Source organism: Ralstonia insidiosa (genome assembly GCF_008801405.1).
Taxonomy (GTDB): domain Bacteria; phylum Pseudomonadota; class Gammaproteobacteria; order Burkholderiales; family Burkholderiaceae; genus Ralstonia; species Ralstonia insidiosa.
This window is the reverse complement of record NZ_VZPV01000003.1, coordinates 457,199-513,633: the sequence shown is the minus strand read 5'-3', so window position 1 is coordinate 513,633 and position 56,435 is coordinate 457,199. Positions and strand designations below refer to the sequence as shown.

54 protein-coding genes and 1 pseudogene (2 of these 55 running past the window's edge) are annotated in these 56,435 nt (G+C 64.9%); 24 read left to right on the top strand and 31 right to left on the bottom strand.

Annotated features, from left to right (window positions below):
- From F7R11_RS24445 to msuE, 4 genes are all read right to left on the bottom strand, one after another.
- Window positions 1-169: the beginning of a branched-chain amino acid ABC transporter permease gene (locus tag F7R11_RS24445; RefSeq protein ID WP_197495062.1), read on the bottom strand. Its footprint begins 731 nt before the window's first position; the window shows 169 of its 900 coding nt (coding positions 1-169); the start codon lies at window positions 167-169; its stop codon lies beyond the left edge, outside the window.
- Window positions 166-1,089: an ABC transporter ATP-binding protein gene (locus F7R11_RS24440; protein WP_064807133.1), complete on the bottom strand. Its 924-nt coding sequence runs from the start codon at window positions 1,087-1,089 to the stop codon at window positions 166-168. The genes F7R11_RS24445 and F7R11_RS24440 overlap by 4 nt, the downstream gene beginning before the upstream one ends.
- A gap of 89 nt (window positions 1,090-1,178) precedes the next feature.
- Window positions 1,179-2,315 (bottom strand): dimethylsulfone monooxygenase SfnG, encoded by a 1,137-nt coding sequence (gene sfnG / locus F7R11_RS24435; RefSeq protein WP_064807136.1) that lies wholly within the window; start codon window positions 2,313-2,315, stop codon window positions 1,179-1,181.
- A gap of 45 nt (window positions 2,316-2,360) precedes the next feature.
- Window positions 2,361-2,942, bottom strand: a complete 582-nt coding sequence (gene msuE, locus F7R11_RS24430) for an FMN reductase (RefSeq protein ID WP_064809035.1) — start codon at window positions 2,940-2,942, stop codon at window positions 2,361-2,363.
- Window positions 2,943-3,778: 836 nt separating this feature from the next.
- Between msuE and F7R11_RS27125 the strand changes: the two genes are divergently transcribed.
- Entirely contained in the window at window positions 3,779-3,928 is a 150-nt protein-coding gene (locus F7R11_RS27125; RefSeq protein WP_021197637.1) for a hypothetical protein, read from the top strand.
- A gap of 25 nt (window positions 3,929-3,953) precedes the next feature.
- Here the strand turns inward: F7R11_RS27125 and F7R11_RS24425 are convergent, their stop codons facing one another.
- Entirely contained in the window at window positions 3,954-4,463 is a 510-nt protein-coding gene (locus F7R11_RS24425) for a hypothetical protein (RefSeq protein ID WP_031330239.1), read from the bottom strand.
- Window positions 4,464-4,556: 93 nt separating this feature from the next.
- Window positions 4,557-6,260, bottom strand: a complete 1,704-nt coding sequence (locus F7R11_RS24420; protein WP_021197639.1) for a site-specific integrase — start codon at window positions 6,258-6,260, stop codon at window positions 4,557-4,559.
- 88 nt (window positions 6,261-6,348) lie between these two features.
- Between F7R11_RS24420 and F7R11_RS24415 the strand changes: the two genes are divergently transcribed.
- The gene (locus tag F7R11_RS24415) at window positions 6,349-6,606 is read left to right on the top strand and encodes a hypothetical protein (protein ID WP_021197640.1); all 258 of its coding nucleotides are present in this window, start codon (window positions 6,349-6,351) and stop codon (window positions 6,604-6,606) included.
- Window positions 6,607-6,718: 112 nt separating this feature from the next.
- Window positions 6,719-7,624 carry an amino acid aminotransferase gene (locus F7R11_RS24410; RefSeq protein WP_257784477.1) on the top strand — a complete coding sequence of 302 codons (906 nt, stop codon included), beginning with the start codon at window positions 6,719-6,721 and terminating at the stop codon, window positions 7,622-7,624.
- A gap of 50 nt (window positions 7,625-7,674) precedes the next feature.
- Here the strand turns inward: F7R11_RS24410 and F7R11_RS24405 are convergent, their stop codons facing one another.
- Together F7R11_RS24405 and F7R11_RS24400 are read right to left on the bottom strand one after the other, a co-directional pair.
- Window positions 7,675-8,322 carry a hypothetical protein gene (locus tag F7R11_RS24405; protein WP_021197642.1) on the bottom strand — a complete coding sequence of 216 codons (648 nt, stop codon included), beginning with the start codon at window positions 8,320-8,322 and terminating at the stop codon, window positions 7,675-7,677.
- Between the two features lie 62 nt (window positions 8,323-8,384).
- Window positions 8,385-8,882 (bottom strand): nuclear transport factor 2 family protein, encoded by a 498-nt coding sequence (locus F7R11_RS24400; protein WP_021197643.1) that lies wholly within the window; start codon window positions 8,880-8,882, stop codon window positions 8,385-8,387.
- 243 nt (window positions 8,883-9,125) lie between these two features.
- On the opposite strand from F7R11_RS24400, the gene F7R11_RS24395 reads away from it, so the two are divergent.
- The 6 genes from F7R11_RS24395 (at window position 9,126) to F7R11_RS24370 (ending at window position 13,532) form a co-directional block, all read left to right on the top strand.
- Complete coding sequence (locus tag F7R11_RS24395; RefSeq protein ID WP_021197644.1) at window positions 9,126-9,605, top strand: nuclear transport factor 2 family protein; 480 nt, start codon at window positions 9,126-9,128, stop codon at window positions 9,603-9,605.
- Between the two features lie 92 nt (window positions 9,606-9,697).
- Window positions 9,698-10,423, top strand: a complete 726-nt coding sequence (locus F7R11_RS24390; protein WP_021197645.1) for an EthD domain-containing protein — start codon at window positions 9,698-9,700, stop codon at window positions 10,421-10,423.
- Window positions 10,424-10,463: 40 nt separating this feature from the next.
- Window positions 10,464-11,384: an NAD-dependent epimerase/dehydratase family protein gene (locus tag F7R11_RS24385; protein ID WP_021197646.1), complete on the top strand. Its 921-nt coding sequence runs from the start codon at window positions 10,464-10,466 to the stop codon at window positions 11,382-11,384.
- Between the two features lie 40 nt (window positions 11,385-11,424).
- The gene (locus F7R11_RS24380; RefSeq protein WP_021197647.1) at window positions 11,425-11,841 is read left to right on the top strand and encodes a nuclear transport factor 2 family protein; all 417 of its coding nucleotides are present in this window, start codon (window positions 11,425-11,427) and stop codon (window positions 11,839-11,841) included.
- 3 nt (window positions 11,842-11,844) lie between these two features.
- Complete coding sequence (locus F7R11_RS24375; RefSeq protein WP_064807139.1) at window positions 11,845-12,702, top strand: SDR family NAD(P)-dependent oxidoreductase; 858 nt, start codon at window positions 11,845-11,847, stop codon at window positions 12,700-12,702.
- 71 nt (window positions 12,703-12,773) lie between these two features.
- The gene (locus F7R11_RS24370; protein ID WP_021197649.1) at window positions 12,774-13,532 is read left to right on the top strand and encodes an SDR family oxidoreductase; all 759 of its coding nucleotides are present in this window, start codon (window positions 12,774-12,776) and stop codon (window positions 13,530-13,532) included.
- A gap of 108 nt (window positions 13,533-13,640) precedes the next feature.
- On the opposite strand, the gene F7R11_RS24365 is transcribed toward F7R11_RS24370, so the two are convergent.
- Window positions 13,641-14,396 (bottom strand): glucose 1-dehydrogenase, encoded by a 756-nt coding sequence (locus F7R11_RS24365; RefSeq protein ID WP_021197650.1) that lies wholly within the window; start codon window positions 14,394-14,396, stop codon window positions 13,641-13,643.
- Between the two features lie 234 nt (window positions 14,397-14,630).
- Here F7R11_RS24365 and F7R11_RS24360 point away from each other — a divergent pair, with 234 nt between their 5' ends.
- On the top strand, window positions 14,631-15,083 hold the full coding sequence (locus F7R11_RS24360; protein WP_082932983.1) for a nuclear transport factor 2 family protein: 453 nt from the start codon (window positions 14,631-14,633) through the stop codon (window positions 15,081-15,083).
- 17 nt (window positions 15,084-15,100) lie between these two features.
- Here the strand turns inward: F7R11_RS24360 and F7R11_RS24355 are convergent, their stop codons facing one another.
- The 6 genes from F7R11_RS24355 to F7R11_RS24330 all read right to left on the bottom strand — a co-directional run bounded on the left by F7R11_RS24355 (window position 15,101) and on the right by F7R11_RS24330 (window position 21,959).
- On the bottom strand, window positions 15,101-16,273 hold the full coding sequence (locus F7R11_RS24355; RefSeq protein WP_231973365.1) for a cytochrome-c peroxidase: 1,173 nt from the start codon (window positions 16,271-16,273) through the stop codon (window positions 15,101-15,103).
- Between the two features lie 41 nt (window positions 16,274-16,314).
- Entirely contained in the window at window positions 16,315-17,616 is a 1,302-nt protein-coding gene (locus F7R11_RS24350; RefSeq protein WP_021197653.1) for an alkaline phosphatase family protein, read from the bottom strand.
- A gap of 178 nt (window positions 17,617-17,794) precedes the next feature.
- The gene (locus F7R11_RS24345; RefSeq protein ID WP_021197654.1) at window positions 17,795-18,757 is read right to left on the bottom strand and encodes a hypothetical protein; all 963 of its coding nucleotides are present in this window, start codon (window positions 18,755-18,757) and stop codon (window positions 17,795-17,797) included.
- A 22-nt stretch (window positions 18,758-18,779) separates the two neighbouring features.
- Window positions 18,780-19,571: an SDR family oxidoreductase gene (locus tag F7R11_RS24340; protein ID WP_021197655.1), complete on the bottom strand. Its 792-nt coding sequence runs from the start codon at window positions 19,569-19,571 to the stop codon at window positions 18,780-18,782.
- Window positions 19,572-19,641: 70 nt separating this feature from the next.
- Complete coding sequence (locus tag F7R11_RS24335; protein ID WP_064807146.1) at window positions 19,642-20,829, bottom strand: sulfotransferase family protein; 1,188 nt, start codon at window positions 20,827-20,829, stop codon at window positions 19,642-19,644.
- On the bottom strand, window positions 20,826-21,959 hold the full coding sequence (locus F7R11_RS24330) for a DUF1214 domain-containing protein (RefSeq protein ID WP_021197657.1): 1,134 nt from the start codon (window positions 21,957-21,959) through the stop codon (window positions 20,826-20,828). Before F7R11_RS24330 ends, F7R11_RS24335 begins: the two co-directional genes overlap by 4 nt.
- A gap of 241 nt (window positions 21,960-22,200) precedes the next feature.
- Between F7R11_RS24330 and cysD the strand changes: the two genes are divergently transcribed.
- The 4 genes and pseudogenes from cysD to F7R11_RS24310 all read left to right on the top strand — a co-directional run bounded on the left by cysD (window position 22,201) and on the right by F7R11_RS24310 (window position 26,836).
- Window positions 22,201-23,097 carry a sulfate adenylyltransferase subunit CysD gene (gene cysD, locus F7R11_RS24325; protein WP_021197658.1) on the top strand — a complete coding sequence of 299 codons (897 nt, stop codon included), beginning with the start codon at window positions 22,201-22,203 and terminating at the stop codon, window positions 23,095-23,097.
- Entirely contained in the window at window positions 23,097-25,043 is a 1,947-nt protein-coding gene (gene cysN / locus F7R11_RS24320) for a sulfate adenylyltransferase subunit CysN (RefSeq protein WP_021197659.1), read from the top strand. The genes cysD and cysN overlap by 1 nt, the downstream gene beginning before the upstream one ends.
- Window positions 25,044-25,146: 103 nt before the next feature.
- Window positions 25,147-26,260 (top strand): annotated as a pseudogene (locus F7R11_RS24315) (helix-turn-helix transcriptional regulator).
- Between the two features lie 78 nt (window positions 26,261-26,338).
- A complete protein-coding gene (locus F7R11_RS24310; protein ID WP_021197661.1) occupies window positions 26,339-26,836 on the top strand; it encodes an SRPBCC domain-containing protein in 498 nt (165 codons plus the stop codon).
- Window positions 26,837-26,931: 95 nt separating this feature from the next.
- Here F7R11_RS24310 and F7R11_RS24305 read toward each other — a convergent pair whose 3' ends face one another.
- Together F7R11_RS24305 and F7R11_RS24300 are read right to left on the bottom strand one after the other, a co-directional pair.
- Window positions 26,932-27,183, bottom strand: a complete 252-nt coding sequence (locus tag F7R11_RS24305; RefSeq protein WP_021197662.1) for a hypothetical protein — start codon at window positions 27,181-27,183, stop codon at window positions 26,932-26,934.
- Between the two features lie 200 nt (window positions 27,184-27,383).
- On the bottom strand, window positions 27,384-28,232 hold the full coding sequence (locus F7R11_RS24300; RefSeq protein WP_021197663.1) for an alpha/beta fold hydrolase: 849 nt from the start codon (window positions 28,230-28,232) through the stop codon (window positions 27,384-27,386).
- Window positions 28,233-28,400: 168 nt separating this feature from the next.
- Here F7R11_RS24300 and F7R11_RS24295 point away from each other — a divergent pair, with 168 nt between their 5' ends.
- The 9 genes from F7R11_RS24295 (at window position 28,401) to F7R11_RS24255 (ending at window position 40,000) form a co-directional block, all read left to right on the top strand.
- A complete protein-coding gene (locus F7R11_RS24295; RefSeq protein WP_021197664.1) occupies window positions 28,401-29,195 on the top strand; it encodes an SDR family oxidoreductase in 795 nt (264 codons plus the stop codon).
- 243 nt (window positions 29,196-29,438) lie between these two features.
- Window positions 29,439-31,007: a DUF1302 domain-containing protein gene (locus F7R11_RS24290; protein ID WP_021197665.1), complete on the top strand. Its 1,569-nt coding sequence runs from the start codon at window positions 29,439-29,441 to the stop codon at window positions 31,005-31,007.
- A gap of 70 nt (window positions 31,008-31,077) precedes the next feature.
- A complete protein-coding gene (locus F7R11_RS24285; protein ID WP_031330245.1) occupies window positions 31,078-32,460 on the top strand; it encodes a DUF1329 domain-containing protein in 1,383 nt (460 codons plus the stop codon).
- A 76-nt stretch (window positions 32,461-32,536) separates the two neighbouring features.
- Complete coding sequence (gene dmpE / locus F7R11_RS24280; RefSeq protein ID WP_021197667.1) at window positions 32,537-33,319, top strand: 2-oxopent-4-enoate hydratase; 783 nt, start codon at window positions 32,537-32,539, stop codon at window positions 33,317-33,319.
- Between the two features lie 64 nt (window positions 33,320-33,383).
- Window positions 33,384-34,298: an acetaldehyde dehydrogenase (acetylating) gene (locus F7R11_RS24275; RefSeq protein WP_021197668.1), complete on the top strand. Its 915-nt coding sequence runs from the start codon at window positions 33,384-33,386 to the stop codon at window positions 34,296-34,298.
- A gap of 23 nt (window positions 34,299-34,321) precedes the next feature.
- On the top strand, window positions 34,322-35,344 hold the full coding sequence (gene dmpG / locus F7R11_RS24270) for a 4-hydroxy-2-oxovalerate aldolase (RefSeq protein ID WP_021197669.1): 1,023 nt from the start codon (window positions 34,322-34,324) through the stop codon (window positions 35,342-35,344).
- A 92-nt stretch (window positions 35,345-35,436) separates the two neighbouring features.
- Window positions 35,437-36,567 (top strand): HlyD family secretion protein, encoded by a 1,131-nt coding sequence (locus F7R11_RS24265; RefSeq protein ID WP_472511596.1) that lies wholly within the window; start codon window positions 35,437-35,439, stop codon window positions 36,565-36,567.
- A complete protein-coding gene (locus F7R11_RS24260) occupies window positions 36,503-38,134 on the top strand; it encodes a DHA2 family efflux MFS transporter permease subunit (protein WP_082932918.1) in 1,632 nt (543 codons plus the stop codon). Before F7R11_RS24265 ends, F7R11_RS24260 begins: the two co-directional genes overlap by 65 nt.
- Before the next feature lie 366 nt (window positions 38,135-38,500).
- Window positions 38,501-40,000 (top strand): flavin-containing monooxygenase, encoded by a 1,500-nt coding sequence (locus F7R11_RS24255; protein ID WP_064807151.1) that lies wholly within the window; start codon window positions 38,501-38,503, stop codon window positions 39,998-40,000.
- A gap of 365 nt (window positions 40,001-40,365) precedes the next feature.
- Here the strand turns inward: F7R11_RS24255 and F7R11_RS24245 are convergent, their stop codons facing one another.
- From F7R11_RS24245 to F7R11_RS24220, 6 genes are all read right to left on the bottom strand, one after another.
- Window positions 40,366-41,142, bottom strand: coding sequence for a glucose 1-dehydrogenase (locus F7R11_RS24245; protein WP_064807156.1), 777 nt, complete (start codon window positions 41,140-41,142; stop codon window positions 40,366-40,368).
- 72 nt (window positions 41,143-41,214) lie between these two features.
- Window positions 41,215-41,970 (bottom strand): SDR family NAD(P)-dependent oxidoreductase, encoded by a 756-nt coding sequence (locus tag F7R11_RS24240; protein ID WP_031330250.1) that lies wholly within the window; start codon window positions 41,968-41,970, stop codon window positions 41,215-41,217.
- Between the two features lie 194 nt (window positions 41,971-42,164).
- Entirely contained in the window at window positions 42,165-42,923 is a 759-nt protein-coding gene (locus F7R11_RS24235) for an SDR family NAD(P)-dependent oxidoreductase (protein ID WP_021197675.1), read from the bottom strand.
- Window positions 42,924-42,984: 61 nt separating this feature from the next.
- A complete protein-coding gene (locus tag F7R11_RS24230; protein WP_021197676.1) occupies window positions 42,985-44,466 on the bottom strand; it encodes an FAD-dependent oxidoreductase in 1,482 nt (493 codons plus the stop codon).
- 30 nt (window positions 44,467-44,496) lie between these two features.
- Window positions 44,497-45,363, bottom strand: coding sequence for an SDR family NAD(P)-dependent oxidoreductase (locus F7R11_RS24225; RefSeq protein WP_021197677.1), 867 nt, complete (start codon window positions 45,361-45,363; stop codon window positions 44,497-44,499).
- Between the two features lie 30 nt (window positions 45,364-45,393).
- The gene (locus F7R11_RS24220) at window positions 45,394-46,470 is read right to left on the bottom strand and encodes a 3-ketosteroid-9-alpha-monooxygenase, oxygenase component (protein WP_021197678.1); all 1,077 of its coding nucleotides are present in this window, start codon (window positions 46,468-46,470) and stop codon (window positions 45,394-45,396) included.
- Window positions 46,471-46,709: 239 nt separating this feature from the next.
- Between F7R11_RS24220 and F7R11_RS24215 the strand changes: the two genes are divergently transcribed.
- Window positions 46,710-47,546: an SDR family NAD(P)-dependent oxidoreductase gene (locus F7R11_RS24215; RefSeq protein WP_064807158.1), complete on the top strand. Its 837-nt coding sequence runs from the start codon at window positions 46,710-46,712 to the stop codon at window positions 47,544-47,546.
- Window positions 47,547-47,657: 111 nt separating this feature from the next.
- Here F7R11_RS24215 and F7R11_RS24210 read toward each other — a convergent pair whose 3' ends face one another.
- From F7R11_RS24210 to F7R11_RS24175, 8 genes are all read right to left on the bottom strand, one after another.
- Window positions 47,658-48,848: an NADH:flavin oxidoreductase gene (locus F7R11_RS24210; protein ID WP_021197680.1), complete on the bottom strand. Its 1,191-nt coding sequence runs from the start codon at window positions 48,846-48,848 to the stop codon at window positions 47,658-47,660.
- Entirely contained in the window at window positions 48,845-51,271 is a 2,427-nt protein-coding gene (locus F7R11_RS24205; RefSeq protein WP_104577718.1) for an efflux RND transporter permease subunit, read from the bottom strand. The genes F7R11_RS24210 and F7R11_RS24205 overlap by 4 nt, the downstream gene beginning before the upstream one ends.
- Window positions 51,272-51,368: 97 nt before the next feature.
- Complete coding sequence (locus F7R11_RS24200) at window positions 51,369-52,337, bottom strand: YCF48-related protein (protein WP_021197682.1); 969 nt, start codon at window positions 52,335-52,337, stop codon at window positions 51,369-51,371.
- Window positions 52,338-52,425: 88 nt separating this feature from the next.
- On the bottom strand, window positions 52,426-53,631 hold the full coding sequence (locus tag F7R11_RS24195; protein WP_064807160.1) for an acetyl-CoA C-acyltransferase: 1,206 nt from the start codon (window positions 53,629-53,631) through the stop codon (window positions 52,426-52,428).
- 16 nt (window positions 53,632-53,647) lie between these two features.
- Window positions 53,648-54,103, bottom strand: a complete 456-nt coding sequence (locus F7R11_RS24190) for a MaoC family dehydratase (RefSeq protein ID WP_021197684.1) — start codon at window positions 54,101-54,103, stop codon at window positions 53,648-53,650.
- A gap of 25 nt (window positions 54,104-54,128) precedes the next feature.
- Entirely contained in the window at window positions 54,129-54,962 is an 834-nt protein-coding gene (locus F7R11_RS24185; protein ID WP_021197685.1) for an SDR family oxidoreductase, read from the bottom strand.
- Entirely contained in the window at window positions 54,959-56,173 is a 1,215-nt protein-coding gene (locus F7R11_RS24180) for an acyl-CoA dehydrogenase family protein (protein ID WP_021197686.1), read from the bottom strand. The genes F7R11_RS24185 and F7R11_RS24180 overlap by 4 nt, the downstream gene beginning before the upstream one ends.
- Window positions 56,174-56,252: 79 nt before the next feature.
- Window positions 56,253-56,435: the 3' end of an acyl-CoA dehydrogenase family protein gene (locus F7R11_RS24175; RefSeq protein WP_064807162.1), read on the bottom strand. The gene runs 1,008 nt beyond the window's last position; only the last 183 of its 1,191 coding nucleotides appear in the window; its start codon lies off the right edge, out of view — the gene reads right to left on this strand; the stop codon is at window positions 56,253-56,255.

The following is a 56,435-nucleotide window of genomic DNA, read 5'->3' as shown; positions in this document are numbered from 1 at the left end:
CGAAGGTGAGCGCCGCAAACAGCAACTGCGCCCCCTGTGCAAAGTTGAGTACGCCCGAGGTCTTGTAGATCAGCACAAAACCGATCGCCACCAGCGAATACATGACGCCGGAGAGCAGGCCACCGACCAGCACCTCGGCAAAGAACGCCGCGTCGAAGTCGCCGATCATGCGGCCTCCGCCACGCTATCGGCTACACCGTGGGCCACGCCGAGGTAAGCATCGATGACGGCGGGATCGTCGCGCACTTCGGCTGGCGTACCGTCGGCGATCTTGCGGCCGTAGTCGAGCACGGCCACGCTGTCCGACAGGCCCAGCACGATGCCGATGTCATGCTCGATCAGCACGATGGTGGTGCCCCATTGATCGCGCGCGGCACGGATCAGCGTGGCCATCTGCGTCTTCTCCGTCACCGTCATGCCGGCAAGCGGTTCGTCGAGCAGCAGCAGGCGTGGGCGCGCAATCAGCGCGCGCGCAAGTTCAATGCGCTTCTGCAGGCCGTAGGGCAGGGTGCCGGCCAGCCGGTCCTGCACGTCCGCCAGACCGACGAAGTCGATGACCTGCGCGGCGCGTTCGCGTGCGTCAACCAGCTCGCGGCGTGCGCGGCCAAGGCCGATCAGTTGTTCGACGAAGGTGGAGCGCGTGTACTGCACGCGGCCGAGCGCAATGTTGTCGCGCACGCTCAGCCCTTTGAATAGCGCCAGGTTCTGAAACGTGCGCGCGACCCCTAGGCCTGCCAACTGTGCGGGCGATACCTTGGCAAAGGCTCGGCCGTCCAACGAGATGCCGCCGCCATCGGGCCGGTACAGCCCACTGATGACGTTGACGAGCGAGCTCTTGCCCGCGCCGTTGGGCCCGATGATGGCGCGAATCTCCCCCTGTGCCACCGTCAGGTCGATGCCGCTGAGCGCCTGAATGCCGCCGAATGACAGCGTGATGCCCGACAGCCTGAGCGCCGGTGCGACAGCCTTTGCTGAGCTGGAGGTGCTGGACGCGATGGCTCGCACAAGTTGCGGTTCGTCCGCGCCATGCGCAGCGGTGCCGCGTGCAAGCGGCGGCGGTACGGCCAGTTCAGGCGACGTGTGAGGCATGGCGGGTCTCCGCAAAGCGACAGGCAACACGACTCCCCCGCGCCGGCTCGCACGAGCTGGCGCGTTGGGGGAAAGTGCGGGGGTTCAGATCAAGCGACGGACGCGGCAGGCTCCGGCTCGAGGGCGCTGGTGTTGGCGCTGGCGGCCTTGGCCTCCAATTCGCGCACCAGCGGCAGCACCTTGCGGCCGAAGTACTCGACTTCCTCGATGAAGTGGAGGAAGCCCGCGAGCACAAGGTCCACGCCAATCGACTTCAGGTGGACGATGCGCTCGGCAATCTGCTGAGGCGTGCCGATCAGATTGGTGCGGAAGCCATCGTTGTACTGGACCAGGTCTTCGAAGGTGGATTTGGCCCAGTTACCTTCACCTTCGGGCGCGGCCTTGCCAGCCTGTTTCACCGCATCGCCAAAGGCGTGGACGGCTTCCACGTGGGCGTGCTTGATGATGTCGTCCAGCACGGCCTTGGCCTCTTCTTCGGTGTCGCGCGCGATGATGAAGGCGTTCACCCCGATGCGGACTTTGTGGCCGTTCGCGCGGGCCTTCTCCTGGATGTCGTCGATCTGCGCTTTGATGCCCTCGGGCGTGTTGCCGTTGGTGAAGTACCAGTCCGACACGCTGGCCGCGTTGTCGCGCGCAGCGCGCGAGCTGCCGCCCTGGAAGATTTCCGGATGCGGCTTCTGCAGCGGCTTGGGGCTCAGGGTGTAGTCGTTGATGCGGTAGAAGTCGCCCTTGAAGGTGAACTTGTCCTGCGTCCAGATACCCTTGAGCACGCGGATGAACTCGTTGGAGCGGCGATAGCGCTCATCGTGCTCCAGCCACGGTTCGCCCAGTGCCTGAAACTCGCCCTTGAACCAGCCGCTGACCACGTTGATGGCGACGCGCCCGTTGGAGATGTGGTCGATGGTCGCCAGTTGCTTGGCGACCACCGCCGGATGCCACGGCCCCGGCAGGATGGCCGCCAACACCTTGAGCTTGGTGGTGGCGTGCAGGATGGCCTGGCTGAACGACACGGATTCGTGCTGGTGCTCGGCGCCGTAGCCGGCGGTAAAGCGGATCTGGCTGAGTGCGTAGTCAAAGCCGGCGTTCTCCGCTGTCTGCGCAAGCTTCTGGTTGTATTCGAGGCTCCAGTCGGTGCGCTGGGCGATGGTGCTGACCACCAGCCCACCGCTGACATTCGGAACCCAATAGGCAAACTTGATACCGGCGTTGGAAGAAGATTGGCTCATCGCAATGGTCCTGTGCTGGAGGGGAACGGAACTGCGCAGGCCGCTTCAGGCAGCTTGCGCGACGGGAGTGGCGCGCACTTCATCAGCGCGCGGAGCAGTCAGCAGGGGCAGCGCACGCGCGGCGGCCAGTGCAATGCGCTCGCGTAGCGCGTTGCTGGAGATCTCGTAGCCGCTGAAATCCTGCTCCGATGCGTACACGCCCAGTGGCAGCGTGCGGGCCTGGAAGAAGCTGAAGAGGGGGCGCAACTGGTGGTCGATCACCAGCGCGTGGCGGTCGCTGCCACCGGTGGCAGCCAGCAGCACGGGCACATCAATCAGGGCTTCGTGGTGGACGAGGTCGAAGAGGTGCTTGAACAGCCCGGTGTAGGAGCCGCGGTACACGGGGCTTGCCACCACCAGCACGTCGGCCGATTCGATGGCCGCCAACTCCGCCTGCACCGTGCCCGGCAACTGGTCGCGATACGACACACCGCCGATGGCCGGAGCGAGGTCTTCAAGTTTGATCAGGTGAACATCAACCGGCACAACCTCGGCCAGCGCGGCCAGTAACTGTTCAACCAGTGCGAGCGTCCGCGAGGGGCTCTGCACGCTCCCCGAGACAGCGACAACCTTGACCTTGCGACTCATCTTGAACACCTCTGCGCTTGTGCAACCAACGGAATGACATCCATGCGTGAGCGCAGCCGGCCTCAACACATGTCTCAAGGCGTGTCCTGCGCTTGAAAATCATTCTGCTGCGCACCATGCGGGGCGGCATACGTAGAAATCGGAGCATCCATATTTCGCCGCCACCGTTGGCCGCTAAGTGGTTGAGCGATAAAGAGAATTGAACTCAGTGTTCGATGTTGCGCAGGCGCAATGGCCTGTTTTCATATGGAAAGAAGGTTTCCGGATGCTGGAAAGCGAGCAATCTGCTGGTGAGTTGCGTGCCGAGCATCACGGTAGAACCCATGGCCTGTGAGGCGGCCAGCGCATTGGAAGTGCTATTGGCGAGGCGATACGATCAACGTATCAACAAAGAGGAACGCTAGTCAGCTGTGGGCTCGAGCGAAGCAAGCTCGAGCAGTGGTTCCACACGCCCTGGATGTAGCCGAGATGTGAACAGAATTGCCTCATGGAAGTGAATGGATTTGCTTCCGTTCGCCACCATGCTTGGCCACCGTCGCCTATTGCATTTAACATAAGATACATTATGCGGACAATGGGTATGTTTACAGGTGTTGCATGGTTCGGGCTCGGTTGTCCCGATTTGGCGCAACATTTGGGATGATCAATGGTACAAAACGCTCAGAAGCGCGACTGCTCCAACGTAAAGTGAGCTCTTATGCGCTTGGCAGGCACCTGAGAACTTGCTCTCCATCTAGGTACTGACCGAGTCACTCAGCTCAACATTGTGGAATCTCTAGACCGGCAGCGACGTGGCACCTAGCCTCGGAGATGAGGAACTCGCAGCGCATTCCGGAATGAGCGATCGTTTGATCAACAGGCCTGCTACCTTTGGCAGCGACACGGGTGCCGGCACCACTGTGAAAGGCTCACCGGACTACACGGCAAACTTGATTGCCGCGAAGATCGCATCGTTCATTGACCGGCGCGAAGGTCGTGGACGTTGAGGGTGTCGACGTCGCTCAACAACGGTCAGTTGCCGGACACATCCTCGAAGGGATTACCGAGGGTCTTTGCTTCGCTGGCAAGATTGTATGCAGCACGTACCGCCTTGAGTACCACGGCAATATCGGGTGTTTGCGCGGCAACCCGACGTCGAACTTCATCGAAGTAACTTTGCTCGGTGCCTTGGCGTGATTCGTCCGGTTCCATTTGGCTTACTTTTTCCCGTTTCCCTGATGGCTTATCGGACCTGTTCGCCGAAAGATCCAGATCGATGAAAGCGCGCGCGATCAGGTCCTTTGCAACCTTCTCGTTCGCGTCCGTCGTGAGCAGAACCTGTCTCGACAACCTGGGAACACCCTGCACCTCACACACCACGATTTCGCCAGCGTCGATTCTTGCACCTCGACAGTGATCTGTCAGCCGCGATGGCAAGCTGTCCAACAAAACCCGAATTTCGTCATCGTTTTTCGCTGCGCGAAGCGGGTCGCTTACTGTGGGCGTGTCGTCATAGAAAGCACGGTACGTGTACCGATTCATGGGCAGGCCTCTTTGTCGCTTCAGTGTCTTCGGTTAAATGGACCGAGCTCTAACCTTGGGGCGCCGGCAGCTCGCATACTGTAATGCAGGCGTTCATTTTGGGGCACCAAAGGCTTCCCCAAGCTGCCGCGCGCGCTTGGTCTCATCGCTGTGCAGGTAGATCGAGGTGGTCGAGACCGAAGCGTGGCGCAGATTGTCGCGCACGGTGGTCAGTTCCGCGCCGCGCGTGAGCGCGTGGGTGGCATGTGTATGGCGCATCCAATGCGGACTGGCCTTGCGCAGCTTCTCCGCTAGCAGCGCATGATCGTTTTTTATGGTGTCGGCCGCCGTCTCAAAAAACCTTCTAACCACACTCCACAGCCGCGCTCCCGTAATCCCGCCGTCAGGACCCAATCCCAGGCCACCAATCAGCGGTGTCTTTGGATTCCAGCGCGCCCGCGTGACCGGCAACCCACGTTCCACCAGGTGGCGGTCGAGCGCCGTACGTGCCAGCGGTGGCAATGCAACCTTTCCAGCACGACTGCCCTTCCCTATCAAATTGAGCCAGCGATCGCCTTGCCGATCGGCTTCGATATCGCCGAGCTTAGAAGAAACGAGTTCGCCGGCGCGCAGGCCAGTCGCATAGCCGAAATCCAATACAAAGCGCAGCCGCTGCGCGGCGGGTGCCTCCCAGCCATACGACCATTCCAGTCCATCGGCGATGGTGCGGACCAGCGCCCATTCCCCCTCGCTGAAAGCGTGCGAGGCATTCAGCGCAGTCGTTCGCCCACCGCCACGCACCTTGATGCCCGCGAACGGGTTGGCCAGCATATAGCGCTGCTGGATCAGCCAGCGGAACATGGCGCCAAGCACCGACAGCGAATACGCAATCGAGCGCGCCGACAGCCCATCGGTGAACGGACGCCACTCGACGGACGTACGCGGGCACGCCGGCCCGACCCAACGCTCCCGCGGTGTCGGTCGGCGCAGAAAGCTCCGGTAGGCAATCGCGTCCTCGGTGGTCAGCGACGACAGCGGCCTGCCCCGTTCGATGATCGCCCACAAGATCAGGCGCTCCGCCTCTTTGCGGTACGCCCGCTGGGTGGCCGGCGATTCGTGCAGGGACAACCAGGCTTGGACGGCTTCGTAGTCGTTATCGGCAGTGAGCGCGCAGGTCTCACGCGGCGCACGGAATTGCCCCTGCGAGCCGTCGACCTCGTACGGCAGGCGCAATTGCTCCCACGGCACCACCACGCCCCGAACCTGTTCGGCGATAAGCGCACGGGCACGCTCCGTCAAGCGCGGGTGCTCGGCAAAGAACGCCTCGATACGCCGCGCGCTGACCTGTCCTAGTCCGGGAATGACGCCCCACCAACGGCGCCGACGCGGCACGCGAACGGTCAGGTCGGCCAGAGTGCCAATGCCAGCGGCCCGTAGCGCAGCGACGGCGCGGGCACCCAGCCACAATCCGACGTCATCGCTGATAAGCGGGGTTGGCAGCGGCAGCGTGAGGAGCAGCTCGATCGCCTGGTCGGCCGCCCTCCCCTGTTTGGCACGTTCGGCGGCTTGCATCTCGAACAGCGCCGCCAAGTCGTCACGTTGACGCCGGCGTGCAAACGCGGCGAGCTGGCGCCGGATGCGCCCGAGCACGCCGCGCGAGGACTGCCCTGGCGTCAGGCGCTCGCCCAGGTAGCGCTCAACGGCCTCGCGGGTCGACAAGCCGGCATGCCAGGCACGCAGTGCCGCCAGTTCGGCGGCATCGGGGAAGTCAGGCGGAGTGCTGACGGTGGGATCGACGGGAAGCAGACGCGTTTTCATGGAAGGCAGTTTAGTGCTTCCATCTTGCTATTGCGATAAGAATAGTTATCGCAATAGTAAGTTAAATCGGTAGGGATTTTTCTGGAACATGATCCACGCACCGTATCGCGAGGGCTATCTGGCTGACCCGGATGCGGCGATTTCTGCTACGGGCCTGAGCGACGAAGAACAGTCGCTCGTCCGAAGTGAAGACTGGATCGGGATGGTCCGCTATGGCGCGAACTTCTCCGTGATGGAGAAGTTCGCGCGTGTGGTGCGCAAGACCAACCTGCAGGTCTACGCAATGATGCGCGGCGAGAGCTTCGAAGACTTCATGAAGACCCGCCGCGTTCCTTCCGCTCGCTAGGCGGGATGCGAGATCGAGAACGAAGGCCAACTGAGACCCGCGTCATTGACCGCAATCCGACGTGTCAACTGTTGAAAATCGCAACGTCAGAAACCCGGATGGAGTTGCCCTCATAGTGCCGGCCTTCTCGCATGAACTCGAGAGAGCGGCTTTCCTCAAGCGCTATTTCCCGCAAGCCCAGGTCTGGGTGAGCGACCCGACGTGGGAAAACCATCGCTTCATCTTCGAGCGTGCGGGGTTCACGGTGAACACCTACCCGTACTACGACGAAGCGACCGGTGGCCTCAAGTTCGACGCCATGCTGGCGGCAATCGATGCGCTGCCCAAGCACAGCATCGTCGTGCTGCATGCGTGCTGCCACAACCCGACCGGCGTGGATCTGGACAACGCGCAGTGGGAGCAGTTGATCGGCGTGCTGCAAAAGCGCGAGCTGCTGCCGTTCGTCGACATGGCCTACCAGGGCTTTGGCGCGGGCCTGGACGCCGACGCGTTTGCGGTGCGTGAAATCGCGCGCCGTGGCGTGCCGGCGCTGGTGGCGAACTCGTTCTCGAAGAATTTCTCGCTGTATGGCGAGCGCTGCGGCGGGCTCAGCCTGATCTGCGAAAGCGCAGCCGAGGCGGATCGGGTGCTGGGCCAATTGACCAGCGCCGTGCGTTCGAACTACAGCAACCCGCCGACCCACGGCGCCAAGATCGTCACCAAGATCCTGACGACACCCGCGCTGGATCAGTCCTGGCGCAACGAACTGTCGGCCATGTGCCAACGCATTGCCGGCATGCGCACGGCCATTCACGACCGCTTGAGCCAGCACCTGAGCGGCGAGGCCCTGTCGCGCTATATCAAGCAGCGCGGCATGCTCACGTACACCGGATTGAGCGCCGATCAGGTCGACCGGCTACGCGAGCAGTATGGCGTCTACATCCTGCGCTCGGGCCGCATGTGCGTGGCCGGCCTGAATGAGCGGAACGTCGGCCCCGTGGCCGAAGCCGTGGCCAAGGTGCTGGCGAGCAACGCTTAAGGCGATTGATGCAGTTGACGCGATTGAGGCACAACCGCTGAAGGCGCGCCTCAATCGCAAGCAACCAGCTGTTGCAAGACCCGGTCCGGCGGGTAAAAAGCGGAAAGCATTTCGCTCTGGCGCCGAGACGGGCTTGCAGACAAGCGCCTTGCGGTCACCAGAGACACCCCGAGCCGATCATGAAAGGCGGTCTCCAGATCGCCGTGCATTGGCCATCCGATCCGCCGCTTGAGCGCCGCAACGGCGCTGCCGCCCTGATTGGCCTCGAACAGCGCGCGCATGAGCCGCTGCGTTCGGCAAATATCCGTCAGCGCATACCCTTGGGAAAACAGCTTGGCCCGAACCTTCAGGGCAGGCATGTCCATCAGTTCAGACACATGGGTGGCATCCCACGTGTGCTGCGGCTGAAGAAAGATGCGCTGCGAGATGCGCTGATAGAGCGACGCCTCCCGCAGATCAACCAGCCCATCGCCCTGCACCTCAAACGTGCACACGGATGGCTGCACGTAGTCGCCATCGAGCAGCACCTCAACGGGTTCAAACGGTTTGAGGATCAGTTGCTGGCCGGGCACCAGCAGGCGCTCGAAGCCTCGCCGCCGGATGATGGCCCTGCCGCTCGTCTGCGTGACCAGCCACGGAAAGGCGGGTAACAGCCGATGCAGCCAGACGGGAAAGTGACTCTGCAGGTGAACGTGCATGGCAGATCAGGAAGCGTGACTGCGTGCCCAACGGGGCGTTGACGCGCAGCGCAGCCTTCCCCTCACGGAGCGGTCATGCCGCGTCCGGCAAACATCACCTGCGGCGCCCCTTCGGTAAAGCGCATCACCTGCGTCGACGTGATCACGCAGCGCGTCTTGCTGATCTTCCAGCCGCCGTCCGTGCGCAGATATTCGTCTTCATAGGTCGCACCGAGCTGCGTCAGCGTGTTGTCTTTCGTGTTGATCTGGTGGAAATACAAGCCCCAGGTGCCGCGCGCTGTGCGGTCATCCAGCACGGCAATTTCCGGATTCACACCGTGGTGCATGTCGACGATATGGTCGTGGCCGCCGAGCTTCTGAAACACATCGATGAGCTGGTCCCGATCGTCAAACACGCCGATCGCGCCGTAGTCGATCGCGACCTTGCCGGGGATGAAACAGTCACGCATGCCCTCGACATCCTTCGCGTCGCAGCAGGCGAGATAGCGCGCCTTGAGCTGGCGGATCGACTCGAGATCTTCCAGCTTGCGCAGCCGCGCCTCCAAACCGTTTTCTTGCATTGCCTTGGCCTCCAATGGTCCGCTGAGTCGTCGCACCCATCACTTGGGGCAATTGCATCGACAGCGTGCACAGGCTAGCCAAGCGGGCCGCGCCATCCATCGTCTGAACAGACTAAAAGGCGCCGCGTGGGAGTTCGGGCGCACGCATTGCCGATAGTCCGTGTGGACGATGAACACGCATCCGCCTGCCCGCAAGATGCCTGCAGAGCCTATGACACAAGGCCACGCTTTCCAGGAGACCCGATGGACAACGCCCTACAAGACCTGCTTGAAATCGAAGCCATACGACAGTTGAAGTACCGGTACTTTCGCGCAGTCGACTGCCACGATTGGCCGCTGCTCGCGAGCTGCCTTGCCGAAGACTGCACAACGTGGCTCGACAGCGGCAAATACCGCTTCAACGGCCGCGACGAATTTGTCGCGGAGTTGCGCAAGCTCCTCGATGATCCGCCGCTGCTCACCCTTCACCAAGGCCACCACCCCGAGATCGAACTGGTGGGCCCAGACAAGGCCCGTGGCCTCTGGTACCTGGAGGACTACGTGATCTCGCAAGAGCAGAACTGGCTCCTGCGCGGCACCGCCTACTACCGCGACGAATACGTCAAACGCGACGGCAAGTGGCAGATCCACTCCACCGGATACGACCGCGTGTTCGAGGCGGTCACCTCGCCGATCCCGGCAGATTTTCGTGTGACGGCCAACCGCTTCACTGCGGCCCGCTAACGGACAACAGCGCACACCGCACCGGCGCAAGCCAGCGCCGTTTCTGGCACCCCGCCTCCCCCTCCCCTCACCACCCGATTCCCACATACACCATGGAAAAAGTCCTGTACGTGATCTGGCGCGGCAAGACCGGCAACAGCGCCGACGCCGAAGCTCTCGATCGTCGCCTGCGCGGCGAGATCGCCGACAAACTGCTGGCGCTGGGCGCGCGCGGCGTTCAGGTCAATCTGGCCGATGCCGCCGTGCAACCCGCCGATGGCCTGCGCCAGGCCAATACACGCCCGCAGATGGACGGTGTGATCAGCGTCTGGATGGACAGCGCCAACAAGATGTTCCGTCAGCCATTCGATGACCTGATCGAGTCTGCCGTGGAGCGCATGGCGGCCTATCTGGTGACCGAGTCGCAGCCCATCCGCAACACCCGCTTCCCGGCGGAACCGGGCCAGCGCACGACCGGTTTCTCGCAGCTGGCGTTTCTGCGCCGGCCGCCCCGGCTCACACCGGAAGCCTGGCTCGATGTCTGGCACAACTACCACACCCGAGTGGCCATCGACACGCAAGACAACTTCCTCTACGTGCAAAACGTGGTGGTGCGCCCGCTGACGCTGGGCTCCCCCCTCATCGACGCCATCGTCGAGGAATGCTTCCCCGCCGCGGCCATGACTGACCCGTACGCCTTCTTTGATGCTGTGGGCGACGAGACGAAGTTCCAGCAGAACCTGGCCAGCATGATGGATAGCTGCAACCGCTTCATCGACTTCGACAAGATCGACGTCGTGCCCACCAGCCAATACGTCATCAAGGCACCCCGCGCCTGAACGCGCACCGGCCAAGACCAATAAGTAAACAGGAGACAACATGAAGATTCTCGTCGTCGGTGGCACCGGCCTCATCGGCGGGCACGCCGCCCTTTTGCTGCGCTCGCAAGGTCACACGGTCGCCATTGCAGGGCGCAAGGCGCCGTCGCCCGGCAGCGCACTCGCTGATCTCGAATTCGTTCAAGGCGACTACATCGCAGGGACGTTCACCAAAGACGATCTGGCGCGATTCGACGCCCTGGTCTTCGCTGCAGGCAACGACATCCGCCACGTGCCGCCCGGGGCCGATGCCGCTGCGCAGGCCGCCCACTGGGAACGCGCCAACAGTGAAGCCGTGCCCAAGTTCTTCGCCCTCGCGCGTGACGCAGGCGTGCGCCGGGCCGTGCTGGTCGGCAGCTTCTACAGCCAGGTCGCACCCGAGCTGATCGAGACCAGTCCGTACGTTCGCTCGCGCCACCTGGCTGACGAGCGCGTGCGTGCGCTCGCGACGCCCGACTTCCATGTGTGCAGCGTCAACGCGCCCTTCGTGGTGGGCAGTGTGCCCGGCCTGGCGGTGCCGATGTTCGAGGCCTACACGCGCTACGCGCAGGGCATGCTGGGCCCGATTCCGGTGTTCGGTCCGGCCGGTGGCAGCAACTTCATCTCCACGCAATCGCTGTCCGAAGCCATCTCGGGTGCGCTGCTGGGCGGCGAGTCCGGCAAGGCCTATCTGGTCGGCGACGAGAACCTGAGCTTTGCCGAATATTTCCGCGCGTTCTTCCGCGCCGTCGGCAATGATCGCGACGTGCCGTCGCTCGATCAGGAGCATCCGCTGCTGCCGGACCTGGCCATCTACACCGGGCGCGGCAATACGGTGGCCTATGAACCGGACGCCGCAGAAACCGCCCGACTCGGCTATCGGCGCGGCGACATCCAGCGCACCGTGAACGAAATCGTCAGCCAGTACCCGGCAGCGGCGTGAGCGCATACCCGCGTTGACACGTCAAAAACCAAGGAATGCCATGTCCGCATCAAGCCCGCAGCAAGAAATTCGTGCCCTGGCCTGCCGGTACGCACAGTCGGTGGACCGCCGCGACTGGGCCCAGCTCGCCGGCCTCTTTACCAAAGACGCCGTTATCGAAGGGCCCGGCTTCACGATGCCCGGCCTCGAGGCCATCTTGGCCGGCATGAAGCATATCGAGCAGTACCGCACCACGCAGCATCACGTGCACAACCAGTTGGTGGACGTCGATGGCGCCACAGCGACTGCGGAAACGTACTGCATCGCCAACCACATCTACACGCTCGACGGCACCGATCGCAAGCTGGACTGGGGCGTCCGCTACCAGGACAACCTCGTCTTCCAGGAGGGCAAGTGGCTCTTCGCACGCAGGAAGCTTCTGCTCGACTGGACCCAGGATCTGCCGCTCAAGGGGTAAGCCATGCACGCGAAGCGTTCACTCGAAGGCAAAACGGCGCTGATCACCGGTGGCGCTGGGGGCATCGGGGCCGCCAGTGCTGCCGCGCTGCTGCGTGACGGGGCGACCGTCCTGCTGATGGGTCGCCGGCGCGACGCGCTGGAGCAGGCCTGCCAGCAACTGCGCGCACAGACTCCCGATGCGGACGTCCACCTCTTCGCGGGCGATGCGGGCCGCTCCGGCGACGTGCAGGCCGCGCTGAAGCTGGCTTGGTCGCTGCGCAATCGCCTGGACATCGTCGTGCCGACGGTGGGCGGTGGCGGTTTCCGTCCGTTCCTGATGCATGACGAAGAGAGCTTCCGTGCCGAAGTCGAACTGAACATCGTCAGCGCGTTCACGGCCATCCGCCACGCGACCCCACTCATGGCCAGGAACGGCGGCGGCTCGATCGTCTGCATCTCGTCCACTGCGGCCCAGCGCAACTTCAAGTGGCTGTCGGCCTATTGCACATCCAAGGCCGGTCTTGAAGGGCTGGTGCGTGCGGCCGCGGAAGAGCTGTCGTCCGCGGGCATCCGCGTCAACGCCGTGCGTCCGGGGCTCACACAGACCGACGCCACCATGCCCATGTTCGACGATCCGGCCATGCGAAATGCGTTTCTGGAGCAGATGCCGCTTGGCCGCCTCGGCAAACCCGAAGACATCGCCGCGGCGGTGCGCTATCTGGCGGGCCCGGAATCGGCATGGGTGACAGGTCAGAGCTTTGCCGTGGATGGCGGCAATGAACTGCGCAAGAACCCGGAACTCGACGGTGCCGTCCGTCATCTCTACGGCGAGGCTGCGTGGCAAGCCGTACGCGCTGGCCGGGTACCCGCCACCGTTTGACATCGTGCCGCGCTGCCGGCGCTTGCTGTCCGCACCGGCGCGGCCTCTCAACCTGATAAGGAAATACAAGTATGGATCGCGTGAAAGACAAGATCGTCGTCATCACCGGCGCTGCCAGCGGCGTCGGCAAGGCGGATGCGCTGCTGCTCGCCGCCGAAGGCGCGCGCGTGGTACTGACGGACATCAATGAAGAGGCCGGTCAGGCCGTGGCCCGCGAGATTGGCGACGCGGCGTGCTTTGTCCGGCACGACATTGCCAGCCAGGACGATTGGCAACGCGTCATCTCCACCGCAACGGAAATGTTTGGCGGCCTGGATGTGCTGGTCAACAATGCCGCCATCTGCCCGCTCGGCTCCATCGAAGACACCACCCTGGACACCTGGCGCAAGGTCATGCAGACCAACGGCGACGGCTACTTCCTCGGCTGCAAGTTTGCCGTGGCGGCCATGAAGACCCGGCCGAGCGGTGGCAGCATCATCAACATGTCGTCCGTGGCGGCACTCGGCGGTCTGCCGATGATGGCTGCCTACACCGGTTCCAAGGGTGCCGTCACCGCGCTCACGCGCAGCGTGGCCGCGCACTGCAAGAAGGCTGGCTATCGCATCCGCTGCAACTCGATCCACCCCGACGGCATCTGGACGCCGATGACGCAGGCCATCGTCCCTGACCTGGACCCTGCAGCGCTGGGCATCGAGCACAACCCCATGGCCCGCATGTGCGACGCCAAGGATGTGGCCAACCTGGTGCTTTTCCTCGCCTCGGAGGAATCGCGTTTCATCAACGGCGCAGAGCTGCGCATCGACAATGCGCAATTGATCAGCTCGCTCTGACGCACACCAGTCCTCCTCGTGAGGACTGTGAGCCCCGTGCCCGCGATGGTTGGAAGATTCGCCAACGCGGGCACGAACAGCACGGGGTGAGTTCACCCCGCTCGGCGATCAGTTGAACGTGGCGCCCGCGAGCATCCCGCCGTCGACGATGAATTCTGAGCCCGTGCAGTAGCTCGATTCGTCCGACGCGAGAAACAGCACCAGATTCGCCACTTCTTCCGGGCGGCCAATGCGCGGGATGGGCAGGCCGCGATAGACGCCGGAAGCGTCGATGTCCGCAAACTCCGGCGGGCGGGCCATGACCGTGTCGATGCCGCCCGGATGGACCGAATTGACGCGGATTCCGTAGCGGCCCAGTTCAAGCGCGGCTGCCTTCGTCATGCCTCGCACCGCGAACTTGCTCGACACGTAGGCGGTGCCCGTCGCGACCCCTTCCATGCCCGCCGTTGACGACACGTTCACGATTGCGCCACCACCCGCCTCTTTCATCGCGGGCAGCACGGATTTCATGCCGAGCCAGCAGCCGATCTGGTTCACGTCGATGACCTTGCGATAGTCATCAAGCGAGCACGACTCCAGCGGCGCGAGCTTCAGGATGCCCGCGTTGTTGACGAGCACATCCAGCTTGCCGAAGCGCGCCTGCGCGGCACGCACGGCAGCAGTCCACGCGTCGGGTTGCGTCACGTCCAGATGCTGGAACATCGCAGCGTCGCCAAGCTCGGCAGCCGCGCGTTCGCCGTCCGCATCGAGCACATCGGCGATGACGACCCGCGCGCCCTCCTCGACAAACCTGTGCGCCTCCGCTGCGCCCTGCCCGCGTGCACCGCCGGTAATCAATGCGACCTTGCCTTCGAGGCGTTTCATCGTGTGTCTGCTCCTGGTTGAAAGAAAAGCGGTGCCGCACGTGTCATGTTTCAACGGCATCGTTGCGCATCTGCAGGTCTCCGTGTGCGTGGGCCGGGCCACTATAGCGTTGCCGTTGGTGAGCGCGCGTCCGGGGAAACACCTTAGTCCGATCCGCCGTATCCCCGCTCGCCAAGCGGGTTTACGCTCTACACAGCCGCCTTCCATCGTTCGACCCACATGACGCAACCCGCCATGCACACTCTGCAGACACTGTCGGATCACCACGAGATCCGCGAACTCATCGTCGACTACGCAACGGCCATCGATGCCAAAGACTTCGACGCGCTCGACGCGATCTTCACGCCCGATGCCTACATCGACTACCGCGCCATGGGCGGCATCGATGGCCGCTACCCGGAAGTGAAGACGTGGTTGCGCTCGGTACTGCCGGCGTTTCCGAACTATCAGCACATGGTCGGCAACGTGTCGGTGCGGCTCGATGGCGACGCCGCCCGGTCGCGCACGATGTGCTTCAACCCGATGGAAGTCGCGCTGCCGGATGGCGGCACCCAGGTGATGTTCCTCGGCCTGTGGTACATCGACCGCTTCACGCGTACGGCGCGCGGCTGGCGCATGATCGAACGCGTCGAGGAGCGTTGCTACGGCCACAACGTGCCGGCGGCACTGTCAGGCGCGACCGGTTGAAGCCGCACCACCACGCTCTATGGAATATCACCGTCGTTCAACGTCTTGAGGAAGGCCATCACATCACGGATATCCGCCTGCGACCACACGGGCCTGTCACCCTTGTGGCGCGTGAAGGGCGCGTTGATGTGGTCGACGTTGTCCTGCAACGCCTCGGGCAGATCATCGAACTGCCGGCGGCTGCCCGCATGCAGATACCACTTCTGCGGTGCGGTATCCCGCTCCACGTAGAAGCGCAGCGCCTCTTCCAGCGTATGAAAGCGTCCGTTGTGAAAGAACGCGCCGCGCGTGGCCACATTGCGCAGCGTGGGCGTCTTGAACAGGCCGCAGTAGGCGCGCTCTGCCTGCTGGTCTGATCGTACCGGGCCGCACAGGCCCATGTCGTAGTAGTTGGGATCGGCGTTGGCCGGAATGTCCGGATTGCGCGGCACCCCGACGGCCGCGAAGCTGAAATCGGTCAGGAGCGGGTGCGCACCGTTGGCGCCGGGCTCAACGGTATGACAAGCCGCGCAGTTGCCACCGTCGCGATCCTTGAACAGCTTGAGGCCGCGCTGCTCCTGCGCGCTTAACTGCGCCCTGCCGTCCAGGTATTGATCGAACTTGCTGCTGTAGGGCTGGAAGCTCGCGTCGTCGAGCTGGAAGCGCTGCAACGCTTGCCCCAGCGCTGCGAAGGCGGCCTCGGGGCGGGAAAAGATGTCTTGCCCGAAGACCTCTCGAAAGCGCGCGGCGTAGGCGCTCCTGGCAAGACGCTCCACCACGGCGCGCACACTGGGGTTGGCCATTTCATTGGCGGCCAGCAGCGGCGCGGTTGCCTGCTCCGCCAGGGTGTTGAAGCGGCCGTCCCAGGTGAAGCCACCCACCGGCACGTTGTCGGTCTCGGTCAGCCGCTCGCGCGCGTTGGACGTAAAGGTCTTGAACCAGATCGGCGTGCGCCGCAGGTAGCGTAGCGACGGTACCGCGCGGGTACCGTGGTCCTTGAGTTCTGGGCCGCCCAGTTGCACGGCCAGCGCATTCGGCGGGCCGTAAGCATGGTCGGGGCTATGGCAGGTCGCACACGACATGCGCCCCGACGCTGACAGCGACGCATCGAAAAACGCCAGCCGGCCGATCTCGGCCTGCGCCTGGTTGGATGGCTTGGCAGCCGTGGGCTCCGCCTGCCGAGCACAAGCCGCCAGGCAAAGAAGCGCCACCGCACTGGCGACAGCCCTTCTTGCCTGGCGCCAACCGCTGGTTACCACTGCAGGTTGGTGAAGATGTCGTTGCCGAACGTCACCAGATTCTTGTCGTCGGCGTAACCCAGGTATCCGTGGGTCTGGAAGATGTCTTCCAGGCTCCTGAGCATCGAGTAGTGGTTGTACGGCGTATTGCTGACCGTGCCAGGCTTGATGAAGCGCGACAGCATGACTGCGCCGGTGCGGTCACCGCCCACGCCCACGTAATGCAGCTTGTATTGCAGTGTCGGAGAGACCTGCAGAATCACGTCGTCCGGGCGCGTCACGTTCGGCCCGGCCTGCTGGCCGCAGCACGCATCGCCGGGCAGGTTCACCGTGATGGTCGTCACACCGTTCACGGTGGTCTTGCCCGCCGGCACCATGTCGGCCGACTCATCGAAGTTGATGATGATCAGCCCGTCCTGCTTGTACGCGGGTGACGCCTGGATGATCGGCACCCACTTCTTCACGAAATCGTTGATCGAGGTCAGGCCGCCCTTGTCGCCGTTCACGCAGGGCTTGGCGCCGGTGCCATCGCCGTCATGGCCGTCGTCGCACAGGTTGGGCGTGATGAATACGAAGTTGGGCGTGGTGCTGATCGACTGCAGATCCTTTTGCAGATTGGCGTCGAGGTTCACCACGTGGCTGTCGCAGTAGGCCTGGTCGTCGATGATGGAATGGAAGTAGACGAACGGGTTGTGGCGGGTCGCATATTGATCGCCCTTCGGCACGTCGGCCGTGGGTGCTTGGGCGGCCTGCGTGTTGTCCATCGCGCCAATCTTCGGATGACCGCAGGTGGCGGACTCACGGGTCGGGTCGTTGCCCATGTCGCCCATGTAGCCCTTCCAGGTCAGATTGAGTTCATCCAGCTGGTTGACGAAAGTCTTCACGGTGTTCGGATACACGCAACCCTTGCCGTCCTTGGCCTTGAGCACCTTGGGGTTGCCGGCATCCCAGCCGTCGGCCACCACGTCGTTGAAGCCCAGGTTGCAGTCGCTCTCGGTTTCCTTGGTGGAGGGCTGGCCGCTCATCATCGCGATGTAGTTGTCCAGGCTCACGTGGCCGGTGCCGAAGTACTGGGTCAGCAGCGCGCCCTGTTTCGCCATCGCTTGCAGGTCGGGATTCTGTGTGCTGGTGCCGAAGGTGTCGTTGTAATTCTTGTTCTCCATCGTCAGCACGAACACGTGCCGGATCGACTGCTGGGTCGGCGGATCGTTGTCCATATTGCAGCCGCTCAGCATGCCGGTCAGCACAGCGCTACAGACCAGCGTACCGGCTGCCCTGCGCAGCGCGCGCAGCAACCCTTGACCAGTGACGTGCATAGACTCCCCCCCTTTTGATTTTTGATATCGGCCAGACTCGGTGGGTATGGGCCCGCTCTGCCCAGCAGAGCAGTCACGGTAGCGGGCTCGCCGCATCTCGTCTTCGTCCAACCAGACTACGTTTGTGTGGGTGTCTTCGCGCGACTTGTCTGCAGCCGACGGGGCGTCCCCAACTTGTCTACGACTTGCCGAAGCGGGCAGAAAAGCTGCCGATGAAGCGTTCCATATCCGCATCCGGCAGGTGGTTGATGCCGCCCGCCAGGCGACGCCCACCGCCGGTTTCGAAGCCGCGGCAGAAGTCGGCGGCACCGGTCGGGCTCGTGGCCGGCACGCGCACGCTGACGGCATAGCCGCCCGAGCTTTTTGGGGACAACAGGCCAATGGCATCCCCTGGGCGCGTGCGTGCGAGTTCATTGCCCAGCACGCCGATCGCGCGGCGTGCCCACGGCGCATCCGGAAGAACCAGCACGGCAGCACCCGAGCACTCGTGCACCGGCCCGATGGCTCGGGCGCAAGCCATGTCGTCTTCATAACCGGCACGCAGGACGTGGTAGGCGGCGCTCTGTGCCGCAAACGCCAGCGGGTCTTCGAAGGGCAGCATGGTTTGCGCCAGCGCTGCGGGGTCGAAATGCAGGTCGGCCACGCACTCGCCGTAGGCGTTGTAGTTGAGGCACGTGCCGAGCTGCTCCAGCGTTGCGGTGTCCTGCGCGCTCAGGCCCGCCTGTTCCGCCATTGCATGGGCCACAGGGGTCAGGTTGTCGCCGAATGCGGCCGTGATGGCCCAACGGCGATAGCGCCCTTCCAGATGCCGGTCCACCAGGATGCTGGTGCAGACGGTGGGGGCCTCGTCGATATAGGTGCGCAGTCCGGCATGATCGGGCAGCTCGCCGGCATGGTGATGGTCGAAGTAGTCCACCCACGCACCGGCTTGCAGCAAACGCAACAACCCGCCGCGGTTCTGGTCGAGCGAAATGTCCAGCGCGGTCACGACATCGCCGGCTTGTGCGTCGATGCGCTCCAGCAGACGGATATCGCGCTTGATGCCGGTGACGAGTGTGGCTTCGCACGGCTGCGCCAGGCGAAGCTGCTGCAGCGCGCACAGGCCATCGGCATCGCCATTGAAGGCAAAGTAGCGGGTCATTGCGGGGCTCCAGTCGCCGCGTTCAGGCCATGAAGTCGCCGCCATTGGCGTCGAGCGAGGCTCCGCTGATGGCACGTGCGTAGTCCGACACCAGGAACAGCGCGGCGCGAGCACAGTCGTCATCGGTCGGCATCTTGCCCAGCGCAATCTGCGAGGCAATCGGTGCGACGATCTGCGCTTCGCTCACGCCCTGCTCTGCGGCGGCCCACTGCACGTAGCCCTGCACCGGCGCGCCCCACATCCAGCCCATGAAGATGCTGTTGGCACGAATGCCGTACTTGCCCAGCTCGCGCGCGAGGTACTTGACCGCCACCGTCAGCGCGCCCTTGGATGCGGCATAGCCCGATTCGCCCGGCATCGGCTTGCGCGTGGCCTGTGTGTTGATCATCACGATGGCGCCGTGGCCCTGCGGCTTCATCAGGGCAGCCACTTCCTGCGTCAGCGTCATGGTGCCGAACACGTTGGTCTCGAACACATCACGCCAGACATCCAGGTCAGCGGCTTCCACCGCCTCGGGAAAGTTGCCGTGCTGGTAGGCGCTGTTGACAAGCGCATCGATGCGGCCGTACTTGCGCATGACCTCCGCCGCCAATGCCCGGCACTGCGCGCGATCCGTAATGTCGGTCGGCACGCTCAGGACTTCGCAGTCCACCCCCAATGCAGCAATACGGGCTTGCGCGTCGTCCAGCTTGGCTTGCGTGCGGGCGGCGATGGCCACGGCGCGGGCGCCTTCGCGGGCCGCCTCCACCGCCAGCTTCACGCCCAGGCCGGGCCCGATGCCCGATACGATGACGATCTTGTCTTTCAACAGCATGTGTTGTCTCCGTTGTGCGCGGTGCGCTGGTCTAGGTTGGGTTGCTCTTTAGTTGCTCTTTAGTTGCTCTTTAGTTCCCCAGTACGTGCCGTGCGCGGTAGCCGGCAAAGTCGCGTTCGATCTGCGCCTGGCTCAGGCCGAACTGCTCCAGCGTATAGGCATGCGCGGCACGCTGGCTGCGCGGGTTGCTGTCCATCCACGCCTGCATGCCGGCGCGGGCGGCGTCGGTCAGCGGCATGCCGGCAAAGCGGTACACCGACTCCACCACGCCAAACGGATCACGCACCGTGTCTTCAAAGCGGACATCGAGGAAGCGGTCGGCCGGCATGCGGTCGCGCACGGCCATGGCGTGTTCGGTTGCGCGCCGCAGCTGCGCGCTCCACTGCTGGCCGACCGCCGTGGCGTCCGGCGCGTCGGCATACATCTTCCACAGCGTGTGCGCCATGCTGGCCATCGACGGAATGGTCTGGGCCGGGTCCCGATGGGTCAGCACCACCTGCGCGCCGGGAAAGACCTGGAACAGGACGTCGACCGCGTGCAGGTGCTGGGGCGTCTTCAGCACCCAGCGCTGCGCCGCTGGCTCACCACGCTGGCGCTTCTGCCACTGCAGGAACTGCAGCATCGTCTTGAGGTACGTGTAGACGGGCGTCTGATCCTGCCGCTCACGCCACGCGCTGTAGGTCGGCACGTTCACGTACGAATCCATGGCGCACAGGAAGGCGTGCTCCATCAGCATGAATTCCTCGTCGGCCTGCATGGCGTCGAGCGGGTGGATGGCCAGGATGTCAGGGATGAAGTGCACCATCTGCGCGACTTCCTCTTTGGCACGGGCGATACGTGAGCCCGCATCGCGCACGCCTTCCCCGGGCAATGGCGCCGGGTAGCGCGTTTCCCACCATGCCGCCGAATGGAAGCGCGCATCGGTGGCCAGCATGCGCTGCAGCAGCGTGGTGCCGGTGCGCGGCAAGCCGATGATCACCAGCGGGTCTTCAATGCGCTCCTGCAGAATTTCCGGATGGTGGCGGCAGTACTCCTGGATGACGAGCCGGTTCACCAATTGCGCCAGCAGCTTGCTGTGCAGCAGATGCACGCCCTGCGGCGACAGGTTGGCCTCGCGCGCCAGCGAATCGAACAGCACGCCCAGCGCTTCGCGGTAGTTGCCGGGGCCGAAATCCGTCAGCCCGCCCGTCTGCTCGGTGGCCTGCGCCAGAAGGCGGTCCACGTCGAGCACGGGCATGCGGTCAGCCAGGGTATTCATGCGACCTCCTTCAGCGCTTTCAACGTCTCCACCTTGACCACGCGCGTACGCGGATGCGCCGCGTTCGTCGGTTCCCCCGCCCCCACCCAGCGCCAGCACATGGTGCCGTTGCGGTGGCCGGCGGTCTCCAGCCAGTTGGGCAGGCCAGGGTCGCGCGCGCTGAGGATGACGGTGACGCCGCCCTTGGCATCCAGCTGTGCGCTGTGCTTGTTCAGACAAATGTCGTGATAGCGGTAGTCGAGCGACTCCATCCAGTAGTTGTTGATCTGGAAGTTCCAGAATTCGCACTCGGGCACGCGGTCCACTTCCACCACCAGCGCTTCGTCGTCTTCCAAGGCCCACTGCGAGTGGTAGTAGAAGATGTTCGGATCGCCGCCCGCGGCCTGGCACACCGCCTGGTCTGCCGGCGGCAGTCCGTTGACGTGGGTGCCGTAGCCCTGCGCCCAGTCGGCAAAGATGCGCGCCGTGTTCTCCACAAATCCGGCCGCGCGCAGCAGGCCGCCGTGCAGGCGTTCGGCGCTCAAGGGGGTGGGCTTGTCTTCCGCGCCCGACTCCTGAATACGCTCGATCTGCAACTCGGCCGGCGTCTCCGCCTTGCGATCGAGGAAGGTCTGGCGCACCACCAGCGCATTGGTGGCCGGTTCCATGCGCACCCAGTTGCCGTCGTGCGGCTGCGCGCTGAGGATGAGTTCGAAGCTCCCATCCGGCGCCACCGCCAGCTTGTTGCTGTCGATGAAGCCGGTCTGGATCATGCGGCCGTCGGTTTCGTACCCGCCCTTTTGCGTGCCAAAGCTGAGGTACGCCACCGTGCCGCGCCGGCCGCGAATGCGATACGCGGCGGTGCCGTCCAGGCGCGCGTAGCGGTAGAGGTTGTCGGGGTTGTCCGCGCCGATCTTCGCGGTTTCGTGCGAGGGCGAGAAGAAGCCGGGGAACGCCGGATCGGCAAACTCCACGTGCATTTCCAGCGCAATGCGCAGCAGCCGGCTGAGGTAGCGATAGCCCTCGGCGCGCGTCAATGCATCGGTCGGCGCCTCCGTGCGCAGGATCTGCTGCCCGCTGCGCTTGAGGACGTCGCAAAATTCGGCCCAGGTCTGGCCACTCAACAACTGCTCTTCGGCAGAAATCGCCATGTGCTTCGCTCCCGTTGTCCGTATGCGCAACAGGCAGGCCCTGTCAGCGCGTCGAAGCAACGGTACCAAGCGCATCCCTGCGGTTACCTCCTCCACCTGGACTAGAAAACGTGCGGCGCGGCCCGCCATTTTTTAGTCCGCCCGGACGAAGTTGGGCAGCCCCCCGGATCGCTACCTTTTCACCATGCCAGGCACCCCGCGACATTCGTGAACGGGGCCGGCAAGTGAAGAGGAGACAACGATGTTGACCCACCTGGAGCAACTGGAGGCGGAGAGCATCCACATCATGCGGGAAGTGGTGGCGGAGTGCGAAAACCCCGTCATGCTCTATTCCATCGGCAAGGACAGCGCCGTGATGCTGCACCTGGCCATGAAGGCCTTCCACCCGGCCAAGCCGCCGTTTCCGCTGCTGCACGTCGATACCACGTGGAAGTTCCGCGAGATGATCGCCTTCCGCGACCAGACCGTCGAACGGCTCGGGCTGGACCTGCGTGTGCACATCAACCCGGATGGGATCGCGGGCAACATCAGCCCGCACGAGCATGGCTCGGCCGTGCACACCGACGTCTGGAAAACCCAAGGGCTCAAGCAGGCGCTGGACCACTACGGCTTCGACGCAGCCTTTGGTGGCGCCCGGCGCGACGAAGAGAAATCGCGTGCCAAGGAGCGCGTGTTCTCGGTGCGCACCGCGCAGCACCGCTGGGACCCGAAGATGCAGCGCCCCGAACTCTGGCGCCAGTACAACGCACGCAAGCGCAAGGGCGAAAGCCTGCGCGTGTTCCCGCTGTCGAACTGGACGGAGCTCGACATCTGGCAATACATCTATCTGAACAACATCCCCATCGTGCCGCTCTACTTCGCCAAGGAACGTCCCGTGGTGGAGCGCGACGGCACGTTGATCATGGTCGATGACGACCGCCTGCCCTTGCGCCCCGGCGAAAAGCCGACCATGCGCCGCGTGCGCTTCCGCACGCTGGGCTGCTACCCGCTGACCGGTGCGATCGAGAGCGAAGCCGACACGCTGGATGGGATCATCCGCGAGATGCTGCTGGCCACCACGTCCGAACGGCAGGGCCGGCTGATCGACAGCGATTCGGCCGGGTCGATGGAGAAGAAGAAGCAGGAGGGCTATTTCTGATGGAAACGCTACTGGAGGCCGCGCCCGCCATGGCGCAATCGGTGCAACCCAATGACGCGCAGAACGACGTCGCGCACTACCTGCACGCCCAGAAGAACAAGGGGCTGCTGCGCTTCATCACCTGCGGCAGCGTCGACGACGGCAAGAGCACGTTGATCGGCCGCCTGCTGTACGAGTCGAAGATGCTGTTCGAAGACCAGCTCGCCCAGCTCGAAGCCGATTCGAAAAAGATGGGCACGCAGGGTGACCAGCTCGACTTCGCGCTGCTGGTGGATGGCCTGGCCGCGGAGCGCGAACAGGGCATCACCATCGACGTGGCCTACCGCTTCTTTGCCACCGACAAGCGCAAGTTCATCGTGGCGGACACCCCCGGGCACGAGCAATACACCCGCAACATGGTGACCGGCGCCTCGACCGCCGACCTGGCCGTGCTGCTGGTGGACGCCCGCCGCGGCGTGCAGACGCAGACTCGCCGCCACAGCTATCTGGTGTCCACGCTCGGCATCCGCCGCGTGGTGGTGGCCGTCAACAAGCTGGACATGGTGGACTACTCGCGCGATGTGTACGACGCCATCGAACGCGAATACCGCGATTTCGCGCAGCAGATCGGCCTGACGGACATCGTCTGCATTCCGATGTCGGCCCTGCGCGGCGACAACATCACGGCGCACAGCGCCAATACGCCGTGGTATCAGGGCCCCACGCTGATGGCGCACCTGGAGAACGTGCCGATCGACAACGCACCCACGCAGGACGAATCGTTCCGCCTGCCCGTGCAGTGGGTCAACCGCCCCAACCTGGACTTCCGCGGCTTTACCGGCACCATCAGCGCCGGCGAAGTGCGCGTGGGCGATCGACTGCGTTCGCTGCCGTCGGGCCGCGAGAGCCGCGTGGCCAGCATCATCGGTGCGAACGGTGCCTGCCCGCAGGCGGTACGCGGCCAGGCGGTGACGCTCACGCTGGAAGACGAGATCGACGTCAGCCGGGGCGACGTGCTGGCCTGTGCCGAAGACCAACCCGCCGTGGCCGACCAGTTCGAGGCCACGCTGGTGTGGATGAACGAAGAGGCCATGCTGCCCGGCCGCCCCTACCTGCTCAAGCTCGGCACGCGCACGGTGGGCGTGACGGTGGCGCAGCCCAAGTACAAGGTCAACGTCAACACGCTGGAACATCTGGCCGCGCGCACGCTGGAGTTGAACGAGATTGGCGTGTGCAACCTGCACCTGGATCAGCCGGTGGTGTTCGAAGCGTATGCGCGCAACCGTGACCTGGGCGGCTTCATCATGATCGACCGCCTCACCAACAACACGGTGGGCGCCGGCATGCTGCACTTTGCCCTGCGCCGCGCGCAGAACGTGCACTGGCAGGCCATCGATGTGGACCGCCACGCGCACGCCGCGCTCAAGCACCAGACGCCGCGCATCGTGTGGTTCACCGGGCTGTCGGGCGCGGGCAAATCCACCGTTGCCAACCTGGTGGAAAAGCGCCTGCATGCACTCGGCCACCACACCTATCTGCTGGACGGCGACAACGTGCGGCACGGCCTGAACAAGGACCTGGGTTTCTCCGAGGCCGACCGCGTGGAGAACATCCGCCGCGTGGCCGAAGTGTCGCGCCTGATGCTGGATGCCGGGCTGATCGTGCTGGTGTCGTTCATCTCGCCGTTCCGCTCCGAGCGCGAGATGGCACGGGCACTGGTGGCCGAGGGCGAGTTCATCGAAGTCTTCGTCGATACCCCGCTGGCGGTGGCAGAAGAACGTGACCCCAAAGGGCTCTATCGCAAGGCGCGCCGCGGTGAGCTGAAGAACTTCACCGGCATCGACTCGCCGTACGAACCGCCCGAGCAACCGGAGATCCGCATCGACACCACCGTCGACACGGCGGAGCAGGCGGCCGAGCGCATCGTCGCGTGGCTGCGGGAGTCGGGCACGGTGGGCCAGGCTTGATGGCGTCTACTGCAAACGGACGATGAGGCCAGCGCCTCGATCCGTACGATGGGAAAGGCGGCCCGCGCCGCCTTTTTCCGTTGTCGCGACGCGAGGAATCACGATGAAGTTGCCCGACCCGCTGCCGGCCAGCGAACTGAGCGCCCTGCTCGACCTGCTCTACCAGGGGCCGACCGAGGCAGTGCCCTGGGCCGGCTTTCTCGAAAGCGTGCGCCTGCGGCTGGGTGCGGCCTTCGTGACGCTGGTGCTACGGCACCCCGCCACCTGCCGGCCCGGGCTGATCGTCAACGCGTCGCACTACGGCCCGCTGCTACCGGGCGAGCCCTCGTACAGCGAGCAGTACTACGCCCTGTGCCCCTTTCTGGACCTGCACCCGGATCGGCTGTTCAGCGCCGATGAACTGTTCGGACAGACCGGCTGGCTGGCCCACCCGTTCTATGTGCAATACCTGCAACCGCTCGACCTGCGCTACATCCTCGCAGTCAACCTCGTCACCCCCAATGGGGTGGAATGCGCGCTGTTCGTGAGCCGCAACCACGACGGGCAGGACTTTGACGATGCCGACAAGACCTTGCTGGGCGGGCTGCTGCCCCACCTGAAGCGCGCCGTCGATCTGCACGCGCGGCTCGACGTGCTGGAGTCGGAGCGCACCCTGTATGAGGGCGCCGTCGATCGCCTGCTGGTCGGCACCGTGATCCTGGACGAGCGCGGCAAGGTGATGAAGACCAACGACATGGCCAACCGCCTGCTGCGCGCGCGCGATGGCCTCCATGTCGCCGACGGCATGCTGCAGGCGCACTGCCCGGTGGAGAACCGCAAGTTCCGCAAGATCCTGGAAGGCGCGGTCGAAGCCCAGGCCACCGCCAACATGCGCAGTGAAGTCACCACGCTGACGCGGCCCGAAGTGCCCACGCCGCTCAGCGTGCTGGTGCGCCCCATCCCGCTCAGTTATCGCGCGGAAGACAAGGCGCACCGGCCCGCCGTGGCCGTGTTCATTCGCGACCCGGCGGGCTCGCCGCGCAACACGCACGCCCACCGAAATCGAACTCGCCCTGCTGATGGTGGACGGCTTGACGCTGGACGAAGCCGCCACCCGGCTCGGCATCAAGAAGAACACCGCGCGCGCCCACCTGCGGGGCATCTTCTCCAAGACGGGTGCCACGCGGCAGGCCGTGCTCGTGAAGCTGCTGCTATCGAGCGTGGTGGTGATGGGCTAACAGCAAGCAAAAACGGGGCGTCTTGAGCGCCCTTTCTTATTTCCTGATTTCCAACGACACCGTTTCACGGAGGAGCCCATGGCAAAAGCAGAGAATCTCGTCACATCGATCCAGGTGGACATCAACGCGCCGGCATCGCTGGTGTGGGAGGTGCTGACCGACTTCGAGCACTACGCAGAATGGAACACCTTCTGCCCAGGTTTGAAGACCACCGGCCGGTTGGGCGACATGGTGCACATGCAGGTGCGCATCCCCGGCACGGACCAGACCATTCCCGTCAATGAATATCTGGTGGCGTGGGAGCCGGAGCGGCTGCTGTCATGGGAACAGCGCCCCACCGACGACAACAAGGACGCCGCGCGGCGCGACCAGTACATCGAAGCCGTCGGCCCACAGCGCTCACGCTACTTCACGACAGACCTGTTCCTCGGGCTCAATGCAGAGACCATCATGCGCGAGCACGGTGCGTGGGTGAAGGCGGGGTTCGATCAGGTGGCCCGCGACGTGAAGCAACGTGCGGAGGCGCTCCACACCGCCCGTCGCAGCAACGCTGGCGCCGCGGTGCAGGCGAGCTAAAGGCAGACGCCGGGCCACGTCCATCATGGAGCTGGCCCGGTCTGAGGCAGAGCGGCATTCACGGCCGCACGACTGGCGCGCGGAACGCCCGTCTCTTACTGGCGGGGGAGATGGTTCAGGACGTCGACCACCGTCACGTCATATTTCTGGTGGCACGCATCGTCGCATCGCAGGGATGCCGCGACCGGGGCCGCTGAAGCGTCGTCGATATTCATGAGGTGCTGCAACGCATCGCCAAGCTGGCTGACGGCCAGCGGCGCCGATGATGGCTCGACACCCGTGCCCAGCCCCAGCGCCAACGTTGCGCCCAACCCTACGAGAAAGCTTGCATACAGTCCGGCTTTCATTGCTGTCTCCTTCCACAAAACGCCAATCCGTTGGTTCGTCTGGCGATCGCCGGCTTTTGCCGGTCTGATGGATTCACGTTAGAGATTGGAGCGCCCGTCCACATCGTCTAACCAGACTAGGTTTTCAGCCCGTCTGCCTGCGCAAACGGTTGGGACTGGCACCCTGGCGTTACGACTGTCGATACCAAGCCAACAAGCGATCACTTATCGTTCGCCGTGTCCGCCAGGAAACCCAGGCACTCACGGTTGAAGTAATCGCGATGTTCGACCATCACCCAATGGCCGCAGCGGTTGATCAGCACGCAGCGCGCATCCTTGCAGCTTTCCAGGAATTTCATGGCGCCGCCCACGGGGTTGAAACGATCTTCCGTGCCCCAGAAGCCGAGTACCGGGCAAGCGACCTCACCCAGGCGGTCAGACAGGTTCGGCACGCGCATCGTGGCCAGCACCTCGCGCGGCTGGTGGCGGCACACGTTCATGCGCTCTTCCACCAGCGCATCGGTCACCATGCTGGTGTCATAGACCAGCAGTTGCAGCAGCTGGCGCATGGTGTCCGGGTTCATGTGGCCGCCGGTGAAGAGCGACACCATCTTCTGGATGCCTTCCATCTGGAAGTAGGTCTCGCGCTCTTCCACGCCGCCGGGCGCCATCATCACCAGGCGGCTCACGTCCGCGGGGTAGTCCAGGGCGTATTTCAGCGCGATCGCGCCACCCAGAGAATTGCCCACCAGCACGCAGCGTCCCACTTCCAGCGCCTGCAGTTGCTCGCGCAGCGCCGCCACGAAAAAGTCCAGCGTGTATTCCACGTCGTCGGGCTTGGACGACAGCCCGTAACCCGGCAGATCCACCACCACGGTGCGATAGCCCGCTGCCGCAAAGGCCGGCGCGTTGTACTTGAAGTTGCTGTGGCCGCTCGCCCCCGGCCCGCTGCCGTGGATGAACACCACCGGCTCGCCGCTGCCGGCCTCGGTGCTATGCAGGCGTAGCCCGGTGGCCGTGGTTACGTAGCGGCCGACGGGCAGCGTGATCGACGATTGTGAAGCTGACATTGGTGAGGCTCCGTGTCTGGTTGTCTGGCGACGATCATCTTCCCCACCCCAGCCACCAGCATCGTCTCTTCGGACTACGAGCGCAGGCGCGGTTTTCCCTACCATCGGCGCTGACTTCTTCGCTCACCACCTCACCACAGAACGCAGGCCAACCAGGCCAAACACGCCATGATGGGATTCGATTTCAAAGACAAGACCGTGCTCGTCACCGGCGGCGCGCGCGGCATCGGCGCCGCCATTGCAGAGGCCTTTCTCGATGCAGGGGCCACGGTCTACACGTGCGGACGCACCCCGCCCGATGACTCGCAAACGCTTTCGCTCGGCACGCAGCGCCGCGCAGAATTCATCACCGCCGACATCCGTGACGGCGAACAGATGGACGCACTGCTCTCCACCATCGTGAGCAAGAGCGGCACGCTGGACATCGTGATCCACAACGCGGGGGGCTCGCCTTTCGCATTGGCCGCAGACGCCTCGCCGCGCTTGATGGAGTCCGTCATCCGCCTGAACCTGGTGGCGCCCCTGCAACTGGCGCAGCGTGCCAACGCTGTGATGCACAAGCAGACCAGCGGTGGCGTGCAGCTGTTCATCGGCAGCGTCAGTGCACTGCGCCCTTCGCCGGGCACGGCGGCATATGGCGCCGCCAAGGCCGGCATCCTGAACGCAGTGCGCACGCTTGCCGTGGAGTGGGCGCCACGTGTGCGCGTTGCCGCGGTGAGCCCCGGCCTGGTGCTGACCGAAACCGCACAGCAAGGGCACTACGGCGACGCAGATGCGCTGCAACGCGTCTGCGCCACCGTGCCGCTCGAGCGGCTGGCAGACCCGGCCGACATCGCCAACGCGTGCCTGTTCCTGGCCTCGCCGCAGGCGGCTTATGTGTCGGGCGCCAACCTCGTGATCGATGGCGGCGGCGAACGTCCCGCCTTCCTTACGGCTGCAGCTCCAACGCCTGCGGGCCGCTGATCGCAGTGGCCAATCTCTGGGGGATTTCCCTGAAGCCGATACAAGACGGTGACCGCGTTCTTGCCCTGTCCCGGCCCCACGCGGGCATCTGCAGCGAGGGCCGTGCGACGCCATTCGTCGAATTTCGCTGGACTAGTCCGTTCTGACGATTTCAGCGCATACCTCGCTCCTTAGGCTTGCCACAAGAAAAGAGGCCAGGCATGTGCTGCAGGCCCAGCGCTGACCACACCCAGGAGGAGACTGATGCAGGACAAACCCGTAAATCAACCGACCCGGCTGCAGCGTACGCTGCGCCCCTCGGCCATCGCCGCGGCACTTGCTACGCTGTTCGCACCTGCAGCATGGGCGGACAACTCCGTCGATCTCGGCAACGACACTTCGCTGAGCTACTCGTTCACGGCCAACTACGGCGTGGCGATGCGTACGGGCAAGCCAAGCGACACGCTTCTGTCGCCGGCCAACATCAACGGCGACGACGGCAACCGCAACTTCCATCGCGGCAGCCTGATCACCAATCGCGCATCGCTGTTGGGCGAAGGCAATCTGCAGCACGGCGACTATGGTCTGTTCGTGCGCGGCAGCGCCTTCTATGACACGGCATACCAAGGCACTAACGCCAACAATGCGCCCGGCACCGTCAACCATAGCGGCGCCTTCAACGAGTTCACCACGTATGCGCGCAATTTCCAGGGCCAGCGCGCACAGTTGCTGGATGCCTACGCCTATGGCGCAGTCGGCATCGGCGACACGCGCCTGAGCGGCAAGATCGGTAACCAGGTCGTGGCTTGGGGCGAGAGCCTGTACTTCCCGAACATCGCCGGCGCGCAAGGCCCGGTGGATGCCACCAAGTCGTTCGTGCCCGGCGCGGAAGTGAAGGACATTCTGCTGCCCGTGCCGCAGGCCTCGCTGCAATGGCAGATCAACCCGTCGCTCAGCGTGATGGGTTACTACCAGTTCGTCTACAAGGAGAACCAACTGTTTCCGCCGGGCAGCTTCTTCAGCACCAGCGACATCGTCGGCCCAGGCTCGGAATACCTGATCGCCGGCCCCGGCTTCAACATTCCGCGCGGGCCCGACATCAAGCCGACCAACGCCGGCCAGTGGGGTATCGGCACGCGCTTCCGCGTGGCCGAAGACACCGAGATCGGCCTGTACCAGTTGCGGTACAGCGACAAGAACCCGAGCGTTCTGATCTCGATGTTCCCGACGCTGCAGTACCAGCAGAAGTACTTCAGCGGTATCAACCTGACCGGCGCCAGCTTCTCGACGCAGGTGTTCGGGGCCAACGTGGCCGGCGAAGTGAGCTATAAGGACGGCCAGCCGATGCTGGTCAATGTGCAAGGCTCGCCGACTGCAACGCGCGGCAAGGTCGTGCAGGGCCAGTTGTCGGCCATCTACTCGATCGGCCCGAACAAGCTGGCCAACTCGCAAAGCCTGGTGGCAGAAATCGGGTACATCCACGTGCTCAGCGTCGATCCGGTCTACGGCCAGAGCGTGCTCACGAACTCGCGTGATGCGGTGGCGGCGCAGATCGGCTGGTCCCTCACCTACAACAACGTGTTCGACGGTTGGGACATGACCGTGCCGCTTAACTATGCCCAGGCGATCAGCGGGCATAGCTCGGTGCCGGGCGCATTCGGCTCCCTGTATGGCGCAGGCGACCGCCGCGCCAGCATCGGCGTCACGATGAAGTACCTCAACAACCTGGAATTGAACCTGACGTATGCCAAGTTCATGGGCGGGGCCGACCTCAACGATCGTCCGCTGGCTGACCGCAGCTACGTAGCGTTCAACGCGAAGTATTCGTTCTAAACCGGCACACCGGCATACAGGCACACTGGCCGCCTCCGGGTGGCCGGCATCATCCCAAGGAGACACAGCAATGCGACCCACACCCCGACTGCGCATTCCCGCCATGCTGCTGGCAAGCGGCATGGCGCTCGCCACCGCCGCTTTCGCGGCGAACAGCGCGGACGAACTCAAACAGCTCGACAGCAAACTGACCCCCGTCGGTGCCGAGCGCGCCGGCAGCAAGGACGGCGAGATCCCCGCCTGGAACGGCAAGTGGCTCGGCACGCCGCCGGGCGTGAAATGGCAGGCCGGTGAGCGGTATCCCGACCCGTACGCCAACGAGAAGCCGGTGGTGGTCATCACCGCGCAGAACATGGCGCAGTACGAGAATCACCTGACCGACGGGCAAAAGGCGCTGCTCAAGCGCTACCCCGAGACGTTCAAGATCCCGGTCTATCCGTCGCACCGCGACTTCCGCTTCACCGACGCGGTCTATAAGGAAATCCGCACCCTGGCGCCGACGTCGACCATGACCGCCGAAGCCGCCAACGGCATCAAGAACGCGCCGCCGATCGTTCCCTTCCCCATTCCCAAGAACGGCGTGGAACTGATGTGGAACCTGCGGCTGTCGTCCGGCATTGGCGCCGAGGCCGCCACCTACGACCAGGCCGTGGTTTATCCGGAAGGCAATATCGCGTGGGGGCGCGTGCGCTACGACATTTTCTCCATGCGCAACACGGGCACCGTCGACTCGAAGAACGAACTGTATGACCGAACGTTCTTCCGCCAGACCACACTGCTGCCGCTGCGCGACCGCGGCACGGTCCTGGTCGGCTACTCGCTGTGGGATGACAACAGCGACAACGGCAACCGGACCTGGATGTACAACCCCGGCACCCGCCGCGTGCGTCAGGCGCCCGAGTATGGCTTCGACCAGCCCAATGGCACAGGCGGCTTCCGCACCGTGGATGACGACCGCCTCTACAACGGCACGGGCGTGCGTTACGACTGGAAGATCGTCGGCAAGAAGGAAGTCTATGTGCCGTATGACAACTACAAGCTGATGAGCGCGTCGATCAAGTACAAGGACATGCTCGGCAAGGGCCACGCCAACCCGGACTTCATGCGCTATGAGCTGCACCGCGTGTGGGTGCTGGAAGCGACCCTCAAGTCGGGCTACCGCCACCAGTACTCCAAGCGCCGCCTCTATCTGGACGAGGACAGCTGGATTGCCGTGCTCGCCGACAACTTCGACGCGCAAGGCAATCTGTGGCGCACCAACATGGCAACCACGCTGTATGCCTACGATGCACACACCTTCTACACGGGGGTCACCTTCTACCACGACCTGGCCTCGGGCGCATACCTGGCCGACCGGTTGTCTAATGAGAACGTGATGCCTGTGCTGAACAACAGCCCGCAGTTCAACCCCGGCTACTTCTCGCCGGATGCCGCCCGCAGCTCTGGCACCTGACCTGTGATGTGACGGGCGCCCGCATGGATCTCAATACCAGCGGGCACCCGCCGGCACACTGCTTCCCCACTCCACCATGCAACAAGATCTGATCGCCAGCCTCGGCGAAGAACTCCATCGCGCCCTCGTCGCGCGCGCGCCGGTCGCGCCGTTGAGCAGCCGCGGCCACGGTCTCACGATCGAACACGCCTACCGCATCCAGCAGCGGTTCCTTGCCCATCGTCTGGCAGCCGGTGACCGCATCGTCGGCAAGAAGATCGGCGTGACCAGCAAACCCGTCCAGCAGATGCTGGACGTGCACCAACCCGATTTCGGCATGCTGCTGGCCAGCATGCATTACGCGGAAGGTCAGGCGATTCCCGCCGGCACCCTCATCGCGCCGCGCGCCGAAGGCGAGATCGCCTTCACGCTCAAGCACAGCCTGCGCGGGCCCGGCATCACGCCTGAAGACGTGCTGGCCGCCACCGAATCCGTCTGCGCCTGTTTCGAGATCGTCGATTCGCGCATCGAGGATTGGCGCATCCGCATTGAAGACACCGTGGCGGACAACGCCTCGTGCGGCGTCTACGTGCTCGGCCAGACGCGTGTCAGCCCCGAAGGGCTGGACCTGGCCGCCTGCACCATGACGCTGGAGAAGAACGGCGAATGCGTCGCCACCGGCCGCGGTGATGCCGTGCAAGGCCATCCGGCCGCCGCCGTCGCATGGCTCGCCAATACGCTGGGCGAACTTGGCGTTGCGCTGGAAGCCGGCGAGACCATCCTCTCCGGCTCGCTCGCCGCGCTGATCCCGGTGAAGGCCGGAGACCGCCTGCGCATGCACATCAGCGGCATTGGCAGTTGCACGGCGGACTTTGTCTGACGCTGCTCCCGCGCAAGGGCACGTTGTGCGTGCCCTTGCGCGCCCATCATCCGAAGGAAGCCCCATGGAAAAAATCAAATGCGCCCTGATCGGCCCCGGCAACATCGGCACCGATCTGCTTTACAAGCTGCGTCGCAGCACGGTACTGGAGCCGGTCTGGATGGTCGGCGTCGACCCCGCCTCGGAAGGCCTGGCACGCGCCCGTGAAATGGGCCTGAAGACCACCGACCAGGGCGTTGACGGTCTGCTGCCCCACCTGGAGGCCGACGGCATCCGCATCGCCTTCGACGCGACCTCCGCCTACGTCCACCGCGAGCACTCCGACAAGCTCACCGCACGCGGCGTGCGCATGATCGACCTCACGCCCGCGGCCATCGGGCCGTTCTGCGTGCCGCCGGTCAACCTCGACGCGCACCTGGGCTCGAACGCCATGAACGTCAACATGGTCACCTGCGGCGGGCAGGCGACCATTCCGCTCGTCTATGCAGTGTCGCGCGTGCAGCCGGTGGCCTATGGCGAGATCGTGGCGACGGTGTCGTCGCGCTCCGTCGGCCCGGGCACCCGCAAGAACATCGACGAATTCACGCGCACCACATCGGGCGCCATTGAGAAGGTGGGCGGCGCACGCGAAGGCAAGGCCATCATCATCATCAACCCGGCCGAGCCGCCGCTGATCATGCGCGACACCGTGCATTGCCTGACGGAAGACGAGCCGGATGTGGAAGCGATCACCAAGTCCGTCCACGCCATGATTGCCGACGTGCAGCAGTACGTGCCCGGCTACACCCTGAAGAACGGCCCGGTGTTCGACGGCAAGCGCGTGTCCATCTACATGGAAGTCGAAGGCCTGGGTGACTACCTGCCCCGCTATGCCGGCAACCTGGACATCATGACCGCCGCTGCCGCACGCACCGCGGAACGCATTGCCACCGCACTGCTGGATGGTTCGCTGCCCGCAGCCGAACCGGCACTCGCCTGAGCCTGAGCCCGAGGACAATCGACATGACACAACGCATTACCCTGCATGACATGACGCTGCGCGACGGCATGCACCCGAAGCGCCACCAGATCTCTCTGGAGCAGATGAAGAGCATTGCGCGCGGGCTGGACGCCGCTGGCGTGCCGCTGATTGAAGTCACGCACGGCGACGGCCTGGGCGGCGCTTCGGTCAACTACGGATTCCCCGCGCACAGCGATGAGGACTACCTGCGCGCCGTGCTCGGCGAACTGAAGCAGGCCAAGGTGTCGGCACTGCTGCTGCCGGGCATCGGTACCGTCGAGCACCTGCACATGGCGCATGACCTGGGCGTGCACACCATCCGCGTGGCCACGCACTGCACGGAGGCCGATGTGTCCGAACAGCACATCGGCATGGCGCGCAAGCTGGGCATGGATACGGTGGGCTTCCTGATGATGGCGCACATGGCGCCGGCCGAGCAGCTCGTCAAGCAGGCGCTGCTGATGGAATCGTATGGCGCCAACTGCCTGTACATCACCGATTCGGCCGGCCACATGCTGCCGCACGACGTGACCGAGAAGCTGACCGCCGTGCGCCAGGCGCTGCGCCCTGAAACGGAACTCGGCTTCCACGGCCACCACAACATGGCCATGGGCGTCGCCAACTCGCTGGCCGCCGTGGCCTGCGGCGCCAACCGCATCGACGCGGCCGCAGCGGGCCTCGGCGCCGGCGCCGGCAACACGCCGATGGAAGTCTTCGTGGCCGTGTGTGCACGCATGGGCATCGAGACCGGCGTCGACGTGTTCCGCATCGCCGATGTGGCGGAAGACCTGGTCGTGCCGATCATGGACCACCCGATCCGCATCGACCGCGATGCGCTGACGCTGGGCTATGCGGGCGTGTACTCCTCGTTCCTGCTGTTCGCCAAGCGCGCCGAAGCCAAGTACAAGATTCCGGCGCGCGAGATTCTGGTCGAACTGGGCCGCCAACGCTTGGTGGGTGGTCAGGAAGACATGATCGAAGACACCGCCATGACCCTGGCGCGCGAACGTGGCTTGATGGCCTGATGGCTTGATGCTTTGACCCGGCGGGGACGGCGCCAACCGCATGGCGGGGCGCCCGACCTGCCACCGTCCTCCGATTGGGATCCTCCATGTCCATGACCGCACCGGCCGGCGAGGCCATCGGACCCGACATCGCCGCAGGCGGGCAACTCCCCCGCCGGCGGGTTCTCCTGCTTGTGCTGCTGGGTAGCGGCCTGCTGGTGCTGGCCTGCGTCTGGGCCTTGCGCTGGTGGATGGTCGGGCGCTTCATTGAAACCACCGACGATGCCTACCTGCGCGCCGACAACGTGATCATCGCGCCGAAGGTCACGGGCTACGTGGCCGAAGTGCTCGTCACAGACAACCAGACCGTGATGGCCGGGCAGCCGCTGGTGCGGCTGGATGACCGCCAATACCGGGCCGCCCTCGAGCAGGCCACTGCAACCATCGCCGCACGCCGCGCCGACATCACCCGTGGCGAGGCCGAGCTGCTGCAGCGTCAGGCCGAGGTGGATCGGGCCCGCGCAACACTCGACGGCGCCCGCGCCCACGAAGCCTTTGTGGTTGAACAAACGCAGCGCCATGCCCCGCTGGTGGCCATTGGCGCAGAAAGCGGCGAACGCATGGCCGAGCTGCGCTCCGGTCGCAAGCAGGCCGCGGCCGACGTGGAATCCAACCGCGCGGCCCTGCTGGCTACGCAGCGCCAGGTGGTCGCCACGCAGGCCCAGATTGAGCAGGCCAAGGCGCAGCTTGCAGTGGCGCAAGCCAGTGCGCGCCAAGCCCAGTTCGACATCCACGACACCGTCATCCGCAGCGCCAGCGCCGGCCGCGTGGGCGACCGCGCCGTGCGCGTCGGCCAGTACGTGCAGCCCGGCTCGCGCCTGCTGACGCTCGTGCCGGTGCAGGACCTTTATCTCGAAGCCAATTTCAAGGAAACGCAGATCGGCATGATGCGCCCCGGCCAGCCGGCACGTATTCTGGTCGACACACTCGGCGGTACGGAACTGCACGGCACCGTGCAGAGCCTGTCGCCCGGCACCGGCGCACAGTTCGCGCTGCTGCCGCCACAGAACGCCACGGGCAACTTCACCAAGATCGTTCAGCGTGTGCCGGTGCGCATCCGCGTGGAGGCCGGCAAGGAGGCGCGCAGCGTGCTCGTTCCCGGCCTGTCGGTCACGGTGCATGTCGATACGCGCGGCGCGCAGGCGGCGCGGGAGCGCATCGACCAGGAAGCCTCGCGTGGGTAAGTCTGACCCGCAGGGGTTGGAGCCGCGCGCTCGCGCGGTCGACTGGATTGCCGTAGCAGCTGGCGCCCTTGGCGCGCTGATGGCGAGCCTCGACATCTCGATCACCAATTCGGCACTGCCACAGATCCAGGGCAAGATCGGGGCCACTGGCACCGAGGGCACCTGGATCTCGACCGGCTACCTGATGTCGGAAATCGTCATGATTCCGCTCGCCGCCTGGTTGACGCGGGTCTTCGGCCTGCGCCGGTTTCTGCTCGGCAATGCCGTGCTGTTCATCGCGTTCTCGATCCTCTGCGGCGTCTCGCACAGCCTCGCGCAGATGGTCATCGGCCGCATCGGCCAGGGCTTCGCCGGCGGCGCCATGATCCCCACCGCACAGACCATCGTCGCCACGCGCATGCCGCGGCGGCAGATGCCGATCGGCATGACCATCTTCGGGCTCACGGTCCTGCTGGGGCCCATGCTGGGCCCAACGGTCGGCGGCTGGCTGACGGAGAACCTCGACTGGAGCTGGTGCTTCTTCCTCAACTTGCCGGTGTCGATCGCGCTGATGGTGCTGTTGCGCGTGGGCCTGCCGAACGAGCGCACGGATTGGTCTGGCTTCTTCCGTGCCGATTGGCTCGGTATCAGCGGCCTCTCGATCGGGCTCAGCTCGCTGACCGTGCTGCTGGAAGAAGGCCAGCGCGAACAGTGGTTCGAATCGCCGATGATCGTCTGGCTCGGGGTGATTGCCGTCGTGGGCATCGGCCTGCTGGTGGCCGGCCAGTTCCGTGCCAGCAAGCCCATCGTCAAGCTGCGCCTGCTGGGCAACGCGCGCTACGCCAGCGTGATCGTGATCGTCTTCACGATCGGCGCGGGCATGTACTGCATGTCGTACCTGCTGCCGCAATTCCTTGCCGGCATTGCGGGGTACAACGCCCAGCAGTCGGGGTCGATCATGCTCGTCTACGGCGTTCCGGCCTTCCTGATGGCGCCGATCCTGCCGCAACTGCTCGGCCGCATCGACATGCGTGTCATGGTGATTGCGGGGCTGCTCTGCTTTGGCGCCAGTTGCCTGCTCGATGTCGCGCTGACGGCGCAGTCGGTCGGCGGGGATTTCATCGATTCCCAATTGCTGCGCGGCGTCGGCCAGATGATGGCGATGATGCCGCTCAACCAGGCCTCGCTGGGCGCCGCGGCCAAGGAAGACGCCGGTGATGCCGTTGGGCTGTACAACATGGCGCGCAATCTGGGCGGCTCGGTCGGGCTGGCGCTGCTCGGGGTGCTGATCGACCGGCGCTACGCCTTTCACGACGCCGTGATTCGTGAATCGTTGAGCTGGAATTCACCCACCGGTCAGGCCTACCTGGCCGCCACGGCACAAGGCCTGGTGGAGCAACACGGCGATGCTGTCCATGCCCAGCTCCAGGCGCTGGGCCAGTTGGCCGCGCAGATCCAGCGCGAGGCGATGGTCATGACGTATTCCGAAGCATTCCATCTGCTGGCGGTCGCGCTGCTGCTGTGCATTCCGCTGGCGTGTCTGCTCAAGCGTCCGGCGCCAGGCGGCGCAGTGTCTTCGGGCCATTGAGCCGCTTCCATTTCATGACACCGCCGGCACACTGCCGCCGGTCCAGCGCAGGAAAAAAATCCAGCGCTGTTGACGCAATTGGGTCCCCGCCTTCGCGGGGATGACACTCACTTGCGATGACATGCATGTGGAAGGCATCGTTAAAGCCAGCGTTGTACGCGTGCCGAACATCCGCATAGTGCATTCGTGCGATGTTGGCCCCGCCGCGCGCTGGCATGCTGGGGCCACCTCCGATGACGGATGACCCCCTTGTAGCCTGCTCCGGACATCACAACTGCACCGACGGCCATATTTGGCACCGTCGAGCTCCGGCTCTCTTCGACCCCATCGCGATCCGAGCCCCTCTCCACAAGGATGCAACCCATCATGACGCAACCCAACCTCAATCAAGACCTGCGGGTCGTCGTACTCGGCGCAGGCATGTCGGGCATCTTGAGCGGCATCAAGCTGCTCGAAGCCGGCTACAAGAACGTGACCATCTACGAAAAGGCCTCCCGCGTGGGTGGCACGTGGCGCGAGAACACGTATCCAGGCCTGACCTGCGACGTGCCCTCGCACGCGTATACGTACTCGTTCGAGCCGAATGCCGAATGGACTCGCCAGCTGCCCCCGGGCGCAGAGGTGCAAGGCTATTTCGAACAGACGACCCGCAAGTACAAGATCGACGAACTGATCCGCTTCAATCAGGAAGTTAAGCGCTGCGAGTTCAAGGGCGGGCGCTGGCATCTTGAAACGGCCAGTGGCCTGCGCGACACAGCCGACGTGGTGATCGCGGCCACCGGCGTGCTGCACCACCCCCGCACGCCCAACATTCCTGGCCTGAAAGACTTCACCGGCGACCTGCTGCACAGCGCACGGTGGGACCACGCCGTGCCGCTGGACGGCAAGCGCATCGGCATCATCGGCAACGGTTCGACCGGCGTGCAGCTGGTGTCGGCACTGGCTGGCCGTGCCGGCAAGCTCAAGCATTTCCAGCGCACCGCGCAATGGATTATGCCGGTGGAGAACCCCACGTTCACCGAAGAGCAGAAGCAAGCGTTCCGCGACGATCCGGCGCTGCTCAAGCGCATGCAGAACGACGAGACCTACGTGGCAAACGTGGAGCGCTTCACCACGGCCGTGGCGGACGCATCCTCGCCTGAGATCGCCATGATCGAAGCGATCGTGCTGGACAACCTCGAACGCAGCGTGCCAGACCCCGTGCTGCGCGAAAAGCTACGCCCCAACTACCGCGCCGCCTGCAAGCGCCTGATCTTCTCGCCCGACTACTACCAGGCGATTCAGCACCCGAACGCAGAGCTGGTGACCGACGACATCGAAACCGTCACCGCCAACGGCGTCCTCACGCGCGACGGCACGCTGCACGAGCTCGATGTGCTGGTCACGGCCACCGGCTTCCACGCGGACCGCTTCATGCGCCCGACGCAGATCGTCGGCCGCGACGGCCGCCGCCTGGACGACGTGTGGGCCAAGCGGCCGCACGCCTACCTGGCCATCTCCGTGCCCGAGTTCCCGAACTTCTTCATGCTCAACGGCCCGACGAGCCCGGTCGGCAACTTCTCGCTGATCGACGTGGCCGAGAAGCAATGGGGCTACATCGCGCAATTGCTGGATCTGCTGCGCAGCAGTGAGTGCTCGGAAATTGCCGCCACGCAGGAAGCGCTCGATGCCTACGAGGCCTCACGCCTGGCAGCGGCCAAAAACACCATCTTCGCATCGGGTTGCAACAGCTGGTACCTCGACGGCGAAGGCGTGCCGGCCAGCTGGCCGTGGAACTACGCGCGCTTTCGGGATGTGATGGCTGCGCCGGATCTTTCCGCGTTCGAGCAGATTGTCAGTGGTGCCGAACAGGCAGTGGCTGGTTGATGTCGAGGCACGGCAGCTGCAGATCAGCTGCCCGCCTGCGAGAACATGACAACGCCGGCCAGACTTGGCGTCAGGCCGGCGCTGTTCTGCGCGTCGCAGATCAGAGACCCGACAGGCACCCTCTCTGTCCGGACGCGCTCGGATAGCCGGTGCCCGCGGTGTACGCCGCATTCGACCATTCGCCCTGGATCTTCCACTGCACGCCGTTGCGGAACATCACCAGCGGCGCGCCGAACGTCCAGGCGCATTTGTCACCGTTCTCCTGCCCGTTGCGGTCGTACCAGGCGCCCGGAGAGGCCGGGTTTGCTTGGGCCGCTGCTCCCGTCACAGTGCAGAAGGCAGCTTCCGCTGCCGTTGCCGATCGTTCAGATTGGCGAACCGGGCAAGCCCGGGTAGTAGCTGCCTGCAGCCATGCCGCCATCCACAGCCAGCTCGCTGCCGTGACAGTACGAGGCCTCGTCGCTGGCGAGGAACAGCGTCGCACGCGCGACTTCGTCAGGATCGCCGACACGTTGCGCCGGCACATGGCGGTAGCCCTGGTTGACTTCCTCCAGCGGCGCGCCGGTCGGGTTGGACATCACCGTATTCACGCCACCCGGGTGAATCGAGTTGACCCGCACACCGTGATGGCCCAGCTCCAGCGCCGCCGCCTTGGTCAGCCCGCGCACGCCCCACTTGCTCGACACATAGGCGGCCAACGCATTGACGCCACGCAAGCCGTCCACCGACGAAATGTTGACGATGGAGCCGGCCCCCTGCTGCTTCATGAACGGCGCCACCGCGCGGATACCGAGGAACGTGCCGACCAAGTTGATGGCGACCACACGCTCGAACGCGGCTTTCGACAGTTCGGTGATGCTGCCGAACGCCAGCACCGCAGCGTTGTTCACCAGCACGTCGACGCGGCCGAAGTCCTCCACGGTTTCCGCCACCAGGCTGGCCCATTGGGATTCATCACTCACATCCAGCTTGCGAAAGCGCGCGGCATCCCCAAGCTCACGCGCCAGCGCTTCGCCTTCGGCTTCCAGCACATCCGTGATGACGACGCGCGCACCTTCCTGCACGAACAGCCGGCACGTCTGCGCGCCCATGCCGCGGGCGCCGCCGGTCACGATCGCGACCTTGTTGAGCAATCGATTCATGTTTCTATCCTCTGATTTGGTTTCGTGATTCGTTTCGTGAAGCGTCACGCCATGGCAGGCGCTTAGCCCCGCTTATCCCCAATACGCCTGGCCGCCATCGAGCGGGATCGTCGCGCCGGTCAGGTAGCCCGCGTCGGCGCTGACAATCATGGCGACGGCGCGGCCGATGTCTTTCTCGCAGTCGCCCACGCGCTGCAGCGGAATGGTCTTGAAGAAGGCGGCCGCCTCATCCGGCCGCTCGGCAACCCACCCGGCCATGCCTGGCGACATGGCGTGCGGTGCAATGGCGTTGACGCGGATGCCATCCACACCCCACTCGCACGCTGCAGCGCGCGTGAGCGAACGGATCGCCTCCTTGACCGCCGCGTAGTGGCCATAGCCCGAGGCGTCCCAACGCACGGCTGCGGACGAGACACAGTTCACCACCGCACCATCGCCGCGCAGGTGCGGATAGCACGCGCGCATCAAACGCATCGTGGCAAGCGGCCCCGAGTCGATGCCCTGCATGAACGCCTCGTCCGTCACATCGAGCAGGCGCCCGAGCGGCACCACCTGCGCGTTGTTGACGAGCACGTTGATGCCGCCGAAGTGCTCCGCCACCTGCGCGACGCAGCGCTCGATGTCGTCTTTCACCATCACGTCAGCCACGAAGGGCTGCGCTTCGCCGCCACGGCGACGAATCTCGGCACACGTCTCGTCGAGCTTGCCTGCCGTACGCCCCACCACGGCAATGCGCGCGCCCTCGGCGGCCAGGGCATAGGCAATGCCTTGGCCCACGCCTTGGCCGGCGCCGGTAATCAATGCTACTTTCCCTTTCAGCCGGGTCATGTTCATCCGTCTCCTGTTTGCTGGTCATCACCAACCAGCGTTTTCGCTACGCTACGTTCTGCGCGTGCGCGACGAATCGTCTTTACAGACTACGAGGCGGTGTTGCCCGACGGCGGCATGAAAAAAGGCCCCGCATACACGGGGCCAATGCTTGAAGACACAACTTGAATGAATGCGCCGCGACGGGCGCGAACCTACTGGATCAGGTAACCGCCGTCGGCCGCGATATAGGCACCGTTGACATAGCTGGCACGCGACGAGCCCAGCCAGACGACCACGTCGGCCATTTCCTCGGCCTTGCCGAAGCGCTTGGCCGGGATGCCCTGGAGCATCGCGGCGCGGGCCATGTCGGAGTCCAGCGCGGCTTTGGTCATGGGCGTTTCGATCATGCCCGGCGCCAGCGCGTTGCAGCGGATGCCGCGTGCGCCGTATTCCGCGGCCACCACCTTGGTCAGGCCCACCACACCGTGCTTGCTGGCCGTGTAGCCCGCCGTGCCGGGGAATGCGATCTGCCCCGCCACCGACGACGTGTTGATGATCGCGCCGCCGCCCGACTTGAGCAGCGCCGGAATTTCGTAGCGCATGCAGTAGAAGACGCCCGACAGGTTGATGCCGATGATCTTCTCCCACAGATCGAGCGAATACTCGGGCGTGGCCGTTTGCGGTGCATCCGAAATGCCCGCGTTGTTGAACGCCACATCCAGCCGCCCGAACGTTTCCAGGGCGCGGGCCACCATGGCCTCGCAGTCTTCCGCGCGCGACACATCGGTGCGCACGAACAGGGCATCGCTGCCGGCCTTGCGCAGTTCGGCGGCAAAGGCTTCCCCCACTTCGGCATTCACATCGGCCAGCACTAGCTTGGCGCCGTCGCGGGCGAAAGCCGTCGCAGCCGCGCGGCCGATGCCGGTCGACCCGCCCGTGATGAGCACTACCTTGTCGTTGAATTCTTTCATCGTGATTTCCTCTTGTCCTGTTGTCCTCTTGGGCCTTCGCGCAGAGGCGTCGAATCAAAGATTAGGAGTTGGAACGCGAACCGGCAACGTGCCGCCCCGCTTGCCGACCGAAGAAGGTGGAATCCGCCAGGGACATGCCCGAGCTGTATCCACCGCCCCAGCGCGGCAGCCCGCACGCGGTGCGCCCAGCGGCATACAAGCCGGGAATGGGCACGCGCTTTTCCGTCACCACCTGCCCCGTGGGCAACGTATCGAGCCCGCCCATCGTGAAGTACGAATAGAACGCGTAGTCGATGCGGCAATCCAGTGCAACGAACGGGGGTTCGATCAGCGGCTGGAGCCACTTGGCCCCCTTATGGAACAGTGGATCGGTACCTTCGCTCGCATGACGGTTATAGACCGCCACCGTGGCAGTGAGCGTGCCTGGCGTCATGCCCAGGTCATGCTCGACTTCCTCCCACGTCTCACCCGCTGCGGCAATGCCGATGCGTGCGAACTCGGGAGGCGGCTGGTAAGTCGCGTTATCGACCAACAGGTAGATGCGGTCGCCGGCTTGCTGCAGGATGTGGTGCGCGGTACGGCCATGGTAGCAGTCCTCATTGATGAAACGCTGGCCGCGTTCATTGATGAAAATGCCTTTGATGAGCGACTCGGGCGCGTAGAACGGCAGGGTGGTGAACCCCTCGTCCATGTGGATCGCGGCGCCGCCCACGCTCATGCCCATCAGGATGCCCGAGCCGTCATCGCCTGGGCTGCCAATCGGCTCGCTGGCGCGCAGCAGCTTGGGGGCATGGCGCCGCACCATGTCGCGGTTCATCGCGAACCCGCCGGCGCAGAGCACGACACCCCGGCGCGCACGCGCGTACTGCACGCGGCCATCGGTGCGGACGACCACGCCGTGCACAGCGCCGGCATCATCGGCAATTAGGGCCAGCACGCGGCTGTCGTAGCGCACGTGCACGCCCAGCTTGTCGACACGCGCGGCCAGCACGTCCATCAGCATGCGCCCGCCGCCCCAGCCGACGAATTGCGGCGTGTGACCGCGGGGAGCCGGCTTTGCGCTTTCGACAAACGGCCACGCCTCTTCGCTGCCCGACCAGATCAGACAGTCGTCCGTCTCGGGCTCCATGATCCGCTCGGGCACAAAGGTGTTCTTGTAGACCACGCCCTGCTCGACCAGCCAATCGTAGTGGGCACGGCTGTTGTCGGCATAGAGACGGACCTTGGCCTCGTCCGCATCGGGCCCGCCCGCCATCAGCAGATAGCGGTACAGGTCTTCCGTGTCATCGGTAAAGCCGGCTTGCCGCTGGGCAGGCGTGCCGCCGCTGCCACCCATGTAGATTTCGCCGCCCGACAAGGCGCTGGTGCCGCCGCTGCCGGAAGCCACCTCAAACAGCGTGACGGCAGCGCCGGCCTGTGCGGCCTCAATGGCGGCGCAGGCACCCGCGGCCCCAAAGCCGACCACGATGACATCCGTTTCGAGGTCCCAACGTGCAACGTCCGACAAGCGGTGTGGACGCGTGACAGAAAATTCAGCAGACATGAAGCGCGCTCGCAAGCAAAGAGGTGTCGATCAATCAACGATGGCCGGATGCGCCTGGGCCGGGCTGCCCAGCATCTCGCGGTGGGACGGCGGCTGTTTGCCGTCGGCATCCTGGATACCGTATTCCTGAGCGACTTCTGCGCCGATCAGCACCTGGCCCGACTTGTCCATGAGCTTCGGATCGCGATACAGCGCGTGAATGACCTTGCCAGTGAACTCCGGCGTCTCCGCCATCGCGGCAAATGCGGCGTACTGATCCGGGGCGGCTGCCAGTGAACGCGCGCTGCGCTCGGTCTTGAGCATGCCCATCCAGATCGACACGGCTGCGACGTTGTGGGCGCGCAGGTCCACGGCCATGTCCTTGGCGAACTTGTCGACGCCCACCTTCTGTGCGCCGTATGCCGGCCCGTGCATGTAGCAGCTCGAACCGAACGACGAGGTGAAGGCGATCAGCCCACGGCGTTGCTTGACCATCAACGGCGCGGCAAACCAGCTGGCCACGTAACCCGAGCGCAGGCCGACATTGAGGATGTCGACCATCTCGAGCGGCTTCTGCCAGAACCCGCCGCGCACGGTCAGTTCGTCATGCAGGAAGGTGGCGTTGTTGACCAGGATGTCCAACCGGCCGTGCTCGCGCGACACGCGCTCGAACAGCGTCTGGACGTCACGATCGTTGCTGTGGTCGCACGGCACGGCGATGCCCTTGCCGCCCGCCTTGTCGATTTCCTCAGCGGTTGCCCAGATGGTGCCGGGCAGCGCGGCATCGCCTTCCTGCTGCGAACGGCCGGTGACATACACGGTGGCGCCAGCGGCGCCGAGCGCGAGGGCAATGCCCTTGCCAGCGCCACGCGAGGCGCCTGTGACAACCGCTACGAGCGGCTGGTTGGTGGAAGACACGACGTTCCCCTCGGTGACTGGTCTGGCAGGTTAGGCTTCAAACACGTGATGCAGCGCGCTCGGCTCGATACCGCCCGGATTGAGCTCGACCACGCGGCGCGCCACGCTGTTGGGCGTCACGGCATCCGCATCCACGTAGAACTGGCCGTACCACTCGCGCGCCTGATAGATCGGGCCGTCCGCCTCGCACATGACCGGATTGTCGATGCGGGCCTTGCTGGCCCAGATCGACACGTCTTCGTAGAAGGCCTCGCGCGCCTGCTGCACGTAGGCCTGCGCAATGGCTTGGCTCTGCTCTTCCGGCAGGCTGGGAATGCGCTTGACCAGCACGCCGTAGCGCAGCTCGAAGCTGTTCTGGTCGATCGGCACGTGGCAGTTCAGCAGAATCGAATTGATCGGCTGGCCACCCGCGCTGCCGGTCATCTGGGTGATGTGATAGGCCGGCCCGAAATAGGTGGACAGCGCAGTCAGGCGGTCTTCGCCCGACAGCCGCTTGCTGCAGCCGATCATCAACTGGGTGGCCTTGTGCCCTTCGAACAGGTTGGCGAAGTAATCCAACTTGGTGCCGTGCACCGTGTCGAAGTGGGCCATATCCGAGATGTTGTCCACCAACTCACGGCAGTTGGTGTTGATCACCATCTTGTCGATCGCCCAGTCGTGCCACTCGTCGGAGTAGCACGCATCGATGCGCGGAATGGCTACCTCGGGCGGCGGCGCCTTGCCTTCCGGGTCATGCCAGATGAACAGCAGGTGGTTCTGCTCGCTGGTCGTCCAGCTGCCGATGCGGGCCTTCAGCGGCACGCGCTTGCAGTAGGGAATCTCCTTGCAGGCACCATCGCCGCCCCATTTCCAGCCGTGGAACGGGCAGACCAGTTCGTCGCCTTGCACGGTGCCCGTGCTGAGGTCGCCACCCATATGCGGGCAGAACGAATCCACGACGCGGATCTGGCCCGTGGAATCTGCGAAGGCCGCCAGACGGCGACCGAAAATATTGAGCGTGTGCGGCTTGCCATCGCGATAGTCGGCTGCCAGGCCCAGACAATGCCAACCGCGTGCAAAGCGATCGCCGAGCGGCTTGGCTTCGATCCTATAGCCTGTTGTGGACATGTCGTCTCCTGATTGTTGGCTGTATGCCGCCTGTGGTGGCAGCGCAAAGTGACCTTACTTGCAGCACACGCCGCGTTCATCGTCCCATCGGACTAGGGGCGGCCCTTCCTGCAAGGACCACGCGTTGCGCGCCTGGGAAAATCCTGACCCGCGCGTCCGATAGTCCCGTTAGACGATGTGAGGCCCGCACCCGGATTCGAGAATCGGCAAAACCAACGCAGTTCAAAACAGGAGACGGCATGATCGATTTCAAAGGCAAGACAGTGCTCGTGACAGGCGGCGGCGCAGGCATCGGGCGCGCCATCGTGGAGGCGTTTTCACGCGCGGGCGCACGCCTGGCGGTTGTGGAAGTCAACCCACAGCGCGCGGCCGACGTGCGCGCATGGCTCAATGCCGCCGATGTCGACCACGTGGTCGTGCAGGCCGACGTCACACAGGGCGATCAGGTTGCCCAGCTTGCAAAAGCAGTGGACGAGCGCTTCGGCGGCCTGGATGTGCTGATCAACAACGTGAGCGATTCGCTGATGATCGCCAAGCCGTTCGAGGCGTATACCGACAGCGATATCCAGCGCCTGTATGACGTCAACCTGAAGCAGATCTTCCTGGTCACCCGCGCCATGATTCCGCTGCTGCGGCACAACGGGCCGGGCGGCAGCATCATCAGCCTGTCGTCCATCGAGGGCTTCCGCGCCATTCCTAATTGCAGCGTGTATGCAGCCTGCAAAGCCGCCTTGAGCGGACTCACCAAGAGCCTGGCGCTCGAACTCGGGCCGGTGGGCATTCGCGTCAACCTGATCGCGCCGGAATCGACAGAGACGGCGCAATTGCCGCTGTCGGTCATGATCGCGCCGGAACACCGGGCGCAGATGCCGCAGTGGATTCCGCTCGGGCGCTTCGGCACGCCGGAAGACGCCGCCGGTGCCGCGCTGTTCCTGGCCAGCCCGCTGGCCGGTTGGGTCAGCGGCACCACGCTGCACGTGGACGGTGGTGCGCTGGCAGCCGGCGGCTGGTATCGCGATGCGCGCGGCGTGTGGACCAACATGCCGGTGATCACCGGTAACGGGCTCAATTTCTGAGTACCGCCCCGGGTTAAGCCAAAGAGAAAGGGCCGCTCCGATCAACGTCGGAGCGGCCCTTTCTTCGTTGGACCGGATGGGATGAGCGCCGCGGCGCTGCCTCCCCTCGTACTACCCCTGCACGAGCGTGCAGCGAATCCCGCCCGGCGCGTCCAGCAAGCCCACACAGCGGTTGCAATGCGTGCAGCCACTGGCAGCGCGCGCGTCGGCACGCAGCCGTTCGACAAAGCCCGCGTCATGCAGCAACGTCCGGCCCAATGCCACGGCATCGAACCCTTCTTCGTCCAGCACACGCCGCACGTCGTCGCCGCTGCTGACCCCGCCGAGGTAGATCAGCGGCACATCCACGGCTTGCCGCACGCGGCGGGCCTGTTCGAGGAAGTACAGCGGCTCGAACGGCATCGACGGAAACAGCTTGGGTCCGGCCAGGCGGAAGAAGAAGCGGAAGATCGCGCTGGGTTCGTTGCGGATCATTTCCGGCAACGGGCTCTCGCCGCGGAACAGGTACATCGGCGAGCGGCTGACAAAACCACCGCTCAGCTCGACGGCATTGATGCCGCCCGCGCCCAGCATGTTGCAGGCCTCGATGCTGTTGTTGACGTGCACGCCCCCAGGCAGCCCATCGTCCAGATTGAGCTTGGCAATGAGCGGCATGTCATCGCCAACGGCTGCACGCACGGCCTCCAGCACGCGCAATGGCAAGCGCATGCGATTGACCAGGCTGCCGCCGTAGGCGTCGGTACGCCGATTGGTCGCGGGGCTGATGAACTGGCTCAGCAGGTAGCCATGCCCCATGTGGATTTCCAGCGCGTCGAAACCGGCGGTCTTCAGTCGCACCGCAGTGGCGGCGTACTGCGCCACCACCGCGTCAAAATCCTGTGGCCGCATCGCGCCGGCAATCGGCTCGCCCGCCAGCAGCCCGTAGTCGTTTATCGTGACGGAGGGGCCGCGTGAGCGTTGCCCAAGCGGGCGCTTGAGGCGCGAAAACGATCCGGCGTGCGCCAGCTGTGCCGACACCAGTCCCCCGGCCTCATGCACGCTGCCGGCCAGGCGCCGCAAGCCGGGCATGGTGGCTTCGTTCACGACAATCTGATCGGGGAAGGTGCGCGCGTCAGGCGCCACGGCGCAATACGCCACCGTGGTCAGCGCGGTGCCGCCCCGGGCGATGCCGGCATGAAACGCCACCAGCGATTCACTCGGCTCACCGCCCTGCGTGCGGCCCTCGAAGGTCGCCGCCTTGACGAACCGGTTGGGCAGCGTCAGGCCGGCCAGTTGCCACGCAGCGAAGGCGCGCGTGCTCATGCCACTTCTGAATTGAGCTTGACGGCCTTCGGCTCTGCGGCAACGTTGCCCGACGGCACGCCACTGCCATGCGAAACAGACGACCGGGCAGCACGTGCGTGCTCCTCCTGCTCCACCCCGAGCCACGCCGCCAGCGCCGGCAGCAACAGCACCGCGCCAAACAGGTTCACCAGGAACATGAACGCCAGCAGGATGCCCATGTCCGCCTGGAACTTGAGCGCGGCAAATGCCCAGGTGCCCACGCCGATGCACATCGTCACGGCGGTGAACAGAGCTGCCGTTCCACGCTGGCGCATGGACTCGGCAAAGGCCTGCGGCAGCGTCTGATCGGTTTCACGCAGTTGGTGTTGGAGACGCTCGTACAGGTAGATGCCGTAGTCCACGCCCACCCCCACGCCCAGCGTGATGACCGGCAGGGTCGACACCTTCAGGCCGATGCCCAGGCGCGCCATCAATGCATTGCACAGGATCGACACCAGCGTCAGCGGCACGATGATGCACAGCACGGCGCGCCAGGAGCGGAAGGTCAGCAGGCACAGCAGCGTGATGGCGCCAAAGATCGCCAGCAGCATCGTCACTTCAGCCTCTTCCACCGCTTCGTTGGTGGCCGCCATGACGCCCACGTTGCCACCGGCCAGGCGGAAGGCCACGTTCGGCGTCTGGTCTGCGGCGGTGAAGGCCTTGATCTCCTTGACGATGTGCGCGATCGTCGCGCCTTCGTGGTTGGCCGTATAGATCAGCACCTGGATCGCCTGGCAGTTCGAGGTGTTCAAGCCGTTGTCCGGGTCGAACGCCTTGGCGCCCTGGCTCAGGCCGTCGCTGGTGCGCGGCAGGGCCTCCCAACGTGGGTTGCCTTCATTGAAGGCCCCGATCACCACCTTGCCGACCGACGCCACGCTCACCACCGACTGCACGCCCGACACGCCACGCATGTGCATCTCGAAGCGTTCGATCGCGCTCATCACCGGGTAGTGCAGGCAGCCGTCGTCAAAGCCCTTGGGCTCCACCATCACCGTCAGCACATCCACGCCGATGTTGTACTGGCTCACGATGGCTTCGCTGTCGTGGTTGTAGCGGGAGGTCGAGCGCAGCTCGGGGGCGCCGTTGCCGATGTCGCCCACCTTGAGCGAGCGCGACTGCACCGCGCCAACAGCCAGCAGCACCAGCGACACGACAAACACGCCGATCGCCGGGCCACGGCGGGCCAGGCGGCCGAACCCCGACCACATCGACGCGCCGGCCTCGCCACGCTGCGCCTGGCGCTTGCCGGCTTCGATCACCTTCGGTTCAAGGTGCGTGTACGAGAGCAGGATCGGCAGGAAGATCTTGTTGGTCACGATCATCAGCAGCACGCCCAGGCAGGCGGTAATGCCCAGTTCGCGCACGATGTCGATCTTGATCTGCATGATGACCATGAAGCCCAGGGCATTGGTCAGCAGCGCTACCGTGCCTGGCACGAAGAGCTTGCTGAACGCCGTGCGCGCGCTCTCCACGGAGTCATGTCCGCGCACCACTTCCTGGCGCCAGGCGTTGGTCATCTGCACCGCATGCGACACGCCGATCGAGAAGATCAGGAACGGCACCAGGATCGACATCGGGTCGATGCCGTACCCCAGCAACGGCAGCAAGCCGAGCAGCCAGCCCACCGGCAGCATGGCCACAACCAGTGCCAACAGCGTCGTCTTGCGCGAGCGCGTGTAGAAATACAGCATCAGCGTGGTGATCAGGAACGCAATCGCGAAGAAGATCATCACGCTGGTGATGCCTTCTTCCACATCGCCCACCAGTTTGGCAAAGCCGACGATGTTGACCTCGACGTCCTGGCCCGAGAACTTGGCGCGGATGGCTTCCAGCTCGTGTGCCACGCGTGAATAGTCGATGGCCTTGCCGGTGGTCGGGTCCACTTCGCTCAGCTCGGCGCGGATCAGGGCCGACTTCAAGTCGTTGCTGACCAGTCGGCCGATCTGGCCCGAGCGGGCCACGTTGCTGCGCACCTGATCGAGTTCTTCGGGCGTGCCGGAGAACCGGCCCGGCAGCACCACGTCGCCCCGGAAGCCGTCTTCAGTCACCTCGGTGTAGCGCACGTTGGGCGTGAACAGCGAATACACGCGCGGACGTTCCACACCCTGGATGAAGAACACGTCATCGGTGGCGTGCCGCAGCTTGTCCATGAAGGTGCGGTTGTAGATGTCGCCATCACCCTTCCAGCGCAGGCTGACCAGTACGGTGTTGGCGCCGGAGAAGGCGCTCGCGTACTTGGTGAAGATCTGCATGTATGGGTGCTGCAGCGGGATCATCTTGTTGAAGCCCGGGTCGAGCCGCAGGCGCGTGGCCGACAGGCCCATCGCCACGGTCATGGCCAGGCACAGCACCAGCAGCAGCTTGCGGTACTGGATCAGCGCGCGTGCAAAGAAGGCGACCATGCGGCTGATGCGGGTTGACGCAGCGGCGGCAGCGGCCGCAGGGCGGAAATCAGGGGAGCGGGTCATGGCGTGCTCGCTTGCAATGAATCAGGGAAGGTCAACGGCTGACGCCACCAGGGGGGAGTGCGAAGGTGCTGATGCCGCCGTCGCCACCAATGACCAGGTGGGCGTTGCCCGCGTCAGCCACCGTGGTGAGCGACTGCGCACCCGCGGCCTGCGGCTTGAAGGTGCGGCCATCGTCGGTCGAGACGGCCAGCGTGCCGCCCTGCCCCACCAGCACGACGCGTCCATCCGACAGCTGCGCGCCGCCAAAGAAGGACGTACGCGCCTGGGCGTCCGACGCCTGCCAGGTCGCGCCGAAGTCTTCGCTGCGCAAGACGTTGCCCAGCATCCCGTAGGCCAGCCATGCGCCGTCGCGCAGCGCCAGCACGCCGTACAGCGAGCCCTTGTAAGGCACCTGCATCGTTTCCCAGTGGGCACCGCCGTCTGCAGAACGCAGCACTAGGCCCGACTCGCCCACCAGCATCAGGCGGCCCTTGGCATCGCCCGTCATGCCGTTCAGATGCCGGTCACGCATGGCGTCCGCCGCGGCGTCTTTCCAGCTGGCGCCCTGATCGCGGGATTCAAGAAAGCGCCCGAAACTGCCGAACGCGAACCACGCGCCGCCCGGCTGCATCCACACGCCCAGCAAGGGGTCCGATTGTTTGTCGTCGAATGCGGTCTGCTGCCAGTGCTCGCCGCCGTCTTCGGTGCGCAGGATCCAGCCGCTGTGGCCCACGGCAATGCCTTTCTTGTCGTCGGCAAAGGCGAGCTGCGTCAGGGTCGAGCCCTGGTCTTTACCGACGACGGCGGTACGCCAACTGGCGCCCTGGTCGTCGCTCAGCAGGAGCTTGCCGCGTTCGCCTGCGGCTACCAGCCGTGAGCCGGCATGGGCGAGCCCGTTGATCTGCAGTTGATCCGGGTGCAGCGCGGTGGCCGCAAACGCCGGTAAGGGCCGGGGCGAGAATGCCCAGGCAGCCGTTGCCAGCACAGTTGCCGACATGGCCACACCAATCCATTGCTTCATCGTTGTCTCCTCCAAGCTGTGGTGTGCTGGACAACCGGGGCGGCCTCTGACGGGCGCGTGTGCCTCCGGTGTCCGCAGACGTGGCTGGTTAGGGCAGCACGTCAAACAGCGCGGCAGCGCCCATGCCGCCGCCAATGCACATGGTCACCACGGCGTGCGCAACGCCACGCCGGCGGCCCTCGATCAATGCATGCATGCTCATGCGGGCGCCCGACATGCCGAACGGATGGCCGATGGAGATCGCGCCGCCATTAACGTTGAGCCGGTCGCCCGGAATCCCGAGCTTGTCCTGGCAATACAGCACCTGGCACGCGAAGGCCTCGTTCAGCTCCCACAGGCCGATGTCGTTCACCGTCATGCCGTGGCGCGCCAGCAGCTTGGGCACGGCAAACACCGGCCCGATGCCCATTTCATCGGGCGCGCAACCTGCCACGGCCATGCCGCGATAGCGCCCCAGCGGACGCAGCCCGCGGCGCTTGGCCTCGTCGGCGCTCATCAGCAGTACGGCAGCCGCGCCATCCGACAGTTGCGAGGCGTTGCCCGCGGTGATGTGCTCGCCTTGTGCAATCACACGACCGCCGCTCCAGACGGGCTTCAACCCGGCCAGGCTTTCCGCAGTGGTGTCCACACGATTGCATTCGTCGCGCATCAGGCGGACGGTTTCGGTGCCGGTCTGCGCGCCGGTCTTGTCGAACAGTGCGCGCGTGGTTTCGAGCGAAACGATTTCATCGTCGAAGCGGCCCTCGCGCTGCGCCTCGGCAGTGCGCTGCTGGCTGCGCAGGGCATAGGCGTCCTGCGCGGCACGCGTGATGCCGTAGCGCTGCGCCACCACCTCGGCGGTCTCGATCATCGCCATGTAGGCCGCCGGTTGACGCGCCAGCACGGCCTCGGACTGCGCGCGGTACGCGTTCTTGTGCTTGTTCTGCGTGAGCGAGATCGACTCCACGCCGCCCGCCACCATGATGTCGGCTTCGCCGCACTGGATGCTCTTGGCGGCCGTGGCGATGGTCATCAGGCCCGAAGAACACATGCGGTCCATCGTCATGCCCGGCACGCTGTCGGGCAGGCCGGCGGCGGTGGCACACAGGCGGCCCAGGTTGTAGCCCTGCGTGCCCTGCTGCGCGGCGGCGCCGATCAGCACGTCGTCCACTTCAGCCGGGTCGATGCCTGCGCGCTCCACCACGGTGCGCACCACGCGCCCACCGAGCACCGGCGCCTCGGTATCGTTGAATGCGCCCCGGAACGCCTTGCCGATGGGCGTGCGCGCCACGGCGACGATGACGGCTTCTTTCATGCTTGTCCTCGAAAGTTCAGAAGTAGTAACGACTGATGGTGTCGACCACGCAACCCGGCTTGTCCTGCCCTTCGACCTCGACGGTCATGCGCACCACGGCCTGCACGCCACCCTGCAGCTCTTCGGCTTTCACAAGCTCGCCCACGCCGCGCAGGCGCGAACCAACGCGCACCGGCGCAGGAAAGCGCACCTTGTCGCAGCCGTAGTTCACGCCCATCTTCATGTTTTCCACGGTCAGGATTTCGGGCAGGAATTGATTGACCAGGGCCAGCGTCAGATAGCCGTGTGCGATGCAGGCACCGAACGGGCCGTTGGCCGCGCGTTCGGGGTCTACATGCAGCCACTGGTGATCGCCCGTGGCATCCGCGAAGCCGTTGATCTGCGCCTGCGTCACCTCCGTCCAGGCGCTTTCACCGAGCCGCTGCCCGACTGCGTCCAGGATTGCCTGCGCCGAACCAAACACCCTTGCCATGCCTGTCTCCTTGATGCCCCGTGCGTTATGCCTGCTGGCTGCTCACCGGAAGCACTTCACCTGTCATGTACGAGGCGTAGTCGCTGGCCAGGAACACCATCACATTGGCCACTTCCCACACCTCCGCCGCACGCCCGAATGCCTCGCGTGACGCCAGTTGCTCCAGCAGTTCCGCGGGTGCCGATTTCTTCAGGAAATCGTGCAAGGCGATGCTGGGCGCCACCGCATTGATACGGATGCCGAACTCGGCGGCTTCCACTGCACTGCAGCGGGTGAGCGCCATCACGCCGGCCTTGGCCGCTGCGTAGTGCGCCTGTTCTTTCTGCGCGCGCCAGCCCAGCACCGAGGCGTTGTTGACGATGGCGCCGCGCCCGCGCGCCTGCATGTGCGGCAACATCGCCCGCGTCATCCGGAACGTGCCGGTGAGGGTAATGTCGAGCACCCGGGACCATTCGGCATCGTCCATCTCGACTATGCGGCGCGACCCGCCGAGGCCCGCGTTGTTGATCAGCACGTCAGTGCCGCCCAGCGTTTCCTCTGCCGCGGCAACGAGGGCCTGCACCTGGGCTTCATCGGCAACGTTGCACAGCTGGCCGTAAATGGCCTCCAGGCCTGTCTCTTCGCGCAGCTTGGCCACGGCCTCTTCCAGCCGGCGCGGGTGGATGTCAGAGATCATCAGCGCGCGGCAGCCTTCCTCCGCACACCGGCGCGCGGCTGCAAAGCCGATTCCGACGCCGGCCGCCGCCGTAATCAGCACGCTCTTGCCCTTCAGCAGGCCGTGGCCGGGAACGTAGGCGGGTGCGGCGCGCACGCCTTGTGCTGCCGTCGGCACAGCGGCGTCGTTGGAAATGGTGTTCATGCTTGTCCCCGTGCCTCGCGCGGCATACCCAGGCCGCGCTCGGCAATGATGTTGAGCTGGATTTCGTTGGTGCCCGCGTAGATGGTGTCGGCGCGGGAGAACAGCGCCATGCCTTGCAGGCGGGTGCGGCGCGTGTCGGTTTCGTCGATGAGGTTGGCGGCAGGGCCGAGCACGTCGAGTGCGAGTTGCCCCAGGCCGCGGTGCCAGTTGGACCAGTAGTACTTGTAGATCAGTGCCTCGCGCTGCAGCGCGCCGCTGTCGCTTTGCTGCGCGCCTGCCAGCATGCGCAGCGCGTTGTAGCGCATGACCCGCAGGCCGCCCCAAGCGCGTGCAATGCGCTGGCGCAGCGCCGGCTGGTTCCACGCACCGTTCTCGCGCGCGGCATCGACGATCCAGCCGAGTTCATGCGCAAACTGCATCTGCTGGCCGAGCGTGGAAATGCCGCGCTCGAAGCCCAGCAGCGCCATGGCGATGCGCCAGCCCTCTCCGGGTGCGCCCACTACATCAGCGGCTTTGGCGCGGGCGCCGTCAAAGAACACCTCGTTGAATTCCGCGCCGCCGCCCATCTGGCGGATCGGGCGGATTTCGATGCCCGGCTGGTCCAGCGGCATCAGCAGGAAGATCAGCCCGCGGTTGCCCTGCGAGCCGGCTTCGCTGCGCGCCAGCACAAAGATCCATTCCGATTCGTGCGCGAGCGATGTCCAGACCTTCTGGCCCGTCACGATCCAGTCGCCGGTGGCGGGGTCGCGCTCGGCGCGGGTGCGCACGTTGGCCAGGTCGGAGCCGGCACCGGGCTCGGAATAGCCCTGGCACCAGAGTTCGGTGCCGTTGCGGATGCCGGGCAGGAAGCGCGCCTTCTGCTCTTCGGTGCCGTAGGCGATCAGCGTGGGACCGATCAGGCCTTCGCCGATATGGCCCATACGGCCCGGACCGCCGGCGCGCGCGTATTCCTCCTGAAAGGCCACCTGCTCCATCACCGACATGCCGCGTCCGCCGTGCGCCTCGGGCCAGCCCACGCAGGTCCAGCCGCCTTCGGCCAGCTTGCGCTCCCAGGCCTTGCGCAGTTCGGGAAACGCTTCTTCGTCGCCCGGTCCGCCGCGGTGTTTCAGGCAGGCGAATTCGCCGGTCAGATGTTCCGCCATCCACGCCGCCACCGATTCGCGCAGCGCAGCTTCGCTGGTGTCCGGGGCGCAGCAATCCACTGAAGTCATGCTCGTTCTCAATCGTTGATTCGCCAGTCATTGCGCATGGCGGCCGGGCGACAGCGCCCCACAGCCACCATGGCCACCGTCATGCGGCCAGCGCGTCGGCAATGCAGTCGAGTGCCGCGGCCGTACCGCCCAGCCAGCTTGCGGCCGCCTGCGCGCGCTTGAAATACAGCTGCGGGTCGTATTCCCAGGTGAAGCCCACACCGCCGTGCAACTGGATGGCCTCCTGTGTGGCGAAGGCGAAGGCCTCGTCGGCCGCGATGCG

Bases quoted from the DNA above. Each gene is read 5' to 3' on its own strand.
- F7R11_RS24440 (WP_064807133.1), bottom strand. From the start codon at position 1,089: ATGCCTCACACGTCGCCTGAACTGGCCGTACCGCCGCCGCTTGCACGC.
- sfnG (WP_064807136.1), bottom strand. From the start codon at position 2,315: ATGAGCCAATCTTCTTCCAACGCCGGTATCAAGTTTGCCTATTGGGTT.
- msuE (WP_064809035.1), bottom strand. From the start codon at position 2,942: ATGAGTCGCAAGGTCAAGGTTGTCGCTGTCTCGGGGAGCGTGCAGAGC.
- F7R11_RS27125 (WP_021197637.1), top strand. From the start codon at position 3,779: ATGAGCGATCGTTTGATCAACAGGCCTGCTACCTTTGGCAGCGACACG.
- F7R11_RS24425 (WP_031330239.1), bottom strand. From the start codon at position 4,463: ATGAATCGGTACACGTACCGTGCTTTCTATGACGACACGCCCACAGTA.
- F7R11_RS24420 (WP_021197639.1), bottom strand. From the start codon at position 6,260: ATGAAAACGCGTCTGCTTCCCGTCGATCCCACCGTCAGCACTCCGCCT.
- F7R11_RS24415 (WP_021197640.1), top strand. From the start codon at position 6,349: ATGATCCACGCACCGTATCGCGAGGGCTATCTGGCTGACCCGGATGCG.
- F7R11_RS24405 (WP_021197642.1), bottom strand. From the start codon at position 8,322: ATGCACGTTCACCTGCAGAGTCACTTTCCCGTCTGGCTGCATCGGCTG.
- F7R11_RS24400 (WP_021197643.1), bottom strand. From the start codon at position 8,882: ATGCAAGAAAACGGTTTGGAGGCGCGGCTGCGCAAGCTGGAAGATCTC.
- F7R11_RS24395 (WP_021197644.1), top strand. From the start codon at position 9,126: ATGGACAACGCCCTACAAGACCTGCTTGAAATCGAAGCCATACGACAG.
- F7R11_RS24390 (WP_021197645.1), top strand. From the start codon at position 9,698: ATGGAAAAAGTCCTGTACGTGATCTGGCGCGGCAAGACCGGCAACAGC.
- F7R11_RS24385 (WP_021197646.1), top strand. From the start codon at position 10,464: ATGAAGATTCTCGTCGTCGGTGGCACCGGCCTCATCGGCGGGCACGCC.
- F7R11_RS24380 (WP_021197647.1), top strand. From the start codon at position 11,425: ATGTCCGCATCAAGCCCGCAGCAAGAAATTCGTGCCCTGGCCTGCCGG.
- F7R11_RS24375 (WP_064807139.1), top strand. From the start codon at position 11,845: ATGCACGCGAAGCGTTCACTCGAAGGCAAAACGGCGCTGATCACCGGT.
- F7R11_RS24370 (WP_021197649.1), top strand. From the start codon at position 12,774: ATGGATCGCGTGAAAGACAAGATCGTCGTCATCACCGGCGCTGCCAGC.
- F7R11_RS24365 (WP_021197650.1), bottom strand. From the start codon at position 14,396: ATGAAACGCCTCGAAGGCAAGGTCGCATTGATTACCGGCGGTGCACGC.
- F7R11_RS24360 (WP_082932983.1), top strand. From the start codon at position 14,631: ATGCACACTCTGCAGACACTGTCGGATCACCACGAGATCCGCGAACTC.
- F7R11_RS24350 (WP_021197653.1), bottom strand. From the start codon at position 17,616: ATGCACGTCACTGGTCAAGGGTTGCTGCGCGCGCTGCGCAGGGCAGCC.
- F7R11_RS24345 (WP_021197654.1), bottom strand. From the start codon at position 18,757: ATGACCCGCTACTTTGCCTTCAATGGCGATGCCGATGGCCTGTGCGCG.
- F7R11_RS24340 (WP_021197655.1), bottom strand. From the start codon at position 19,571: ATGCTGTTGAAAGACAAGATCGTCATCGTATCGGGCATCGGGCCCGGC.
- F7R11_RS24335 (WP_064807146.1), bottom strand. From the start codon at position 20,829: ATGAATACCCTGGCTGACCGCATGCCCGTGCTCGACGTGGACCGCCTT.
- F7R11_RS24330 (WP_021197657.1), bottom strand. From the start codon at position 21,959: ATGGCGATTTCTGCCGAAGAGCAGTTGTTGAGTGGCCAGACCTGGGCC.
- cysD (WP_021197658.1), top strand. From the start codon at position 22,201: ATGTTGACCCACCTGGAGCAACTGGAGGCGGAGAGCATCCACATCATG.
- cysN (WP_021197659.1), top strand. From the start codon at position 23,097: ATGGAAACGCTACTGGAGGCCGCGCCCGCCATGGCGCAATCGGTGCAA.
- F7R11_RS24310 (WP_021197661.1), top strand. From the start codon at position 26,339: ATGGCAAAAGCAGAGAATCTCGTCACATCGATCCAGGTGGACATCAAC.
- F7R11_RS24305 (WP_021197662.1), bottom strand. From the start codon at position 27,183: ATGAAAGCCGGACTGTATGCAAGCTTTCTCGTAGGGTTGGGCGCAACG.
- F7R11_RS24300 (WP_021197663.1), bottom strand. From the start codon at position 28,232: ATGTCAGCTTCACAATCGTCGATCACGCTGCCCGTCGGCCGCTACGTA.
- F7R11_RS24295 (WP_021197664.1), top strand. From the start codon at position 28,401: ATGATGGGATTCGATTTCAAAGACAAGACCGTGCTCGTCACCGGCGGC.
- F7R11_RS24290 (WP_021197665.1), top strand. From the start codon at position 29,439: ATGCAGGACAAACCCGTAAATCAACCGACCCGGCTGCAGCGTACGCTG.
- F7R11_RS24285 (WP_031330245.1), top strand. From the start codon at position 31,078: ATGCGACCCACACCCCGACTGCGCATTCCCGCCATGCTGCTGGCAAGC.
- dmpE (WP_021197667.1), top strand. From the start codon at position 32,537: ATGCAACAAGATCTGATCGCCAGCCTCGGCGAAGAACTCCATCGCGCC.
- F7R11_RS24275 (WP_021197668.1), top strand. From the start codon at position 33,384: ATGGAAAAAATCAAATGCGCCCTGATCGGCCCCGGCAACATCGGCACC.
- dmpG (WP_021197669.1), top strand. From the start codon at position 34,322: ATGACACAACGCATTACCCTGCATGACATGACGCTGCGCGACGGCATG.
- F7R11_RS24265 (WP_472511596.1), top strand. From the start codon at position 35,437: ATGACCGCACCGGCCGGCGAGGCCATCGGACCCGACATCGCCGCAGGC.
- F7R11_RS24260 (WP_082932918.1), top strand. From the start codon at position 36,503: ATGTCGATACGCGCGGCGCGCAGGCGGCGCGGGAGCGCATCGACCAGG.
- F7R11_RS24255 (WP_064807151.1), top strand. From the start codon at position 38,501: ATGACGCAACCCAACCTCAATCAAGACCTGCGGGTCGTCGTACTCGGC.
- F7R11_RS24245 (WP_064807156.1), bottom strand. From the start codon at position 41,142: ATGAATCGATTGCTCAACAAGGTCGCGATCGTGACCGGCGGCGCCCGC.
- F7R11_RS24240 (WP_031330250.1), bottom strand. From the start codon at position 41,970: ATGACCCGGCTGAAAGGGAAAGTAGCATTGATTACCGGCGCCGGCCAA.
- F7R11_RS24235 (WP_021197675.1), bottom strand. From the start codon at position 42,923: ATGAAAGAATTCAACGACAAGGTAGTGCTCATCACGGGCGGGTCGACC.
- F7R11_RS24230 (WP_021197676.1), bottom strand. From the start codon at position 44,466: ATGTCTGCTGAATTTTCTGTCACGCGTCCACACCGCTTGTCGGACGTT.
- F7R11_RS24220 (WP_021197678.1), bottom strand. From the start codon at position 46,470: ATGTCCACAACAGGCTATAGGATCGAAGCCAAGCCGCTCGGCGATCGC.
- F7R11_RS24215 (WP_064807158.1), top strand. From the start codon at position 46,710: ATGATCGATTTCAAAGGCAAGACAGTGCTCGTGACAGGCGGCGGCGCA.
- F7R11_RS24210 (WP_021197680.1), bottom strand. From the start codon at position 48,848: ATGAGCACGCGCGCCTTCGCTGCGTGGCAACTGGCCGGCCTGACGCTG.
- F7R11_RS24205 (WP_104577718.1), bottom strand. From the start codon at position 51,271: ATGGTCGCCTTCTTTGCACGCGCGCTGATCCAGTACCGCAAGCTGCTG.
- F7R11_RS24200 (WP_021197682.1), bottom strand. From the start codon at position 52,337: ATGAAGCAATGGATTGGTGTGGCCATGTCGGCAACTGTGCTGGCAACG.
- F7R11_RS24195 (WP_064807160.1), bottom strand. From the start codon at position 53,631: ATGAAAGAAGCCGTCATCGTCGCCGTGGCGCGCACGCCCATCGGCAAG.
- F7R11_RS24190 (WP_021197684.1), bottom strand. From the start codon at position 54,103: ATGGCAAGGGTGTTTGGTTCGGCGCAGGCAATCCTGGACGCAGTCGGG.
- F7R11_RS24185 (WP_021197685.1), bottom strand. From the start codon at position 54,962: ATGAACACCATTTCCAACGACGCCGCTGTGCCGACGGCAGCACAAGGC.
- F7R11_RS24180 (WP_021197686.1), bottom strand. From the start codon at position 56,173: ATGACTTCAGTGGATTGCTGCGCCCCGGACACCAGCGAAGCTGCGCTG.